Here is a 57671-nt window from a genome sequence, read left to right as displayed (position 1 = left end):
GTCGTCTTCGCAAAAGAAGATTTTTAGTTTTTCTTCCATAACTAACTTTTTATAAGAGGTAAAGTAATAATAAATTTTGTTCCTACATTTCCGGAACCACTTTCGGCACGGATCGTACCTTTATGGTCCTCTACTATTTTACGGACGTAAGCAAGTCCGAGCCCGAACCCTTTCACGTCGTGTACGTTTCCTGTCGGTACGCGGAAGAAGCGGTCGAATACTTTCTTGAGGTATTCTTTCTTGATCCCGATACCGTTGTCCTCGATCGATATCAACAACTTGCCGTTCTCGTTCCAGGTGCGGCACATCAGCGTCAGCGGTACTTCGAGGCGGCGATACTTCACGGCGTTGTCCAGCAGGTTGAACAGTACGTTCGTGATGTGCATCTCGTCCACGTATATGTCCGAGTCTTCCGCCTGCAAGTCGATGTCGATCGTGCCGTCATACTTCTCGACCTTCAGGGCGAATGTATTGGCAACGCTTGCCAGCAAATCGTTCGCATCCACCTCCTTCAGCTTGAGGGCTGCTTTCTGACGTTCAAACAGCGACATTTGCAGAACCTTTTCCACCAGGAAGCCCAATCGCTTCGTCTCGTCGTTGATCACGCCCGATATATGCTTGAACACGTCGGGGCTCTTCGTGATGTCCGAATCCTTCAACATCTGCGCGGCAAGCGAGATGGTCGAAACCGGTGTCTTCAGTTCGTGCGTCATATTGTTGATAAAATCATTCTTCATTTCCGAAAGTCTCTTCTGACGGAATACGATATAAATGGTAAAGATAAACGTTACCAAAAGTATCAGCGAGAAGATGATCGACGGTACGATAAATGTTACAGAACTTGAAATATAATCACCCTTCGTCGGGAAATACACTTTCAGGTAATTCTGTTTCGAAGGAGGATCGTTGGGAAATAACACCTGCTGAATCACGTCCGACACAGGAGGAATCTCTCCGTTCTGATACACTATTTTCCCATCTTTGTTAATAACAGCGAAGATGAACGGCAGGTTCAATCCGTTGTTAATAAATTCTGATTTTAAGTAATTATTCAGCTTTTTAAAATCTATCCTTTCTTCGATCGGCTTCAGGTTTGCCGTATGCAAGATATTCAAGATCACTTCGTTAAACAACCCGCTCTGATACTGGTAGCGGCGTTTCAACGTTTGCTGCAAATCCTTTGATGTACTGACGATGCTGTTAGGCGCTTTATTGCTGCCCAGCGAAGAGAGCGGTTCGAGCTTTCGTGTCCGGATGTCGCTATGGAACTCGATATGTTCTACGGTCCCGTCGGCATTGGTGAACTGCATCTTATATTTTTTCTCGGTGATGATTCCAGCGCCGAGGTTGCTCTGTTCGTTCTGGTATAGGTAATTGTTGGCCTCGTCACGGCTGAGATCTTCTTCCAGATACCGGGCCGTTTCGTCAAGCTCCAGGTTTTTCGAGACTTGGTGCATCGATCGTTTGACAGTTTCATTGAACTGCTCGCTACTTTTCTTGAGTATGATGCTTACATATTTTACCTGCAAAAAGAGTAAACCGGCAAAGGCAAAAGCCATCACCACCGCAAGCAACCAAATCGTAGACTTCCTCATATCAATAAATCTCTCGTTTTAATGCCACAAATAACGCGTCTTTTAATTTAATATTTACACAAAAAAGGTAAAAACAGAACGCCTTAAGTGTTAAAAATATATTACTAAGAGGTTGCAAATCTCTTTCTATCTATTTTTAAACTAATGCTTTACACCTCTTCACGAGTGTATCATCAGGCCCTGCACGTACCGTACTAACTAATAAGAACAGAAATGCAACGTGAATTGTTGTAGCCAACACTTAAAAACTTTTCCCGAAAGCATTGACTTTTAATTATTAACCCTATCTTTGCCTCCCGTAAGAGTTACGTGAAATGACACAAGAAGGTATTACACAGATAGACATCAAACAGGTATTACAGCAAAAGGCGCCTTCGGCTGCCCGTAAGATTCCCGGCTTTGTGGTCCGCTATCTGATCCGTACTGTTCATCAGGATGAGCTGAACGACATCCTCCGCCGGTATCACGATAAAGACGGGGTAGCGTTCATGCAGGAGTTGATCGGATATTTTGACTTGAACCTGGAATTGGTAAATGAAGAGAATATTCCTGCCGAAGGGCGGTACATATTCGCCTCCAACCATCCGTTAGGCGGGTTGGACGGTATTTGCCTGTCGGCCGTTATCGGCGGGCGTTTCGACGGGAAGATCCGCTACTTAGTGAATGACCTGCTGCTCTACCTGTCCAACCTGAGGTCGATCTTCGTCCCCATCAACAAACACGGGACACAGGGAAAAAAGAACGCCGAGCTGATCGAAAAGGCTTATGCTTCGGACAACCAGATCATCACTTTCCCCGCCGGCTTATGCTCGCGCAAGCAAAACGGGAAGATACAGGACACCGAATGGAAGAAGTCGTTTATCCAAAAGGCCGTGGAATACCGGCGGGACGTCGTACCGGTGTTTTTCGAAGGGCGCAACTCTAACTTTTTCTACCGTCTCGCCAACCTGCGGAAAGCATTGGGCATAAAGATGAATTACGAAATGATCTACCTGCCCGACGAGATGTTTAAAAGTAAACACAAGACATTCCGTATCCATTTCGGGAAGCCGATTCCCTGGCAAACCTTCACGGACAGCCGTAAACCGGCAGAGTGGGCAGAGTGGATGAAGGAAGTCGTCTATAATCTAAAGAAATAATTGATTTTACTATATGCAAGACATTATCAAACCGATTGACCGTGCTCTCCTGAAAGCTGAACTGACCGGGGACAAGAAGCTGCGGAGAACCAACAAATCCAACAATGAGATATACATTGTCACAGCCCACGACTCTCCCAACGTGATGCAGGAGATCGGGCGACTCAGGGAAACCGCTTTCCGGTACTACGGAGGCGGGACCGGCTTTCCGGTCGATATCGACGAATACGATACGATGGACGATGCTTACCGCCAACTTATCGTGTGGAGCCCTGAAGACGAACAGATTTTAGGCGGTTACCGCTTCCTCTGCGGTTCGGATGTAAAATTCGACGAAGCCGGCAAGCCTGTTTTAGCGACTTCCCACCTGTTTAATTTCTCCGATACGTTCAATAAAGAATATTTGCCGTACACGGTCGAGTTGGGCCGTTCGTTCGTGACGTTGGAATACCAGTCGACCCGCTGCGGCAGCGCAAAGGGGTTGTTCGTGTTGGACAATCTTTGGGACGGCTTGGGGGCTCTTTCAGTGGTGGACCCCAGCTTGCAGTATTATTTCGGGAAGGTGACGATGTACAACACCTACAACTCCGAAGCCCGCAACATGATCCTGTATTTCCTGAACATGCACTTCCCCGACCCGGAGAAACTGATCACTCCTGTCTATCCTTTGGAAACAGGCACGGACCTGGAAAAGATGCAGGAGCTTTTCAAGTATGACAACTTCAAGGACAATTATAAGGTGTTGAACCAGGAGGTCCGCAAGTTCGGCATCAATGTGCCGCCGTTGGTCAATGCTTATATGAGCCTCTCCCCTAAGATGCGCGTATTCGGCACGGCTATCAACCATGAGTTTGGAGAGGTGGAAGAGACCGGCATCCTGATCGCCATCGACGAGATCCTCGAAGACAAAAAGAAGCGTCATATCGAGACCTATCTGAACGAGGAAGGCAAATCGGCCGACTTGATACGCAATAGTTGAAACGGTATATAAAGACATACGAAGAGCCAGGTACGCGGATGGACGGATCCGCGTACCTGGCTCTTTTATATTAGCCTTAGATTACTCTTCGCTCTTCTGTTTCTCCCACTCTCCGGCAATCTCTTCGAGCGCGTCGTACCATTCCTTTCCGAAACGGCGGATCAGCGGTTCTTTCAGAAACTTATAGACCGGGAGTTTTTCTTTCTTACCTAACACCTCTGCGGCTTTGCAGATATTCCAGCGATTGTAGTTAACCGCTTCGAACGTATCGTATTTTTCCACGCGGACCGGATAAAGGTGACAGGAAACAGGCTTATAGAAAGACAGTTTGCCTTCACGATAAGCCTTCTCCACCGCACATTTGCAAGTTCCGTCCGCATCGTAGCAAGTAAAAACGCAGTCCTTGCCGTTTACGATAGAGGTCACCAAGTCTCCCTCTTCATCAACATAGGCAACGCCTTGTTTCTCGATGATCTCCCTGGCTTTCGGCGCCAGGTCGTTCCAGATAACCGGAAGGGCCTTTTCCAGTTCGCCCACCTCTTCCTCCAGCAGGGGTGCACCGGAATCACCTTCCACACAGCAAACACCTTTGCAATGGGACAGATCGCATAAAAACTGTCGTTCGAGAACGTCGAGGCTGACCAGGGTATTGTCTATTTGAATCACTTCTTAAATTGAAAATTAAAAATTGTATCTTTTCTCTCTTTTGCCGGGGGATTAATCCCCCGGCAAGGGATTGATTTCTCAAATTCTTACTTCTTAATTTCTAATCAAGTCATGTCCTGTCATATCAGCCGGCTGCGCCATGCCTAAAATGTGCAGGATAGAGGGAGCGACGTCGGCCAGGACACCGTTTTCTACTTTTGCATTTTTGTTTTCTGTTACATATACAAAAGGGACAGGGTTCAGGGAGTGGGCCGTGTTGGGAGTGCCGTCTTCGTTGAGCGCGTGATCGGCATTGCCGTGGTCGGCGATGATGATTACTTCATAACCGTTGGCCTTGGCTGCTTCAACCGTGTCTTTCACGCAGTTGTCGATAGCCGTTACCGCCTTTTCGATCGCGCCGTAGATACCGGTGTGGCCTACCATGTCGCCGTTGGCATAGTTCACGACGATGAAGTCGAACTTCTGCGTATCGATAGCCTCAACCAATTTATCTTTTACTTCGTAAGCGCTCATTTCCGGCTTCAGGTCGTAAGTGGCGACTTTCGGGCTCGGAACCAGGATGCGTTCTTCAGCTTCGTACGGAGTTTCGCGGCCGCCGTTGAAGAAGAAAGTCACGTGAGCATACTTTTCCGTTTCGGCGATATGAAGCTGAGTCTTCCCGTTTTCAGCCAGGTATTCTCCCAATGTGTTCTGGACGTTTTCCTTGTCGAACAGGATATGAACGCCTTTGAAAGAAGCGTCGTACGGAGTCATGCAATAATACTGCAGGCCGGGGATCGTGTGCATCCCCTGTTCCGGCATATCCTGCTGGGTCAGCACGACGGTCAATTCTTTTGCACGGTCGTTACGGTAGTTGAAGAAGATCACGACATCGCCTTCTTTGATCGTACCGTCTACGGTAGCGTTGTTGATCGGCTTGATAAACTCGTCGGTCACACCTTCGTCATACGATTCCTGCATAGCCTGAACCATGTCGGTAGCCTGTTTTCCCTTGCCTTCAACAAGCAGGTCGTAGGCTTCTTTCACGCGTTCCCAACGTTTGTCGCGGTCCATTGCATAGAAACGACCGACGATGGATGCGATCTTTCCGGCAGACTGTGCACAGTGGGCCGTCAGTTGTTCGATAAACCCTTTACCGCTTTTCGGGTCTGTGTCGCGACCGTCCATGAAGCAGTGGATGAAAGTATTGTCGATTCCGTATTCCTTGGAGATATCGCAAAGTTTGAACAGGTGGTCGAAAGAACTGTGTACGCCACCGTTGGAGGTCAACCCCATGAAATGGATGTTTTTGCCGTGTTCTTTGGCGTAAGAGAAGGCAGAAACGATTTCAGGGTTCTTCATGATGCTGTTGTCGGCACAGGCACGGTTGATCTTCACCAAGTCCTGGTAAACGATACGTCCGGCCCCGATATTGAGGTGTCCGACTTCAGAGTTACCCATTTGTCCGTCAGGCAGCCCTACGTTTTCACCGCTTGCCTGTAACTGTGAATGAGGATAAGTGGCCAGCAGGCTATCCCAATAAGGAGTGGGAGTGTTAAAGATTACATCGTCTTTACCTTGATCGCCGATACCCCAGCCGTCAAGAATCATTAAAAGGGCTTTCTTGCTCATGATTGCTTAATTTATTATATTGTTTATACTCATTTTCGTTATCCGGGCGCAAAGATAATCAATTTCAACCATATATTGTTTGCCCATAAAATATTACTTTTGCAAACGAAATGGAAAAGACGATACAAGACAAAGAGCTGGGAACCATCCTCCTCCGCACCAGTCCCCGCGCTACCCGCTATACGCTGAAAATCTCCAAAGGGACGATTACGGCTACCATGCCTCCGGGGGGCAACGAAGCGCGTATGCTGGCTTTCATCCGCGAAAACAAGGAAAAACTTCTCATAGCCCTTGCCAAACATCCCGCCCGCCCGCTCCTGACGGACAAGACGGAGATGCAGACCGCAACGTTCCGCCTCCATATCTTCCGCACCGACCGGGCTAACTTCTATATGAAATTAGACAACGGCATCCTGCACATCGCCTGCCCCGCACAGACCGGCTTTACCGACGAACGTGTACAAAAACTTCTGAAAGATTTCCTCGAACAGGCTCTCCGGCACGAGGCTCGCCGCCTATTGCCTTCGCGGTTGCTCGACCTCGCCTCCCAGCACGGTTTCACCTGCACAGGTGTAAAGATATTCAACAGCAAAAGCCATTGGGGAAGTTGCACGACACGCCGTAGCATCAACCTTTCCCTCTCCCTGATGCTCCTGCCCTGGCCCCTGATCGACTACGTCCTCCTCCACGAACTTTGCCACACCATAGAGATGAACCACAGCGACCGTTTCTGGGCGTTGATGGACAAGGTCACGGACGGGAGAGCGTTAGAGCTGAGGAAGGAGCTGAAGAAGTATCATATGCTGTAAGCCGGATTGCCTTTAGTTTAAACAACCCGGCCGGTCCAATGATGAGCATTAACAGGTTATAACCCGCTAACTTCTTTTACCGACAAACCGGTACATTGTGCAATCGTTTCGACATTGATCCCCTGCTTTTTTAAATTGGCAGCGATAAGGCGTTGTTCCTCGGCTTTTCCTTTTTCTTTTCCTTTTTCCATCCCTTTTTCCATTCCGTCTTCGAAGCTGGTGTCGAGGGCGGCGGATAGGTCACGTTCGACGGAAAGGCTAAGTTCGTATTCCAGGCGTTGGTCGGGCGTCATGCGCTCTACCTCCACGATGCTTTTCAGCTTGCGGAATATCTGATTGTTCAGTTCTTTCGGTAATCGTTCCATGATCTCGATGTTGTTTAAGACATATAACCACTTCTTATAAAGCGTGTCGCACTCCGACAAAGGTAATACAAATTTCGGCATTTCGATATAGATTTCGTTGAGTGTTTCGCTGAAGGGGAGCTTTAACTCACGGTCCATGCGCACGACATCCCAGCGGTATTTATCCGGACGGGACGGGTCCATCACGTAGTTAAGGATGCACACGACATATACCTTGCTGATCTGGTAGTTCCAGCGTTTGCGGACTACTTCGTCCGGCTCCTTTTCGAGCCTTTCCTTTACGATCATGGATTGTTGCTGGATTGCAAACGAGGCGTAGTACAACACCCTGTCGGAGAAATACTTCTGCCGGCTTTTCTGCATCTCGACAATAAAGACTTCCCCCTTTTCATTCTCGCAGAAGATGTCGAAAACAGCCCGGCGCTGGTCTTGTTTCAAACCGAGCATCTCGACATTGCGAAACGTGATGTCGACGATTACTTCCTGTTGGATTACTTCATTGAGGAAACTGATGATAAGATCTTTGCTTACTTCACTGCCGAAAATCTTTTTCCAGCCGTAATCAGAGAAGGGATTGATAAATTTGTCCATAATTAATTGTTTTAGTTGCAACTGTTATTACTACGACGACAAATATAGGTAAATATATCGTAAATAAAAGGCAAAAGGTCAATTATCTTTCCTATTTCTTTTTACAACGAATCCCCTGCAATCAGTGACTACAGGGGATTGTTTTTTGTCTGCTTCGGTCTTCACAGAGGGAGAGCAGATGAACTTTTTTTAATTTCATTACTTTAGTATTAATATTCATCGCTTGTTCGCCCTCGCGGGGTAATTGCCATTGTAGAGAGGCACAGCCGTGCATCTCTACGGGGCGCACGATGAATCTTAGAATTATTTGATTATTATTTCATTCAGTCTCCCCCCCGTGGGAGGGGAAACTGAAATACTTTTATCAATTTATCCGTATCGTCAATTACTTAACGATAGCTTTAACAGCTTCTTCGCCTTCAACAGCTACTACGACTACACCCTGGGGAGCAGCGATTACAGCATTGTCGGAAGTGATCACTGTGTTGGCTACTGTCTGGCCTAAGATGTTGCTTACAACAACTTTCTTGCCGGCAGCACCAGCGATCGTTACCTGGCCTTCGCCTGCGATAACAGTTACTTCAGATACTTCAACGCCTTCGTTTGCAGTAGGAGCTTCAGCAGCGTCCAAAGTAAATATCTGTGGAGCAACATTGTCAGCAAAAATAACCGTACCGTTAACCACAGCCAAGCTCTTGTTTGTATTCAGAGCTACGATTTCGTAACCTTCACCGTCAACAACTTTGAAGCCAACAAGAGAAGTGTTGTTTCCATTTCTTACTGTATATGTCTTCTGCTTGCCATCTTTATCAAGATCACCTGCATAAGCAATAGTATCAGCAACAACCGTTACAGAACGGAAGATTGCACTATCACCTTCAGCTTTATCAGCAACGAAGTCACCCTTAGCAGCCAAAACGTTACCAACGATCGTGTCGTTCTTAACTTCTGCACCTTTGTAGATGTAGTAACCATATTCAGTATTGTCGTCGCCACGATTTACATAAGCAGAGTCAACAAACAGAGAGAAGTCAGAATCAGCAGCAGCAGCTTTCAGTTCGTCACCTACGCGCAACAGCTTAGCGATACCTGCAGAAGCAGTCAGCATTTCATTACCATTGATTACATTATAATGACCTGATCCAATCTTAGCATAAACAGGAGCTTCAGCACCTTCGATATTGAAGTAAGTTTCAACACTTGCAGTCGGAGCAGCATAAGTTACAGTAAGATTAGAGATGTTCATTGTAACCATGTTTGCATTAACAAGATTTACAGCAGTACCAGTAGAGGTAACAGCAGCTTCATCAGCAGCAATAACCTTATAAGACTCGCCAGCCGGATTTTCAACAAAGAAGAAACGTTTCTTAGCAGCAGCAAGACCACCGTTAGACGGATCAGACAATTTCACTACAGTATTTTCATATGCAAACTGTCCTTCAGCATTGTAAGCCTTTTCCATTGCATAAGCAACACGAACCAAAGTATCACCTAAAGCACGAGCACCATAATAAACAGTGTCACCAGTAGTGCCTAAATCAGCACCTTCCATCAAACGCAGTTCAATAGCATTGTCAATACCTTTAGCACCAGCGATTACAGAATCCTGAACCAAAGTCAAGTAGATATCATCAGCAGCTTTAGAAGCCAGGTTGAACTTAACAGCTCCGTAACCCATTTCTTCTTTAGTATAATATTTGTAACCGATGTACTTGTTAGCCATGTCTACATCCAACTTTGTGAATACCAAAGTATCACCACCTACAGTAGTATAAATGCTCTTGGCTGCATCTACTGCATACAAAGGCTTGTCTGTAAACGGTTTCTCCGGATCAACAATAGCCAAACTTTCACCTCCAACGGCAGCAACACCAGAAGGAACAGTTGCGGAAGCAATATCACGAGCCTGAGCCGAATAAGTTCCATCTTCGTTTTCTACAACATAGAACTGAGTAGAAGGTACATATGCAGAAGCAGCTTCGGCATAAACACCAGCTGTTCCTGTTAAATACTTATCATTATAATCAGCTTTGGTATTGCCGCCTTTAGCTTTCAACTGTAATGAGTAAACACCTGTTCCACCAGCCAGTTTAACCGGAGTACCTTTAGAGATTGTGATAAGCGGAGCATTGATCTGGATAGAGTCAACAACCAACTTAGCACCACCATCGAAGCTCTTGTAACCTACCAGATAGGTAAAACCTGTACCAGCACCATGATCTGCCACTTCAAATTCACCAGCAGTATTGAAGCGAACAATAGAATCAGTTGTCATAACGATTGAATCGTTACCCAAGTCCATTTTCAAAGTAAATGTCTGCAAACCTTCGTTCAAAGCGCCCTTGTAAGCAGAAGATGCAGCAGTGATAGTTGTATCCAACTGGAAAGAAGCAGCTTTTACAGAAGCAGCAGTACCAACCATTACAGTATCAATAGTGATATACTGCGGAGCCTTAGTTCCTTTTGTACTGTTTTCCTGACCAACTACCTGGAAGCGGAATTTGTTACCAACAGGAACCGGAATCAATTCATTAGCAGTGAAAAGACCACCGTCACGACCGGCAAAGTCAAATTTGAATGAAGGGAGAACCGGAGCAAGATCTGCTTTAGTCACATCATAATCAGCTTTAGCAGCTTCAACTGTGAAAACTGCTGCTGTACCAGCTGTACCACTTTTGTCTGTCTTACCATCAACCATCAATAAGCCAGACGTTGTAGTCATCTCTACCAACTTACCATCAGTAGTTGTACCGATAATGCTATAACCACCCGTACCATGTTTAATTTTGAATTCGCTAATACCAGCAGCAATAGCCGTACCAAATTTATCTGCGCCATTCAATTTAGCAGAGAAAGAAAGCTGTTTCTGAGTAGCTTTGTTCGTCAATGTGTAAATAGAGTCATTACCCGGCATATTGACACGAATCAAATTGGCTTTCCACAAAGCAGAATCCATATCCGCCTTAGTAGAACCTTGACTACCAAGTGCCACAGAGTCTGCCAAAGAAGCCTTATCCCAAGTCAGGTAACTTGAACTGTTCTTCAAATGCACATACTTGTCACCAATCTGTGCATAAGAGACAGTAGCAAATGCTGCGAACGCAGCAACGAGAGTAGAAAATCTCTTGTTCATAATCTAAATTTTAATATTAATAATACAGTTAATTGAAATATCAGTTCTTAGTTCCTTCCTACTATCATATGTACACGTATATATAATGTACACGTGTTAACATTTGTACTTTGATAGCAAAAACGATCCTTTTTTTTAGTCATTTTTTTTGCCTATCTTCGGAGTTCGTATCGGAAAGGTGGTTTTTCGTACTCAAATTGCTATCTGATTGATAAGAAAGGATATAGAGGTACGAAATTTTTTACAGAAAAGAGTTGTGGTTTAAAAAGGAATGCGTATTTTTGTCTCGTAAAAATGACTAAAAAAAAGGATCGTTTTTTTTAGTCATTTTCCATTCCCCCAAGCATCTGATTCCCAACTATTTATTCTCAAAACCCCAAGTCTTAAAATTTATCAAGCCCGTTTTGGTTCAAAAATAGGTGATTTTCAAGGAAAACCTTGATGCCTACTGCTTTTCAAAGGGGTGCTTATTCGTTTTTCATCCGATGCTTATTCGTTCATTTTTTTAGTTTTGCCGGATTTTGCCTGAAAAAGCTGCAAAAACTACCAAAATTGCCCCCGCTCCACTACACGGCTTCCACTTGCTTGCCGGTCTTCGTTTTTCGGTAGTAACCTCTTCCTAATGAATCGATTAAGCCATTTTTCTCTGCTTTACGAAGAAATTTATCGACATTCGACGTGGTGATTCCACGGACAGAAGCCTCGGCGAGGATTTCGGCACGCTTGAAAGTTTCCGGCTGTGAAGCGAACAAGTTACGCTGATAGTGCGGGAACTTGAAATGCACTTCGTCGGAGGAACGTTTGAGCGAAGTAGCGACCACGTAAGCATGTTGCAGGCAGGTAGTCCCGACATGGAAAGCGACGTTGAAGTCATCATCCCGGACTGTCCACGTACGTTCGGTATTGCCGCTCTCGCCCTTACGCAGGCCGGTCAGGACCATCGCAATGCGGAAGATAGCCAGGCGGTAACGCAGGACGGTCGATTCGAGGTCCTCGTTGCCGAAAGAACGGACATTGTAGTATTCGCGTTCGAGAAAGCGATCCAGCCGTTTGCGCTGTGCCTCGCTGAACTTCACCCAGGTCGGCGAGCCGTCCAGGAAGACGCCGGCGTCCAGCACACGCTGGCCGATAGCATCCATATATCCGGCGGCGACAGGCGTATCGTCGGACGAGGTCAGCCGGCGGTATTTGCCGCTTCCGGCAATCTTATACATCAACATACGGCTGAAAAGGCCGTTCTCGGTCGAGGGGATCAGGCGGGGCAATATGGCGGGAGTGCCGCTCCACAGCATCGCAAGGTCGGGATGCTTGGACAGAAACGAACCGTTCATCTTGGACGAACTGCCGATCGGCTCGTGGTGCGCCGCCTTATTGAGGACATTCCCGTAATTGCCGAAATCCTGCGATATCATGTAGGCGATCGCTTCCATCTCCGTCTCGAACATACAGGAGGTGTAGGGAGCGTTGTCCTGAAGCAGTTCGACGAGACGGGCCTGGGTGACACAGCCCGGCACGCGCAGGTTCTTTTGCTTCACGACAGCCGGTTTTTCGGGAGGCGGTCCGGAAGGGCGGGCGGAACGGTTGTTTCGCTTGGACAAGCGGTAGTTTTCGTATTCTTCCTTTTGCGTTTCATATTCCTCGACATAACGGCGCGAGTTGTCAAACACATATTCCTGCCAGGGATCGACCAGCTTTTGCAGGGGCGTCATGATGCCTTTGCCGCTTCCCGAACTGCCCGATACGATGGTATAGAAAGCCGGACTGTAGGTGTGTTCTTTGAGGGAACCTTTGACTCCCGGCATCACGCTGCTCAAAAGTGTCAGTGCGGAGACAAGGAGGACGTCCTTCTCGGTACGGTCTTCGGCACGCTTCAAAACGTCCGCGAGCAGGGGTGGAAGCTGTTCGTAAACAGACTCGTCAAAGTAGGGCAAAAGGGTATTATCAATCTCAATATCAACCGATTCGACATCCTTCCCGGTAGCAGGTGCACTTTCAGGACAAGCGGGGGCAAATCCGACAGTTTTTACAGCATTCCCATTCCCCGGCGTCTCTTTCGGGCGATAAGGGTTGCTCCCGTGCGAGGAGCCGTAACGGCGATAAATGTCTGCCACGGTCTTCTCTATTTCGGCGGTTGCAAAGTCGGGACAGGAGTAGCGTCGGACACATTCGGACGCCACCTCGCCCTGCGGGAAGCCGGCGTTGTTCAAGACGGAGGACAACTTCACCACATAGGAATGGCGCGAGCCGGGAACGAAAGGATTGTCTTGTTCGAACTTGTCGATGTAGTTCGACAGCGAATGCCGGTCCGGAACAGCCTGTACCGGCCAGGCGGCATGGGCCTGGAGGGAAGGATCGCAAACGGGAACGCGCAACACTTCCGCATCTTTCTTGTAGAACGCGCCGAGGTCGTTGCTGAAGAAGCAGGCGCGGTTGGGGTCTTTTCCGGTGACATCAACCGTTACACCCGGAATATCCGCTTCCACGCGGCGACGGACGATCTCAAAGGCAGGTTTATGGTATTCCAATTCGCAGTCGACCAGTATGAAGAGCTTGCCCCCTGTGCCGGAGGGGCTGCAGTGCCCGGCTTTCACATACGGGAGTTCATAAGCTCTTCGGAGCAATTCTTCGGGCGGGATGGGCGAGTCGTCTATATCGATGACGATGCAGCCGCTGTAGCGCACCAGATGTTCGAGTTTGCGGCCTCCTTCCATCACGCCGCCTGCCACATAGAGGGGCAACTTCTTCTTGCAGGCCTCGGCCTCTTCCGTTTTGCCGGCTTTGAGAAGGCCGCGAAGGCGGGCGATGCGGTTTGCATGTTTATCACTCTTCACCTCGTCGATGTACTGGTTCAAGGTCATTAAACGCGCGCTTTCCGTCTGGAAAACAGAGTCGAAGTAGGTTCCTTCGACATTTTCAATGTTTATCATATCGTTGTTATTAGGTAAAGGTATCAAAAGGGCCTTCCTGCGTTCGTGCTTGCTACGCGGAGAATATGGCTTTTTCAATATCTTCGGTTTGTATTGTTTTAAGGTTCTCCCAAATGGTCGACCAGGCAGGCGACCTGTTTCGGCGTATAGAGCTTCTGGAATTTGACCCATCCGGCAGCCGCCAGTTTTTCCTTTAAACCGCGTGACGTATGAATCCATACCCACATTCTTTTGTAAGCGACTTCGGGTGCACAATCCGGGAAATAAAGGAGAGCGAACTCGGTAACTCCCATTGCGCCTTTCACCTGCATAAGCTCTATTTTTTTGTCATTCATAACTTTTTAGTCTTCTTTGTTTCTATCACTTCACAAATATAATCATTTATTTAATACATTAGTCTGTTTTATCCGATTATTTTCGAAAATAATTCAATGAATTACAAGCTGTTTATATATACATATAAACAGAAAAAAAGCCGGCGAATAAAATCATTCGCCGGCTTGCATAAAAAAGGGTAATAAAGGGATTGTCACTGAATCGGGACGAAGCCTTCGTAGCGGACTGTCCAGCTCCCGTCTTTCGGAAAACCGGGGGCCTCTCCCTCCGAGCCGTCCCAACCGCCGCACATCATGGCGACTGCCGTCAGCAAGGCCCCGTTGGAGGGGAAATAGGGGAAGGGTCCGCCTGTCGCCAGGCCGTGTTCGTCGAACTGGAATCCGGCGGAGGGGTGCATCAGCATGTCGACAGCCAGCGCAGGCTGCCCCGTCCGGGCGGCGGCCATTGCCAACATCGGGAAGTCCCAGCCCCAGATGCGGTCGAACTGCCATTCCTTGCTGACTTTCTCCAACGTGCGCTTGAAGGTCGCGAGGTCTACCCCGTCACCGGGCAGCATGCCGTAGACGCCGGTCAGGGCCGGATGCTCGTAGGTATATTTCGTCCACATGTCGGGGATGCCTTCGTAGGTGGTGTAGACGCCGCCGGCAACGGGAAGGGGCGCCATCTTCGAGAGCACTTCCTTCCATTTCTTCGTCCGTTTTTCGGGCAGGCCCAGGCGTTCCGCCCACTCCAACGCCGTACGCAGGCCGTAGCGGAAATAGCCTAACTCGAAAATCGGGTTGATGGTCTGCAACGGGTCTGTATTCTCGGAAACGACGACGACAGGGGGGCCCAGGACATATTGTTTCGCCTTTTTGTCGTAGAAAAGGTAATCCGCCATATAATCAGCCGTGTTCAGCACGATGTCTTTCCATTTCTCCAATGTTTCGGGAGCGGGTTTCCGGCGGTATTGCATCTCGGCGAAGTAGACCGGGTGGGGTTCGTGCCAGATCAGGTAGGCATGGGCGCTGCCGGGCCATTCGCGGTTGAAGTTCCCGGTGCACTTCGGCCAGCGCGCACCGATGCGGCCTTCGCTCTTGGCGCGTTCGAGGGCTTGCGGCATAAAGTCCTTATAGACGTTCAGGTAGTTGTCGAAACATTCCATCCGGTTCCACAGCCCGTAGTGCACGCCGTGCCACCAGATCATCTCGAAGTGGAAACGTCCGTACCAGCCGTTGTTCACCAGGCCGGATTCCTGGGGCGGGAACAGGCCGCTTTCGTTCGCACGCATCAGGTATTGCGAGAGGACGATGCGGCGTTCCAGTTCCAGCCAGCGGGGGTCTTTGCTGCCGGAGAGGTCGATGGCGGCTCCCGAACGCCAGTATTTCTCCCAAGCGGCGGCGCTCTTCCGTTCGATAGAGGCGACCGGCTCGGTGACATCGGCGACCGGTTCAGGAGAGAAGCAGCAGGTAAAGGAGAAGGTGGAGGTATGCCGGGGCTGGAGGAGGAAGGTATGCGCCTTTTCAGATTCGCGGCTGAAAGTGGCGGGGCCGGTCCAGTCGAGGGTGGCGCAGTAGTGCGTGTCGTCCATCGTGCGGGCGATACGGACCGAGTTCGGGGCTAACTTCTCGAAGGTGGAGGTATGGCCGGAGATCGTGTCGTAGCGTCCTATATAGTGCTTGAAATAGCGTCCGTCGGGATAGGGGAAGTCGAGGCAGATGCTCATATTGCCGTCGTTCAGCAGTTCGGATTCGATGCTGACTCCGATCATATCTTTATCGGGATGGCAGACGGTGCGGACTTTCACCACCTTGCGGTTCAGTTCGAAACGGCTGTAGACGACGCCTGTCCACAGGTCGATCTCCTGGCGGGCGTTGCCCAGGTCGATTTCCTTCGCTTCCGTACCGTCTTCGCGCAGCAGGCGGAAACCGATACGGCCCAGGTTATAGCGGTGGGGGTTCTTGGTCAGCCATTCGGACAGTTCGGGCTGGTCGGGGTTGCGGAGTTCGTAGGCGATCTTTTTGCCGTGTGTCTCGACGACGACCGGACGGTAATCTTCGGCTTTCATCCCTTCGGGGAGGGGGAAACTGTGCCAACTCCAGTCGGACAGGGTGTTGAAGGGGACGAAGGTCTGCAATCCGGTTATATCCATCCCGAAGGCGAATTTCCCGTTCCCTACTTGTGCCGGGCTTTTCAGGAGTGTCCCGGTCGTACACACGCGATGCCGCTTGACAACAGCCTCCCGGTCGATGGGTTCACCCATAACAGACGGAGGCAAAAGTACCGACAGGCAAAAGAGGCTTACTAAACTGATCAGTTTTTTCATGGTGGTTATCCTTTTATATGTTTTCTGTGGATAAAGATAAGGGATTACCCCCAAGCCTCAGTTTACAGTTCTGATATTTTTCTTTCGATTTCTGGTAAATAATGGTTTACCGGAGCGTTCCGTATTTGTGATTATATCGACGGAATCTTAGGGCTGTAAGCTCTAAAACAAGCCTTGCCTCATGCCGCAGACTCTCTTTTGCCGTCTGCTTCAGCAGACGGTTTAAAGGGTTTGGAGGCAAAGCCTCTTCTTCTGTGGGCTTTAGCCGGAACAATCATCCATCCGTCTGCTGAAGCAGACGGCAAAAGAGAGCCTGTTGCAAGCGCGGGCATCAGCCATCCCTGGGGACCGGAGAAGATCGGTACTGCTGTATTATATCTTGCTGGTCTTCTTTTTCCAAATCAGGAAGAATGCAAAAACGACGATCGTTATGGCAATGCCGATAATCTGTGAAATGCCGGTTTCCATGCCTAAGCCTTCGGGAGCGACAAAGATGTATGTCGAGCAGACGGCTGTCATGAACAGGGCCGGGATCAGCGTAACGACATAGGGCTTCTTCGAGATCACCAGGTAGACGGTCAACGCCCATAAGGTAAACACGGCGAGCGTCTGGTTGCTCCAGGCGAAATAGCGCCAGATCATATCGAAGCCGTCCTTGTCTTTCTGGCTGTAGAGCAAAAGGGCGATAGCCACCAAGAACAAGGGGATGCAGATCATGAGCCGCTTGGAGATGCTGCGCTGTTCGAGATGCAGGAAGTCCGCCACGATCAGGCGGGCCGAACGGAAGGCCGTATCGCCGGAGGTGATCGGGGCGGCGATCACACCTAAGATGGCCAATATACCGCCTACCGTACCGAGCCATTCTTTCGTAATGCTGTCGACGACAACGGCGGCATTGTTTTCGCCCATACCGTTGTTATGATAGAAATAGGTAGCGGCAGCCGCCCAGATCAGCGCAACGATGCCTTCCGTAATCATGGAGCCGAAGAAGATGGGGCGTCCGTACTTCTCATTCTTGATGCAACGGGCCATCAACGGGCTTTGCGTCGCGTGGAAACCGGAAATAGCACCGCAGGCAATACTGACGAACATGATCGGGAAGATAGGCAGATGACCGGGATAGGTGTTCGGCATCCCGTCCGTGATCTCAGGCAACGGCGGATGATTGACGAACAACATGATCAGAATACCGATCGCCATAAACAGCAAAGCGGCTGCAAACAAAGGATAGATCTTCCCGATAATCTTATCGACCGGCAACAAGGTCGCTAAGATATAATAGAGGAACACGACGATGATCCAGAAAGTGGCATCGAGATGCTCCGGTGTCAGCTTTGCCAACAACCCGGCAGGCCCGGCCACGAACACGGAGCCGACCAGCACCATCAGGATCACCGTAAAACCGCGCATAAACTGCTTGAAGTTCACGCCTAAGTAACGGCCGATAATCTCAGGCAGGCTTTCGCCGTTATGACGCAGGGACAACATACCGGACAGGTAATCGTGTACCGAGCCGGCAAAGATACTTCCCAGCACGATCCACAGGAAAGAGGCGGTTCCGAACTTCGCCCCCATAATGGCGCCGAAGATCGGGCCCAGTCCGGCGATGTTCAGGAACTGGATCATAAAGACTTTCCAGGTAGGCATCGGGATATAGTCCACGCCGTCCTGGTGTGTGTAGGCAGGAGTCTGCCGCTTGGCATCTATGCCGAAAATACGTTCGATGAATTTACCGTAGACGAAATAGCCTACGATGAGTGCAATAAGGCAACAAACAAAAGTAATCATAATGGGCAATTAAAAATCGAGAATTGAAAATTAGATTGATAAGGAGACAAGAGGGAGAAAACGGAAAATTGAAAAGCAAAGCGTCTCTTCTTTATTTTTCAACTTTCCATTTTCAGTTTTCAATTCAGAAGTCTTTTAACGACTTCTGAAATCATGCGGCCTTCGGCTTTTCCGGCTAATGCTTTGGAGGCAACGCCCATCACCTTACCCATGTCTTTCGGACCGGCGGCCCCGACCTGTGCGATGATTGCTTTCAGCTCGACTTCCAGTTCTTCGGCAGACATCTGTTTCGGCAGGTACTTTTCGATAACGGCTACCTGCGCCAGTTCAGCATCGGCCAAGTCCTGACGTCCCTGCTGCACGTAGATAGTGGCGGAATCCTTGCCCTGTTTAACGAGCTTCTGCATGATCTTCAATGCATCGGCATCAGTCAATGTATCGTTGGCTCCCGGAGCGGTCTTCGCTTCAAGGAAGAACTTCTTCACGTTTCTCAGTGTTTCAAGGGCTACTTTATCTTTCGCCTTCATTGCGTTTTTAATGTCTTCGCTGACTCTTTCGAACAAATCCATAGTTTTGTAAATTAAAGAATTAAGAATGAATAATTAAACCTTCAGGTCTCCAACTATCCATCATTAATTTTTCATTATTAATTATTAATCATTAATTAGTCATTAGTCATTAGTCATTACCTAAAACTAATAACCGTGCCGCCTGATTTAGGCTTCTTGCCCTGGTTAGCGGCTGGCGAGCTGAACGACATGCTTTGAGGACGGACAGGTTCTTCCCCTTTCCGGCGCATCTGTTGCACTTCCTTTGCCGTCCGCTTGTATGCCGGTTTATCTTCCATGAAAGCGATCAAGGTATCATCGTCCAGTTCGTCAAGAGTGAGAAGGACGATTTCCGCATTCGGACGCGAATCGATATATTCGCCGTAATACTGCTTCACCCATTTGTCTTCTTCTTCTCTCGCCTTTCTTGCGGCTTCTTCCCGTTCTGCGGCCAGGCGTATTTCCTCTTCGGTGGCAAGCTCTTGCTGCTCGCTTTGAGTCAGGATATCTTCCAAGCCGAAACCGGTCACGAGGATTGTGATCTTGATCTTGTGCCCCAGGCTGTCGTCATAGCCATGCCCCCACTTCACCTCGTATTCGGTCTTGAACTGGGACATGAAGTTGTGTATATCCGTCATCTCGCTGATGCGGAGTTCGTCTTCGTGGCTATAGTAGATGACAAACGCCACACGCTTGGCATTGAAAATATTGTTGACATCGTTCACTAACGTGTTTTCCAACGCCTCGTTGATGGCCTGGTGCAAACGTCCTTCGCCCTCCCCGAAACCGATACTGATCAGGGCGACACCGCTGTTGCGCATCGTCGTGTCGACATCGGCGAAATCGACGTTCTGTTCGAGGTTGGTCGTGACAATCTCGGCAATACTCTTGGCGGCAATCGTCAATGTCTCGTCAGCTTTGCGATTGGCCTGCGGAACCGGCATATCGGCAAAATTCCTCAACCGTTCGTTGTTGATGACAAGCAGGGAGTCTACGTTCTGCGCCATCTTCCTAACGCCTTTCAACGCTTTCACGATCTTCGGGCGTCCTTCAAAGACGAAGGGGATTGTGACGATACCGACGGTAAGGATTCCCATATCTTTGGAAATCTTGGCAACGATCGGGCCTGCCCCCGTACCGGTTCCTCCTCCCATACCCGCCGTGACAAAGGCCATGCGGGTTCCGTCGTCGAGCATATCGTGGATTTCCTTTTCGCTCTCAATCGCCGCGGCTTCTCCCCTTTCAGGAACGTTTCCGGAGCCAAGCCCGTTCGTCGTGTTCCGTCCGATCAGGAGCTTATCGGGCACTTCCGACTTCTGCAACGCCTGATTATCGGTATTGCATAATACGAAAGACACATCCTGGATACCTTCGCGGTACATGTTGCTGACCGCATTACCACCACCGCCACCGACACCGATCACTTTGATGATTGTCTGAGGCGCTCTTGCCATATCGAAATCGTATGTATTATCGTCCATTGTCGTCTGTCTTTTTATTGTTACCGATTATTCCTCATTCAACATATCGTCCACCTTGCCGGCCGCTCTATCCACAGCCTTATCGAAGAGGTCGAAGATCCCCCAGCTCTTGCCTTTCTTCTTCTCTTCCTCTTTCTTGGCCCCGGAATTGCGGTTCTTGGCCGTCGTAGCCGAAGCCGCTACCTGCTTTTCGACACGCGGTTCTTCCTGCTTTTCTTCTATTTCAACGATTACGGGTTCTACCTTCGGCTCGATCTTCGGTTCTGCCACTTTCGGTCTCTCCGGTTCGGGAGCGATATAAAGGGCGCAGTTCTCCGTGCCTTTCAGCAACAGGGCGGCAGCGGTCGTATATTCGGGATTGTTGGCAATCATCTCGCCGTCGGCAATCAGGTCTTTCCGGACGGATGCATAACGGACATCCATATTGAAGCGTTCGCTGAGGGCTTCACGCATATTCTTCAGCGCGGCCCCGTTGCCGGCTATCACGATACTGTAACCGGGTTCTTTCGCCACTCCCGTATCTTGCAGGCGGGCATATATGTTTTCGATGATCTCACGGCTGCGGGCTTCCACCACCATATTGATATCCGAGAGCTTGATCTCGCTCGAATGCTGTCCGTCGGCCAGGTCTACCGTGACCATCTGTTGTTCGTTGTCTTTTTCCCAGATAGCGTTGCCGTACGTGCGTTTGACACGTTCCGCCTCCTTCTCCGGCATGCCTAAGGACATCAGGTCACGGGTGATCAGATGGCTACCCAACGGGATAACATACAGCCCGGCCAGGCTGCCGTCCTTGTACATCGTGACAGAGGTGACGCCTGCGCCGAAATCGATCAGCGCGCAACCTTTCTGTTTCTCCTGTTCCGTCAGGATCAGGTCGGCCAACGCCAGCGGCGCGACAATGGCGCCTGCCACATCGAGTTTGATCTGCTCCGACATATTCGTGGTTACGGCATGGCGGAGAGACGGACGGCCGACGAGCAACTTATAGCGGGCTTCTATACGCGAACAACCCAAACCTACCGGATGGGCTTCCGGCTGGTTGTCGAGATAATAAGCGGGGGCGGCTATGTCCAGCACGTCCAGCATATCGGGACGATACTGCCGGCATTCCTGGTCCAGCTCCTTCAACACCTCTTCGGTCACCGTGCCGCTACCGAGCACTCTCGACACAGCGTGGTTGATCGAACGAAGCGACTGGCCTCCCACCCCGATATATACCTTACCGATGCGGGAACCGCCCAACTTGTTTTCCAGTTTGCGGATCAACCGTACGATCTTGCCGGCTGCATCTTTTATATTATATACACATCCTCTTCGTATACAGGTATCGGAGTTTTCCACTTCGTAGGCAATAATGGAAAGGGTCCCCGCAGGGCCTTTCGTGCCTACCATACCGACCATGTGGGAAGAGCCAAGGTCGATGGCCGCTATAAAGTCTGTGTATGCCATATTCTCTATCTTTTAGTACAAACAATCTGATCCTTATATTTTAAACTGATAATGCTGTATTTCTCCCATCCCACCTTCGGGATCGCTTTCTCGTAGAAGAGCCGGAGATTGTCCAGCTTCTCCTTGAAATCGGCAAAGGAACCCAGCACGATACGGTGGTTACCGACCCGCGGGATCAGCTCCACCTCGTTATCAGGATGAACGTAAATCTGTTCTATCTGATTATTCCAGAAATCATTCTCCTGCAAAAATAATGCAAATTTGTATAAGTCGGTTACCGCCAGCTCTTTTTCCACATATCCGCTCACAACCGGAACGTGTGCCACATAACGGCGGCTGACAGGCATCGTGCTTCCCAAATTATCCACATAATAGTTGCCTCGCGGACTTATCACACGCAAGATAGGGATTTTTTGCTCTACTTCCAATTTAACCATGCCGGAAGGAGTCTTGTAGGCTTCCACACGGGCAATCATTTCGTTTTTCAGCAGTTCGTTTTCAATCCGGTCGGTGTTGACCTCGTCCATCGGCTTCTTGATCGGGTTCAAGTCTGCCTTCTTGAGGATATACACCAGGTCGTTCTCGCTCACAAAATGTTTGTCGAGGCTGTCCACGACCACTACCTGCAGGTCACGGCACAACTCCTTCTGCCTGCTTTCCCGAAAGAAGAAGGAGACAAACACGATGTAACAGAACAACAGTGTTGCAACGATTATGGAGACGATACGGATCACGATTTATTCTTTTTTATCCAATATTTGTTTTACAGGTTCTACCAGCAGTTCAATATTGCCGGCTCCGACCATCAGGACGACTTCGAGCTTGCCGGCTTCGGCTGCCACCACGTCCAACAGTTCTTCCTTGCGGACCAACCGTTTGTCGGCGATGGTCACGGCATCGAAGATGATCTGTGAGGTGACGCCCGGTATCGGTTCCTCGCGTGCCGGGTAGATGTCCAACAGTATCAGTTCATCCAGGAGCGAGAGGCTGGCGGCAAAGTCGGCGGCAAAGTCACGCGTACGGGTGTAGAGATGCGGCTGGAAGATACCGGTCACCTTGCGTCCGGCATAAAGCTCCTTCACGGAAAGGATGCTTGCCTTCAGTTCGGCAGGATGGTGGGCGTAGTCGTCGATCAGGACGATATTTTCTTTCTTGAGATGGAAGTCGAAGCGGCGGCGCGGACCGGCAAAGGTCGCCATACCGTGCTTGATCTCCTCCGGTGTCACACCGTTCAGCCAGGCGAGGGCGATAGCGGCGACTCCGTTCTCGACATTTACTTTCACGGGCACGCCCAACTGTATATCGGGGATGCGGATATCGGGACCGACGAAGTCGAAGAAGATCTCGCCACCTCCGATGCGGACATTCTCGGCATAGAAAGTGGAGAGTTGAGAGTTGAGAGTTGAAAGTTCTTTTGCGTCGAGGGCGCCGGTATAAGTATAAAACTTCACGCCTTCTTGCAGGCGGGGCGTGACGTTGATGCCTTGTTTCATGATCAGGCAACCGTCCGGGCGGATCAGCGAGGTGAAATGTTCGAAACTTTCACGGTAGGCTTCCGGGGTTCCGTAGATATCCAGGTGATCGGGATCGGCTGCCGTAATAACGGCCATATAGGGCTTCAACCAATGGAAGGAACGGTCGAACTCGTCCGCTTCTATCACGGTCAGATCACTCTTATCGGAAAGCATCAGGTTGCTGTCGTAGTTCTTCAGGATACCGCCTAAGAAAGCATTGCAATCCACATGAGACTGTTTCAGCAGGTGGGCGACCATCGAGGAGGTCGTTGTCTTGCCATGCGTACCGGCCACACACAGTCCCCGGTTGCAGCCGGTGATCTCTCCTAATACACGGGCACGCTTCATCACTTCGAAACCATTCCCCCTGAAATAACAAAGTTCCGAATGGTCTTCGGAAACGGCAGGGGTATAGACGACCAGCGTCTTTGCCGGATCGGTAAAGTCGTCGGGGATCAGGTCTACATTGTCTTCATAGTGAATGACGGCTCCTTCATAGTTCAACTGCTCCGTCAGACCGGAAGGGGTCTTGTCGTAACCGGCCACCTGCTTTCCCTTCGAAAGGAAATAGCGGATCAGGGCACTCATCCCGATCCCGCCGGCTCCGACAAAATAGACAGCCGTTATGTTGTTTATATCCATATCTTCTTATTCGTTACTATTCTTTGTTACAAAGATACGATCTTCCCGCCGCATTTGCCATAAAAGAACGGCATCTTCTTCAGAAAAGGCTATAGCTTTTCTTGCAAAAGACTATAACTTTTTTATCAAAAGGCTATAGCTTTTCCGGCAAAAAGTCATAGGTTTTTCTTTTCGATAATCCTGACGATCTCGTCCACGATGCGTTCGGCGCTCTGGTGATGGGCCAGTGTCGCGATGTTACGACTCAAGGTACGGAGGCGTTCGTCGTCGTGGATGATTTCGAGGGCCTTCGGAACCAATTGCTGTTCGGCATCTTTGTCGGCCACCATGATAGCGGCATCTTTACCCGCTAATGCCAGGGCATTCTTCGTCTGATGGTCTTCCGCCACATTGGGGGAAGGGACTAAGATCACCGGTTTCTTCAGCAGGCAGAGTTCGGATATGGAACTGGCGCCTGCACGGGAGATAATCAGATCAGCCGCCGCATAGGCATAGTCCATGCGGGTGATGAAGTCCGAGCACCAGACCGGCATCCCCCTGTAAGCCTTCAGATGTTTCAAGGCTTCTTCATGGTAATAGCGTCCGGTTTGCCAGATCACCTGTACGTCGACATCCGAAGCGAAGAGTTTATCCAGATCGCCCTGTATGCTGCGGTTGATCGTCCGGGCTCCCAAGCTACCGCCGACCACCAGGATCGTCTTCTTATCCGGGGAGAGGCCGAAGAACTTCAAGGCTTCCGCACGCTTATCCAACGCCTCTTCCAGATCTTGGCGAACCGGATTGCCGGTCACGACGATCCGGTCGGAGGGGAAGAACTTCTCCATGCCTTCGTAGGCAACGCATATTTTGCCGGCTTTCTTTGCCAAGAGCTTATTCGTGACACCTGCATAGGAATTCTGCTCCTGTATCAGGGTAGGAATACCTAAGGAGGCAGCCATCCAAAGCGTCGGACCGCTGGCATAACCGCCTACGCCTACGGCAATATCAGGTTTGAACTCGCGTATCGTCTTTTTGGCAAGCCGGAGGCTTTTGAGCAGGCGGCCTGCGACACGGATGTTATTAGCCAGGTGGGCACGGTCGAAACCGCTTACCGGCAACCCCACGATGCGGTAACCGGCAGCGGGCACTTTCTCCATCTCCATCCGGTCATCAGCTCCCACAAACAGTATTTCCGCCTCCGGAAAACGTTTCCTGAAGGTATTGGCAATGGAGATAGCCGGGAAGATATGCCCTCCGGTCCCACCGCCGCTTACGATGATTCGGTACTGTTTCATATTTTAGTTTCTGTTGTTGTTTCTTCTACTGTCCGCACGGCCTCCAACGGGTTCTCTTCACTCACGGGGGCTTCTGCGGTCGCTTCGAGCGGTTTGCCCGAAGTGGTATCGAGGGTTGCATCCGCGATCAGCCCGCCTTCCGGCGGCGTACCGCCCTCGGCAACGGCAACGGCTTCTCCTTCTTCCGGTGTTTCTTCCTCATTTCCCATATTGGCTCCGAAACGGCTTATGCTAAGGATGATGCCGATATAAGCGCACGAGATGACGGTCGACGTGCCACCCCGGCTGACCAACGGCAAAGGTTGTCCGGTCACCGGTATCAGGTCTACCGCCACCGCCATGTTCGTCAAAGCCTGGACGACAAGCAGCAGCCCGCATCCCAAGACCAGGAACTTCGGAAAGAGCTTGTCACATTTACGGGCGATCATCCCCACCCTGACAAGCAGGGCTATATAGAGGAAGAGGACAAAGATCCCGCCTGCAATCCCCATTTCTTCAATGATAATGGCATAGATAAAATCAGAATAGGCCTGCGGCAAGAAGTCGCGTTGCTGGCCGTGACCGGGAAACTTCCCCCAGACGCCGCCACTGGCAAGAGCTATCTTGGCATGGACTACCTGGTAGTCGTCGCCATCGATATGGATCGTCTTTCCCGGTTCTATCTTCACCGGAGGAGCCGGATCAAAGAAACGTTCGATACGGGCTTTCCATGTATGCACACGCTCCGGCATATATTCCATCACGCTATCAGGCATCTTCCACAGCAATAGCAACATCAAGACGACGGCAGCAATCAATATCCCCCAACATTTCGCCAGGCGGACAATCGAAATCTGACCGAAGAACATCATCATCTGCACGATGGAGAAGAGAAGGATAGCCGTCGATCCGTTCGTGAAAAAGATCAGGCCGCAAACAACAGCCGCACCGCCTTGAATCCACCAAAACATCTGCTTGTCCGTAAACCAGTTCCTTTTGCTCATGATGAAAGCGGTATAGCCGACCAGGGCTATCTTGGCTATCTCGGACGGCTGGAAGGTGAACCCCAATATATTCAGCCAACGTTTCTCCCCGTTTATTTCAACCCCGATAAAAAACGTGAGGATCAACAAGAACACCGAGACAGGAAGCGCGACGCTCAGCAACGTGTAAAACCTGCACGGCAGATTGTGCATCAACAATACGAGCACAAAACCGCCCAGCATGAATGTTGCATGCCGCGCAATCGGTTCCCAATGCGTCACGCTCTTATAAGCGATCGTACTGGTCGCACTGAAAACCTCGACCGCCGAAATCAGGCACAGGAACATGAATATAATCCATATCACCCGGTCGCCTTTGAACAGTTTGCTTGCTAAATCCATCTACTTATTCTTTTTCCAATTTATCGTATTTATATGAGGGTAGCCCGCCTTACCGCGTGCACCCCTCGCACCTTACCGCGTGCATGCCTCGCACGGGAACAGGTTCAGAGATTCCGCACACAAGCTTTGAACTGGTCGCCGCGATCCTCATAGCTCTTGAAGAGGTCGAAGCTGGCGCAGCAGGGTGACAACAAGACGGTATCTCCCTTTTCGGCCAGTTTATACGCTTTCGATACGGCTTCTTCCATCGAACGGGCATCTTCGATCGCGGGAACTTTCCCGTCGAAGAAACCGTGCAGCTTGGCATTGTCCACACCGAGGAATACGAGGGCGTGCACCTTTTTCTTCACCAGCTCTTCGATTTCGGAATAATCATTTCCCTTATCCGTTCCGCCGAGTATCAGGACCAGCGGAGTGGTCATGCTCTGCAAGGCGTACCAGCAGGAGTTTACATTCGTTGCTTTCGAGTCGTTGATGTAATCGACTCCGCGCACACGTGCCACTTTCTCAAGGCGGTGTTCCACCCCGGTAAAGTCGCTCAGCGAAGCTCGTAAATTCTCGTCGTGGATATCCACCAGTTTGGATGCGATACCAGAAGCCAGCGAATTATACAGATTATGCGTTCCCGATAATGCCAATAAATCTTGTTCCATTGTAAACGTTCCGTTTGAGGTTTCAATTATTATCTTTTTGTCTTCCGTATAGCCCTTTACGCCGGCTTCGTGAGTTTCGGCGAACGGGTAGAGAGTTGCCTGCGGATGGCGTTTGGCGATTTCGCGGGCAATGATGGGATCGTCGTTCCAGAATATGAAAGCATCTTCGGCCGTCTGGTTCCGGATAATGCGGAATTTGGCATCCACATAGTTCTGCATCTCGTAGTTATAACGATCCAGATGGTCGGGCGTTATATTCAACAAGATAGCGATGTCCGCCTTAAAGTCGTACATGTTGTCGAGCTGGAAACTACTCAGTTCGATCACGTAGACGGCGTGAGGATCTTCAGCCACCTGAAGGGCGAGGCTGTTCCCGACGTTCCCGGCAAGCCCTGCGTCCACTCCCGCCTGCCGGAGGATGTGGTAGGTGAGCATGGTCGTCGTCGTCTTGCCGTTGCTTCCGGTGATACAGATCATCTTGGCGTCCGTATACCGTCCGGCAAATTCGATTTCGGAGATGATAGGCGTACCTTTCTCCTTCAGTTTCTTTATGATGGGAGCCTTGTCGGGAATCCCCGGACTCTTGATAATCTCGTCGGCATTCAGGATGTCGGCTTCGGTATGCCGGCCCTCTTCCCAACGGATTCCACGGGCATCCAGCATATCCTTATACTTGGGTTTGACAGACGAGAAATCGGAAACGAATACATCGAATCCTTTCGCCTTCGCCAGCACGGCAGCACCTGCGCCGCTTTCACCGGCCCCTAAGATAACAATCCTCTTCATAAAAACTTTGTTTTATTTATCTCATCTTCAGTGTTACAATCGTAATAACCGCCAGGATGATACCGATCAACCAGAACCGGACCACGATCTTCGATTCGGGGACCACGTTAAAAGGTTTCTGTATCAAAGCCTGTATTCCCGCATTTCCGGCTTTCTGGAAATGATGATGAAGGGGAGCCATCTTGAAGATACGCCGTCCCTCACCGTATTTCTTCTTCGTATATTTGAAATAGAACGTCTGCATAAGGACAGAGAGATTCTCTACTAAGAAGATGCCGCACAGGATCGGGATCAGTAATTCCTTCCGGATAATGATCGCGAACACGGCGATGATGCCGCCCAGCGTCAAGCTCCCCGTATCTCCCATAAACACCTGTGCCGGATAAGCGTTGTACCACAGGAATCCGACCGTCGCCCCGATAAAGGCAGCCGCAAACACCACCAGTTCTTCCGCTCCCGGAATGAACATGATGTTCAGGAAGGAAGCAAACTCGAAGTGCGACGACATATACGCAAGTATTCCGAGCGCCACCCCGATAATCGCCGAGCTTCCCGCCGCCAGACCGTCCAGGCCGTCCGTCAGGTTCGCCCCGTTCGACACCGCCGTTACCACGAAGATCACCATCAGGACGAAGACCAGCCAGGCTGCCTCTTCCTTATATTCGCCTGCCCAGTCGACCAACTGCGCATAATCGAAATTGTTGTTCTTCACAAACGGGATCGTTGTCTTGGTCGACTTCTTTTCGACCGTATGAAAGCGCACTTCCTCGATCACATCGCCATGCCGTACTTCCATGTTCTCCTTGATCACCACATCCGGACTCATAAAAAGCACCAGGCCGACGATCAGCCCCAGACCGATCTGTCCGATAATCTTGAACTTGCCGTGCATGCCTTCCTTGTTCTTCCGGAACACTTTGATATAGTCGTCGGCAAATCCCAACGCCCCTAACCAGATGGTCGTCACCAGCATCAGGATCACATAGATATTGGTCAGCTTCGCGCAGAGCAAGGTCGGCACCACAATCGCAATGATAATGATGATACCTCCCATCGTCGGCGTCCCTTTCTTACTCATCTGCCCTTCCAGGCCGAGGTTACGCACCGTCTCGCCGATCTGCAACATTTGCAGCTTGTCGATGATACGGCGTCCGATAGCCGTCGAGATGAACAAGGACAGGATCAATGCCAGGGCGGAACGGAATGATACATACTTGAACATACCGGCCCCAGGAAAATCGAGCTGATCCAAATAATTAAACAAATAATACAACATAAAAACTTCGTTTTTCAGTTGAAAGTTGAGAGTTGAAAGTTGAAAGTTAAATACTGCTGAATATAACTTTCAACTTTCACCTTTCACCTTTCAACTCTTAAATATTTCTTTTAACTGTTCCCGATCGTCAAAATGGTGCTTCACGCCTTTTACTTCCTGGTAATCTTCATGGCCTTTGCCGGCTACCAGGATCACGTCGCCTTTCTTTGCCAGCATGGTAGCTGTTTTGATCGCCTGCGTACGGTCCGTGATGCAGAGCGTACGTTCCATATCGGCTGCATTCAGGCCGGCAACCATATCTTTAATGATCTCATCCGGTTCCTCGAAACGGGGATTGTCGGAGGTGAGGATCAACTGATCACTCAACTTGGCTGCTTCCTTCGCCATGATCGGACGCTTTCCCTTGTCGCGGTTGCCGCCACAGCCTACGACTGTAATCACACGGCCATTGCCGTCCAGCACCTCATGGATGCTGTTGAGCACGTTCGTCAATGCGTCAGGCGTATGGGCATAGTCCACGATTGCCGTATATCCCGACGGAGACTGGATCGTCTGGAAGCGGCCGGAAACCGAATGCAGATCGCTCAATACGACCAACACTTCTTCCGGATCTTTGCCCAAAGAGACAGCTGCTCCATACACCGCCAACAGGTTATAGGCATTGAAACGACCGACAAAGCGCGTCATCACCTCACGCCCGTTAACCAGCATTTCAGTTCCTTCGAAATGGGATTCCAATATCTTTCCTTTGAAATCAGCCAGCGTACGAAGCGAATAAGTCAGCTTCTTAGCAGCCGTGTTCTGCAACATGACGAGTCCGGCTTTATCGTCTGCATTCGTAAGTGCAAAAGCCGAAGCGGGCAAGTCATCGAAGAATTTCTTCTTGGCTTTCAGGTAATTCTCGACTGTTTTATGATAATCCAGATGGTCGCGCGTCAGGTTGGTAAAGATACCTCCGTTGAACGACAGGCCACTGATACGCTTCTGGTCGATCGAATGCGAACTGACCTCCATAAAGGCATACTCGCAACCGGCCTCCACCATCCGGGCCATCAGGCTATGGAGGGTGACAGGGTCAGGCGTCGTATGGTCGGTCGGGATCGCTTCGCCATCGATATAGTTGCAGACGGTAGAGAGCAGCCCCACTTTATGTCCCATCTTCCGGAACATTTCGTACAGGAGCGTCGCAATCGTTGTCTTTCCGTTTGTTCCGGTCACTCCCACCAGTATCAGGTTATCCGAAGGATTCTCATACCAGGCGGAGAGCAATTTACCTAAAGCATCCGCCGAATCTTTCACCCGGATAAGCACCGGTTTGCCTTCCGATGCCTGTATGTTTTCATCCGAATAGGCAGGGATTTCCTCGCAGACGATAGCGGCAGCACCTTTGTCGATCGCGCTTTGGATATAAGCATGACCGTCTACGGTCGTTCCCCGAACCGCCACAAACAAAAAGCCTTCTTCCACTTTACGGGAATCAGACTGAATGCCTGAGATCTCCACATCTGTGTTCCCGATGACCTCAAGCATTTCCAACGGATGAATAAGTTCTTTTAGTTCCATAGCCTATTTTAATGTTAATGAAACGGTTTGTCCTTTCGAAACCCGTGAACCGGGAGATATGGATTGAGAAGATACACGCCCCATACCATTCAACGAAGCCTGTAATCCGGCGCTTTCCAACAGGAAAACGGCGTCTTTCGCTCCCATGCCGACTACATTCGGCACCAATCCTTCCCGGATAGGGATATCTTTCAGTTTCACATCTTCCCTGCCGTCTTCACGCTTAGCCGTCACCCATTTGGTTTCGATACTGTCGTTATCGGCCTCTATATCGAGTTTGTTCAAAACATATTCAAGTGCATCCCGTTCACCGGCTTTCGGTTGCGGCAACGCTACGGCCAATGAATCTTTCTCCATATCGCGGATATCGAAAGACATGTGGCTGGCATATACCTTCTCGGCTATCGCCTTCACTACGCCGCCGGACATCGTACCACCCGAAGGATAGCCGTTGCGCGGCTGGCGGATCACAACGATACAGGAATATTTCGGTTCGTCGGCAGGGAAATAGCCGCAGAAGGCAACCTGGTGTCCTGCCTGGCGGTAAACGCCTCCCGAAGCGATCTGAGCCGTACCGGTCTTACCGGCAATACGGACAAAGTCGGAATGGACGGCTTTACCGGTTCCTTTCTCCACTACGCCTAACAACATATCCTTAATGATATTCAGCGTGCGTTCCGAACAGATGGATTCCCGGATCACTTCGGTAGAGAAACTCTGCACGGTCTTGCCGTTGTGCATGATTTCTTTTGTAAAGATCGGACGCACCATCTTGCCGTTATTGGCAATCGCATTATAGAAAGCAAGCGTATAGATCGGCGGGATCTGGGTCTCATATCCGAAAGACATCCACGGCAGAGCAGTCTTCGACCAGTAGCGTACCGTATCATCCGGCCGGCGGATTTTAGCACGACCGGCGCCGGGGATCTCCAGATGCAGGTCTTCGTTCAGACCAAGACGGTAAAGCCCTTCCACATATTTAGTCGGATTCTTTTCATATCCTTTCAGGATCGTCTTGGCAACCCCGATATTGGAAGAATACCAAATAGCCTGTTCCACCGAGATGCGACCGTAACCGCCTCTATTATTATTATGGTCCGTCATGCGGGCTCCTTTATACATATAAATACCGTTGCCGACATCGACCGTATCACCGGGTTGGCAGACACCGTCTTCAAGTGCCACCATAATGGATGCGACTTTAAAGGTCGAGCCGGGTTCCGTTTCGTCCGCTACGGCATGGTTGGTGTCCTCGCCGTAAACGCCTTCACGAATACGCCCCATATTGGTAATGGCTTTCACCTCGCCTGTCGCTACTTCCATAACGACAGCCGTACCCGATGCGGCATCGATCTTTTTCAGCATGTCGAGCAACGACTTCTCGGCAATATCCTGGATATTGATATCGATCGTCGTGCGGATATCCATTCCTTCCACCGGATCGATCTCTACGACATTCGTCCATCCCCCACCGAGACGGCGCACGGAATTGAGGCCGGCTACACCGTGAAGCAAAGTGTCGTATTGTAATTCCAGACCGTTCTTTCCTTTGGTCAATCCGGTCTTCGGGTCGATATCGCGGAACGTGTCGCCGATCGTACGGGATGCCAAGGTTCCGAACGGCTTCTGCCGTTCCACCATTTCGCGCGTATAGAAACCGCTCTTGAACCGTCCCAAGCGGAAGAACGGGAATTTCTTTATTTCCTTCAAATCGGAATAGGAAACTTTACCGCTGCAAACAGGGAACTGGCGGCTTTTCTTCTTCAATCCATTCAGCAGGTAATTCTTATATCCGGCAGGTGTCCTGTCTTTCAATTTGCGGGAAAGGTAAAAAGAAAGGGAATCGATCCCGTTATGTTTACTTTTCAGAAGCGTATCCAGGCTGTTCCACTTCTTGGTCGGATGGGTATAACAGTCTGCGTTGAAATCGATATACAGATAAAAACAAGGCACACTGGTCGCCATCAGCTTGCCGTCGGAAGAATAGATATTTCCACGGCTGGGATAGATCAGGCGATTCGGACGCTTCTGGCTTTCGGCCACCTTCATCCAGGTCTCCCTTTCCACAAAAGCCGTATCACAAGCTCGCACCAAGATGCCTATTGCTACCAATCCGAGCAACAACACGATAAAGAAGTAACAGAATAAAATCCGGTTACTCTTAGGAGCTTGTTCTTTTGATTCGATCTCTTCAGCCATCTTTACTTATACAATTCATAAGGCGGGTTCTTTGCCGCTTCCAATTCTATACCCTGTTCTTCTATCAATAGCTCGATCTGCGACTGGCGGCTGTTGCCTGTCAGTTCCGAAGAAATAGACAGTGCCTCGAAACGCACGTCGCGCAGTTGTTGTTGCAAACGGTCGATCTCCCGAAGCCGTTGCATGCAGACGTACCGGTTACCGATAAATATGAATATCAGCATGACAACGAGCACGATCATTTTCGTATGCTTGACAATGAAATCTTCCTTCAGGATTCCACCCCCCAATATGTACAAAAAAGAAAAACGATTCTCCTTCTTCCTTTTCTTTTGTTGTTTTCCTGCATCCATATTTATAGCAACTCCGCAATTCTTAATTTTGCACTCCGGGAACGGGGGTTGCGTTCGATCTCCTCGTCCGACGGGACAATCACCTTATTGTTAACCAAACGGAACGGGGATTTGATGTTTCCAAAGAAATCCTGCTCCGTCTTCCCTTCAAAGTTACCCGTCTTCAGGAAGTTCTTCACCAACCGGTCTTCCAAAGAATGATAGGTGATAACCACCAGGCGACCACCGGGTTTCAGCACTTGCAGCGTCTGCTGCAACATTTCGCGCAAGGCACGCATCTCATCGTTCACCTCGATACGGAGTGCCTGAAATACCTGAGCCAGGAATTTCTTCTCTTTGTCTTTTCCCGTAAAGGGCTTTATCACCTCCAAAAAGTCTCCGATCGTTTCTACCTTTTTTGTCTCCCGGCTACGAACCAGCACGGATGCCAGCTTGCGCGCCACTCTGAGTTCTCCGTAAAGATAGAACAGGTCGGCCAATTGTTCTTCGGTATATGTGTTGACAATATCCGCAGCCGTTTGTCCAGCCCGGGTATTCATTCTCATATCCAACGCTCCGTCGAAACGGAAAGAAAACCCGCGGTCCTTATCATCAAAATGATGGGAAGAAACGCCTAAGTCTGCCAACAAACCATCGACCTCACCCGCTACACCATGATAGCGCATGAAGTTATATAAGTAACGAAAATTACTGCGGACAAATACAAAGCGTGAATCTGCCGGAATGTTTTTCTCTGCATCGGCATCCTGATCAAATCCATAAAGTTTCCCTTCGCTTCCCAAACGATTCAATATCTCCTTCGAATGTCCCCCTCCACCGAAGGTTACATCGACATATACCCCGGAGGATTGAATGTCCAGTCCTTCCAAACTTTCATGAAGCATTACCGGCACATGATAACAGACTTCTTTTTCTTCCATTTCTTCGCTACTTCATGTTAAACTTTTCCTTAAAATAAGGGCCTGTAGTTGGTTGATTAGCACATACATCACCCTATTGGAGGGTAAAAGTACACATTTCCTAATTTAACCGCCAAGAAATATAAGAGAAAAGTAACAAAAAGTTTTCAACAGGTCAGAAAAATACTTATATTATGGCGACCTCAAACCCTGTCAGAATCGTGTATTTGGACAATTATACAGGATCGTTTTCAAATATCGCATTCTCCGGAAGATAAGCCTCCCCGATATCTTTAAATATCCCCAACCATAACACTCATATATATGCACAAAAAGCCTCTCCGATATTTCTACCGGAAAGGCTTGTTTGTTTTCTGCCCTCTTTTCTCACGAGAAGAGGAGCAGTTGAATTATTTAATTATAAATGCATCGAATTATTTAACGATAGCTTTAACAGCTTCTTCGCCTTCAACAGCTACTACAACTACACCCTGAGGAGCAGCGATTACAGCGTCGCTTGAAGTGATAACTGTGTTAGCAACTGTCTGGCCTAAGATGTTAGTGATAACAACTTTCTTGCCTTCAGCGTTAGCGATTCTTACCTGACCTTCACCAGCGATAACAGCAACTTCAGATGTTGCGATTTCTTCGTTGTCTGTAGCATAGTTATCATCAGCACCCTTACGGTCGATATTGAATCTCAATGCAGGGTCACCACCTGTGATAGCATTTGCAAATGTTGATTTTTCATTTGTCAATACCAAGCAACCGTTCTGGTTCTTCAACCAAGCAGCTGTATCAGGAGCGATTTCCTTACCATCGTAATTCATAGATTCGATCAAGAATGAGTTATCAGCACCTTCTTCAGTTGCTTCTGCAGCCTTATCAGGATATACATAACGGAATGACCAAGTTACATTCTTATGGTTATCGTTATCCAATGCGATAATGAACGGCAACTTACCAGCATTAACCAATGCTTCATTTTCTTTTTCCAGAACTGCGAAATCAATTGCGTCGTTAGCAAGAGCTTTGTATTCAGCAGGTAATACATACAAGCTGTCACCCTTCTTAATTGCTTCAACGAAACCTACACGTGTGTAAGCCTTGTCAGCATCCAGATACGGAAGAGCTTTTTCTGCACCCTTACCATATTTTGCAACAGAGTCTGCGAAGCTTACCAGATATTTACCTCTATCGAATGCAGGAATTGCAGCATGAGCATGTTTACAAGCATACGGATCGTTTGTCGGTTTACCATCAGCAGTAATATGGCCAGTTGTTTCATGACAAGGTTCAGCAACTTTACCACCGAAATCACCACGATTTACAGAGATCAAATACTGCGGTTTGATACCATTACCAATACCACGAACAACCCAAGCTGTATCAACTACAAATGCAAGTTTACCATCAGCTTTATCCTTGCTCCAGATACCCAGATAATCAACAGTTTCATTCAAGAAGTTATCGTTTGTTTCATCCATCAGATATTCTTTACGATATCTTTCGAAGAAAATCAAGCTATCAACACCTGTTTCAACTTCGTCGATATTAGCATTGTTGAAACGACGGTAAAGAGGAGTATCATCCAGACTGATTGCAAATGCAGAAGTTCTTTCTGTTGTCAATTCCTGTACACCTACCGGTGAATTTGTGTTGTCATCAGAAACACCTGCTTTAGAATACTTCGGAAGAACCTGACCTGAAGTTTCTTCTACGGCTTTCAATATTGCATAATAATCAGCACCATCATAATGGTTGTTTTCTTTGAAATAGAAGCTATCAGCTACAGCAACACCATTAGCCATTGCATATTTTTTGTTAGTGATAGAATCCATTACAGCAGTACCCTGTGCAATAGTGTAAACAGCTCTCTTCAACTGAACAATACCAATTTTCTTATAAGGATCTGTATTTGCAGTTCCAACAGTAACACCATAGTTACGTGCTACACCAGAAGATTTCAATTCAAATGCACTTGCACCAGCTTTATAGCTCTTAGCATATAACAAAGAGTCTGTTTTTTCACCTACAGACAGGTAACGAGCATTATCATCCAAAGCATACGGATGGAAATATTTAAATTTATATTTATTCACATTATACTGAATAACTGCCTGATCTAAATATTTGTATCCCAAATAAGGATTATTGTATGCTTCTGGATATGTTTCCTTATCAATTTCTACAATTTCCAAGTCTGTACCTTCAAAGCCTGTGCTATTAGCATAAATCTTACCATCTGCATCCTTATACAACTGAACAGAAATTGTATTTCCATCATATTCACGGTTTTCAATAGTGAAACGTGAAGTCTTAGCTAAATCACCAGTAGCATATGACTTCTGAATAATCCATTGATAAGCAGGCATATGTTCTGCAAGTTGAGATTCTTCATCGAATTCAACCCATAAAGGCTGCGCACCGTTTCCATACAAAGGATAAGCGAAGTATTTACCTGTTGCTTTATCTTTAATTGTATACAAACCATTGTTTTCAACAGATACACGGTTTGAAACTACAGCTTCACCACAAGTACCAAAACCTAAACCAATGCGTGTACGGATAGTATCCCAACCTGCTGTTAAAGCCCAAGTTTTATCTGCTTCCAAATCCTGCAGAATAATGTAAGTTGAATCTGCATTAGCTGTTATATGATCAAATGCAGTTTCTCCTACCAACTTATATGTTGCAGAATCAGCTTTGATAAACAAGCTATCACCTTCCGGTGCATAAGTAAAGTGGAACAAATAATTACCGACCTTACCTGCAGCCTGAGAAGCTTCGAAAGAAGCTACGCTTGTTGTATCCGTAAGTGTCAGGAAGCCAGTACCACTTGCATTCTGATAAGCTGTATCTACGCGAATATAAGCACTTTTATCAGCCGTCATCAAGAATACACCTCTAAGTGCTCCAGCACTGAGACTATCTCTTGCAACCAAATCCTGAGCAAAAATATTATTCAGAATTTTTGTCGGGTCTACCTTAGTTTCTTTAGTAGCACCGGTAAGTTTCTTATAAAAATCTAAGTTAATAGCAGCAGAGTCACGAGAACCTAACAGTGTATGCAATGCTTTTGCATCCAGAGAAAGGCGCTTCGGAGCCTGAATTGTAAAAATATAGCCATCAGTAATCATTTTTGGTTTTGCTGCATTATTTGCTGCAAAAGTAAGAGCTGTCATATGACCATCAGTCAAACTGCCCACTCTTGCATCAGGACTTGTTGTAGGTTTATATGCCAAAACTGCCAAAGAATCAGCAGCTCCCGGAATATAAGAATACAATGGCATACCTTCTTCAATTTCCTGATCACCAGCTGTCATAGAGAAAGCCCAACCATCAACTTCTGTTCCAACAGGAAGACCAGTTGTAGAGGAAGCATTTGCAGTCAATTGAAGCACAGATTCAACATCCACTGCTAATTTCTTGCCTGTTGACTTATTCAAAAAGTCGAAAGTGTAAGATTGACCTTGAGCAGCCGGCTTTGTTACAGCTACACACCACAATGTGTTTGACAATTCATTTGCAGGAAGGTCTGTTAAACTCTTTATATACAAAGAGTCGTTGCCATCAGTACGATTAGTCATATAAACAACAGAGTCACCTGTCGTCCCAACCGCAATTTGATACAACTTTTCGTTGTAAGCACCATCTGCCTTCAACTTAACAGCAGAAGCAGAAGTAGTCCCTACAGTTGCCAGCACAAGACCGGCACAAAGTGTAGAAAACAATTTGTTCATAATCCAATAATTTAATATTAATACTAAAGTGTAATAAGTTCAATCAAATAACATGTACGCTTCCAATACTTTATAATCAATCTATATTGCGTACGAATTTCTTTTGGCAAAAATACGCATAACTTTTAAACCGACAATCCTTTTCCTTAATATTTTTTCCTTTTCTATATTCTTTCTTATCAACAACATAAGCTATCTCGTACGAAAACGCATATTTACAAGACGAACTCTGATATTTATAGACGAACGACTCCTAAGCCCTACATATCTAAAACCTAATGTACGTGCGTACATTATATATAAACCAAATCGATCCCTACACGATATAGATGGAAGTATCGCTTTGCACTTCTTATTTTGCCAGCCGACAAAACAAGGAATGATAGATGACGATTCTTGAAACATCGTCCAATGAATTACTGATACACCTAAAAGAGAGGATATAAAAGCTTCCGGAGAGGATAAGAAAAGAGAGAATCTCTTTCATTCCAGTTTTGATCAAAGTCTTGATTTATGGGTGAGCAAACAGACAAGGCAGCGTCTTGTGCCGCCGGTTCTCTTTTGCCGTCTGCTTCAGCAGACGGATAGATGATTGTTCAATAGATGAAAGGGACTGAAGTCCACAGAGGAAGAGGCTTTGCCTCTAAATCTTTTTAATCCGTCTGCTGAAGCAGACGGCAAAAGAGAGCCTACAGTCACGAGACAACCCTCGTTTGTTAGCTCGCTGATAAATCATCATTTACAGGTTCAAATATTCTTTCTAATGAGATAATTTATTTAGCTCAACAGTGATTGGGTGATGCAGTCACTTACTCAACGGAGGTTAGGTTTGAACCAATTTTAGGCACGGATTTCACGGATTACACGGCAAGAAGTTTTTTTCAAAACATATTTAAACCGTGTAATCCGTGAAATCCGTGCCTAAAATATAGGTTCGGTTTTTCTTAGATTATCCTCTAAATACCCCCTGGTTGTTTTATTTAATTAGGGTTCACACTGTTCGGAGGACTCTATAGATCAGCATGTTGCTGTGAACCCTGTGAATGCAAGATAAAAAAAGGCGGGATCGATCGATAGGATTGGATGATCGTAAACAGGTTTCACAGCCTTCACAACAAATTACTGTCCATTAGCCTTTTACCGCCGTGAACCCTGTTTTCTGTTTTTGTCATATAAGGGCTTGGCTTGGCTTGGCTCTTGTCCCATAAAATATAGGTTATAGGCTAAAAAATACAGCCTTTAGCCTATCCGGGAAAAGCCTATAGGGTAGCAGCAAAAAGGTAGGCATCTATCCGGCAACCGATGCCGACCTTTTCGGGAAGCGACAGGCATCTATAGGGACAACTTCACACACGAGGTTTGAGTCTGATAGACGCAGATTAAAATAAATAAACAGGATTTTTCGACGCGGATTTAGCGGATAAGGCAAATTAAACACCTGATACATATTTCTTATCCGTGTTATTCGCGAAATCCGCGTCAAAATTATATTTGCGTCTATCAGACTCATCTTTTAGCAGACTTGAATCATAAATGATGATTTATCTGTTCTAATCTTTTTGTAATATCTTATCTTCCAATAATTATCGGGTGAGCCATTTCTTTCCCAGATAGTGGACAGGATACCAGGCGGCAAGGAAGCCGATGGAGAGAACAGTTATAAAGACAATGAGGATATCGCCGGCTTCGACACGGACCGGATAAGCATCTATAATAAAGGAGCCGGCTGCCTGGCCTAATTTGATTATACCTAATTCCTGTTGCAACAAACAAAGAGCCAAGCCGATAACGATACCGATCAAAGCGCCGAGTCCCGAAATCATCCAACCTTCGAAAAGGAAGATACGACGAATCAGGCGGTCGTCCGCACCCATATTCCGTAAAGTACGGACATCCTCTTTCTTTTCTATCATCAGCATGGAGAGCGAACCGATCACATTAAACAGAGCCAGGATCAGGATAAAACACAGAATCAGAAAGATCATCCATTTCTCTCCCTGCATCATCCGGAAAGAGGCTTCCTGCTGTTCATAGCGGTCCTTGACCGAAAAGTTATCGCCTAAAAGCGATTTTATGCGGTTCTTGACCGAATTGATATCCGCACCGGGGACTAATGACAACTCTATCGCCGAGACTTCCTTCTCATAACTGAACAGGGAGCGGACCATCGGCAAAGGCAGCAGGATGAAATTTTCGTCATACATCTGCTGGTTAGTGGCATATACGCCACCAACAAAGGCATATTCCAAATTCAAAGAGGCAACAGGATTGGCAAGATTGACTTTCTCATTCCTCTTGGGAGCATAAATTTCCAGGGGATCAGCATAATTAGGACGCACCCCCAAAGAGAAAGCCGTTCCGACACCCAGATTGGCATAATTGGCCACTTCATCGGACAAGACAAAGGTATCCTCCCGGCTATCGACTAAAATGCTGTCTATTCGCGTCAGGCTACCGAAAGTATCGTCTACACCTTTAATAGTAGCGGTAATCTGACGATCCCGGTAGCGAACCTGCGCATTATCCTGGAGCACTTCACAAAACAACGCAACCTCAGGCAGCTCCTTCACTTCCCGGACAGCCGGAAGAGTCGGATCAAAAACCTTTCCATGTACAGGCTGAATCTTCAACTCCGGATCGAAGTTGCTGAGCATGGAAGAAACCAGCCCGACAAACCCGTTCAAGACAGACAGCGCACATACCAGGGCCATTGTAGCGACAACCACTCCACAAACAGACACCATCGAAATTATATTGATGGCATTGTGGGATTTCTTCGAAAAAAGGTAACGCCGGGCTATATAAAACGGGAAGTTCAACGCGGTAATCTTTTACTTTTTCAACAGATTATCAATGTTCTCGATATAATCCAGAGAGTCGTCGATAAAGAAAGTCAGTTCGGGAATCTTGCGAACCTGTTTCCGGATGCGCTGTCCGAGGTCAAAGCGGATGGCTTTCGTATTCGCCCGGATATTCTCAAGCATCTCCTTCGACTTTTCAGACGGGAAGATACTCAGGTAAGCACGCGCCACACTCAAGTCCGGGCTTACGCGTACCACACTGACAGAGATCAGGATGCCATGCATAGCCTGTGTCTGTTTCTGAAAGATATCACTCAACTCCTTTTGCAGGAGACGCTCTATTTTACTTAGTCTTGTACTTTCCATAAATTCTTACTTTTTTTATTTTTTCCAGATCATTGTGAGGCCGTCACGCAAAGGTAAGATAACTTTTTCAATACGCGGGTCTTCTTTGATTTTATCATTAAAACTAAGAATACCGAGTGTTTGTTTATCCGTAGGATGCTCTTCTACCACATGACCGTCCCATAAGGTGTTGTCGGCAAGGATCAAGCCACCGGGGCGCACCATCGGGAAAACAAGGTCGAAATATTCCGAATAAAGCCGCTTGTCAGCATCGATAAAGACAAGATCGAAGGTTTCATCCAACGTCGGGATGATTTCGAGGGCATCGCCGAAATGCACCTGTATCTTATCCTGATGGGGCGACTGTTCCAGATATTTCATGATGAAGTCCTCCATCTCGTCGTTGATCTCGATCGTATGGATCAAAGCGCCCTCTTCCAGCCCTTCCGCCATACAAAGAGTCGCATAGCCCGTATACGTCCCGATCTCAAGCACGCGGCGGGGACGAAGCATCCGGCAAAACATCTTCAATATCCGCCCTTGCAGATGCCCCGACAACATACGCGGACGAAGCAGGTTCACATTCGCATCCCGGTTCAGGGCCGAGAGCAGCGTACCTTCTTCGTCACTATGGGAAAGAATATATTCGTCTATCGTCACGTCTTACTCCTTAAACGTCGGTAACTGGTATTTGCTTCCGGCGTCCAGAACCTTCCCTACGTTATTGATTTCAAGGAAGCTCGTACCGCCACCTTCGCCGAAGCTGCCGCTCAGGTAAGCCACCATATCGTTACGGGTGATACGTCCGCTCTTGATCAGCTCGTTCAGCGCATCGTAGAAATAGCCGCGGCGACTGTCGTTATAAGGCTGGTGGACGGCCCAGACACCGTAAGAAAGGGACAGCATACGCATGACACGGGGATTGTAGCAGATGGAAAACACGGTGGAAGTACCGCGGAATGCAGCCAGGTAACGTGCCGTACGTCCGGTATAGCTATCCGTAATAATGGCTTTCACATGCAGCTTGGAAGACGACTTTACAGCCTGTTTTGCCAGGAAAGAGGTCACATCCAGATCATTCCCTTCGATAGGGACGCGGATGTCATTGGCAGAGAGCTTTGTCTTTTCCGCTTCGCGGGCTACCTTCGTCATCGTCTGGACAGCTTCGAGCGGATATTTCCCGTAGGCTGTTTCACCGCTTAACATCAAGGCATCCGTGCGATAATAGATTGCATTGGCGATATCCGTTACTTCGGCACGGGTAGGACGCGGGTTGTTGATCATGGAGTGAAGCATCTGGGTAGCCACGATAACCGGCTTCTTCACTTCGACACACCTGCGGATCAATGTACGCTGGATACCCGGAATCTTTTCCGCCGGCACTTCGATACCTAAGTCGCCGCGGGCAATCATGATACCGTAAGCGACTTCGAGGATATCATCTATATTGTCGACGCCCTCCTGGTTTTCGATCTTGGCGATAATCTTGATCGGGCTGTTATGTTCGTCCAGGATACGCTGGATATCCATTACGTCCTGCTTATTACGAACAAAAGAGTGAGCGATGAAATCCAAATCGTGCTCGATCGCCCACATGATATTTTTACGGTCTTTCTCTGTCAGTGAAGGCAGGTTGATACGCACCCCCGGCACGTTCACGCTCTTGCGGCTTCCCAGAGTTGCGTCGTTCTCCACTTCGCAAACCAGAAAATCGTCTTTCTTATCGATTACTTTCAATTCCAGGTCTCCGTCATCGATCAGGATATCGCTGCCAATACCCAGGTCATTGACAAAATTCCGGTAAGAGACACAAATGCAATCATGCGAAGTCTCCCCTTCCGGGTTTCCCATGATCTTAACAATTTCCCCGGTCTTAAACGGGATAGGAGCCTGTGCAGTAGTTGTACGCACTTCCGGCCCTTTGGTATCCATCAGAATTCCGATGCGATCAGACACTGCACGGACATTATTAACGACTCTGGTCAAACCCTCTTCCGCCATGTGAGCCGTATTGAGGCGCACGACATTCATTCCTGCCTTGTACAACGCGTCGACAAACTCGACCTCGCAACGCTGGTCAGAAACAGTAGCAACAATCTTCGTATGCTTTAACATATAACCCTTTTTTAATTGAGAATCGAAAATTGAGAATTAAAAATTCCCGATAGACAAACTCCCAAACTATAATTAAACATCTTTTTACCTTAACAAATCTTCTTTTCCAAATAACGACAGCTTTATCTCTCCTTTAATTGTCAATTAAATAAGCGCTTCCATCGCCAACCGGTACGAATCCAGTCCGAATCCCAGGATCACCCCTTTGCAAGCGGCGGAAATCATGGAGACATGGCGGAAAGATTCACGGGCATGTACGTTTGAAATATGCACCTCCACTACCGGAGTCGTTACAGCTTTTATTGCATCGTGGAGGGCAATGGATGTATGCGTATAAGCGCCTGCATTCATAATAATCCCGTCGTAATCGAAGCCGACCTCATGGATCTTATTTATCATCTCGCCTTCCACGTTACTCTGAAAATAAGCAATTTCACATTGCGGATACTTCGCGCGCAATTCACTCAGATAGCCTTCAAACGAAGCATTTCCGTAGACTGTCGGTTCGCGCTTGCCTAACAGATTAAGATTGGGGCCGTTAATAATCTGAATCTTCTTCATTTTGCCGTAATTTATTACCTTTGCACTACCCTTGAACGGGCAGAAAATATCCGGCAAAGGTAATGATTTAATTTGACACATACATAATGTATAGACTCCGATGCACCAAGAGAATGACAAAATAGAACGATATAAAATTTATCTCCGTTTAGAGAAAGCGCTCTCTGCCAACTCTATCGACGCTTACCTGACAGATCTCGACAAACTGACAAACTTTGTCGAAAGCGAAGGTAAGAAGTACGCAGATGTCACGTATGACGACCTGCAACAGTTTGTTGCCCGTTTGCGTGATATCGGTATCCATCCACGTTCGCAGGCAAGGATCATTTCAGGGATCAAATCTTTCTATCGATTCCTGTTCTTAGACGATTATATAACAATTGATCCGACCGAATTGTTAGAATCGCCCAAGATCGGATTGAAACTCCCTGAAGTTCTAACTGTCAACGAGATAAACAGCATCTTAGACACGATCGACCTGACGTTGCCGGAGGGACAGCGGAACCGGGCGATGCTCGAAGTCTTGTATAGCTGCGGGCTGCGCGTGTCGGAACTGGTCTCGCTGCGCTTCACGGATGTTTATTTCGACGAAGGTTTTATCAAGGTGGAAGGAAAAGGGAGCAAGCAACGCCTGGTCCCCATCTCGGGGACGGCCATCAAAGAGATCAAAAATTATCTGTATGACCGCAATCATGTTCCGGTAAAAAAGGGATTTGAAGATATCCTGTTCCTGAGCCGGAGGGGAACAGCCCTGTCACGGATCATGGTTTTCCATATCATCAAGCAGCAAACGGAAATGGCAGGTATCAAAAAGAACGTAAGCCCGCACACGTTCCGCCATTCCTTCGCCACCCATCTGCTGGAAGGTGGCGCCAACCTGCTCGCTATCCAGGAGATGTTAGGGCATGAGAAGATCACCACCACCGAAATCTATACACATATCGACCGCCAGTTCCTGCGGAAGGAGATACTGGAACATCATCCACGAAGCAAGCCGCGGGATTAGAGCAGCCGTTCCATGCGTTCGATCAACTCGTCTCCCAAAGCCCTTTTGACAACAATATGTTCTTTGACTGCCGTGACAAAGGGGTTGCTCTCGAATGCTCCGCGCACGCCTTCGAAATCTTCCTGTTTCTCCTTATCCGAGCCGTCCACGCCGAAACCGGTCATGAAGGTAAGGGAGAATTCTTTCTTTGCATCTTTATAAAGCAGGTTATCCAATCCGATCACCGAGTCTTGCCAACGGCGGACAAGGTCGACGATCTGCGCTGCCGATATGGACGACAGGTTCACGCCATAATATTCTTCCAGCATATCGTAGGCCCATGTCCATTCCATATCATAGTAATTGGAGTGCATGGCAGCAAAGAACTCTTCTATCGCGTCAAGCGAAGCGATCTCACCTTCCTCCACTTTCTCAATCAATCCATCCAATTCCTCACGAGGAAGAATCAGTCCGGAAAGATCCAGCCATTCCCCGCGACCAGCCGAAGAGGTCGGCTTCAACTGCGCCCAGACCTCATCCATAGAGCGGAAGTCAGTTCCCTCCAGGCGTTTGATCAGGGAGTTCCCCAGGAATTTATTGATAGCCATGCCATAGAGGTCGAGGGCCGTACGCAAAGAAGAACCTTTGATACGGGTATTCTGGTAATAATAGACTTCAGATGTCTCGCCCACCAACTCCTGCAGGTTCTTCAGGATTCCGACAGCCTTCATCATCTTGTAGATGGTATACGGGCTCAGCAGGTTATAGTTGATCATATCCAGGCGCTCCGGATCAGTACGCTTATCACGCTTCGGCCATTTCTGCGCGTCACGGATCGTGCCGACGCTACGCAGGTTCACGCCGGGGACAAGATACGTCTCATCGTCTTTCTCTATCAGATAAGAAAAAGGCATATCCGATGTATCGCTATGGTGGTGATGGCGTCCCATTACCAGAGAGAAAGCCCCGACACGTGCAGGCCACAGGATATAGGAATCGCTGGTCGTCTTGGAACCTCTCTCCACAATCCCTTGATGGATGGGGCCTAACTTATACATATGGTTGCTCTGGTTCGAACCGCTTCCGGCATTCAGGAACGAATACATACCGGCTATCAGCAGGCTGCTCTTATGCATCGACACCGTAAAAGGCCCTGCAAAGATGGCGCAAGCCTCTCCGTTCTCAAAAGCGCAGTTGCTGAACAAAAGTGAATCATGCGCAGAGAAGTTATGCGTCACATGGCAAGCCTGCCCGATAAAGCAACGGATAATCTTGGCGGCATCGGCAACCACAGCCCCCGAAGAGATGATAAAGTCTTCTGCAATCACACTGTCGCCGATGTACACCGGAGCAGTCTCATTACTGTTAATCGAACCGTTATCGAGACGGGTACAGTTTTCGACCGTCGCATAATCGGCAATCACGGTATTGCGCACAGTTCCGGTATTGATTATTTTCACATGGTTACCGACAAAGCCATAGCTGCCAGTCTGCAGATCGGCAAAATCGGCAATCATAGCCTGCAAACGCAGTATTAAGGCCGGCCGATGACGGTACAAAGCGATGAGATAGGCCAATGATGCGGACAAGTCGTTATAAATAGGCACTTCACGACCTCCCGTCTCATTCAGGACGGACACTTCGACATTGTTTCCGAAAGAGGATCTTCCTTCCACATACATTACATTCACGTTCTGTATGAAGCAATCATCGCCTATGAAATAATTAGAGATATAGTTGTGCACATTTTCAATCAGCGTATTATCGCCGATCTCGCAATTATGCAAAGTCGCATTCCTGATGCCGCTATGTTTCTTCACTCCTCCCGGAAGAGTAAACTCCTTTTCAAAAAGGCCCAATGCCACACTCCCCGAAAAATGGACGTTGCAAACGTGCTCGGCATAAAAAGGAGTGGCGACCTTTACATTATCCCAATTATCGGCAGTACAACCGTTTATCTCCAAATCTACAATTTCTTCCGATTGCAGATTCCTTAAATATCCTTCACTCATTCTTCATCATATTGTTGGAAAAGGAAATCATTATAAGGGAAACGTGTAATATGAATCTGTTTCACCCGCTCGTACAGCAAGGCTTTGAGCGCATCGATATTCGTCCGTTCCTTAGCCGAGATAAAGATGCAATTATCCTGCATCTTGTTCATCCAGGTACGTTTCAGTTCGTCGAGGTCGATATTCTCACGCGTACGCGGAGTCAGATCATCTTCATCTTTCGGCACGAAAGTGAAAGCGTCGATCTTATTGAACACCATGATCATCGGTTTCTCCGTCTTGTCGATTTCGGACAAGGTGCGGTTCACCACCTCGATCTGTTCCTCGAACGTCGGATGAGAGATATCGACGACATGCACCAACAAGTCCGCCTCACGCACCTCATCCAAAGTCGATTTAAAAGATTCGACCAGCTCGGTCGGCAACTTGCGGATAAAGCCGACCGTGTCGGACAGCAGGAAAGGCAGGTTGTCGACAATCACCTTGCGGACGGTCGTGTCGAGCGTCGCAAACAGTTTGTTTTCGGCAAACACTTCGCTTTTACTAAGCTGGTTCATCAACGTGGACTTTCCGACATTGGTATAACCGACCAGGGCCACGCGAACCATCTTTCCGCGGTTCTTCCGTTGCACGCTTTTCTGCTTATCGATCTCGACCAGATCCCGTTTCAGTTTGGATATCTTATCCAGGATAATACGCTTATCCGTTTCCAACTGCGTCTCACCCGGACCGCGCATACCGACACCGCCACGCTGACGCTCCAAGTGTGTCCACAAACGGGTCAGGCGGGGCAACATATATTTATATTGCGCCAGTTCCACCTGCGTCTTTGCATGTGCTGTCTGCGCACGCCGGGCGAAGATATCCAGAATCAGATTCGTACGGTCCAGAATCTTCACCTGCAACTCTTTCTCGATGTTACGCAATTGCTTGGCGGAAAGTTCGTCGTCGAATATCACCAGCCCGATCTCATTTTCCACCACATATTCCTTTATTTCCTGCAACTTGCCGGAACCGACAAAGGTCACAGAATTCGGATAATCCAGTTTCTGATAAAAACGCTTCACAGCCTCGACACCTGCCGTATCGGCCAGGAAAGCCAATTCATCCAGGTATTCCTTCACTTTCTGTTCATTCTGTTCAGGAGTAATCAGCCCTACGAGAACAGCCTTTTCTGTCTGTGCTTCAGATATAATAAATTCTTTCATACGGCAAAGATAGTAAATTCAATTATTTATGTATATTTGTACCCATAATATCAATCCAAAATAGTATTAACTATGAAAAAGAAAGTCATACACTTTGTTCAGTCTGCACTTGTAAAGATTTTATTCTTCGGTGCAAGTTATCAACTCCACGCACAGGTTTCCAATCCATCTTCATGGGAAAGTTTTGTAAACAGCAGTAACAATACGCTTGTTTCTGATACGTTCAGGTTGCAGACGTTCGGGGATTCGGAATGGGATAATTGGGAATATGATATATCAGGCGAAGCTACAGTAGTTGATAAAAATCATACACTCGAATTACCCGTAGGAAGTAGTGCGGCGTTCAGTCCTTATTCCCTTTCCTTATACAACAATGTGGAAATACATACCCACATCAATGCGAACAACCTTACCTCCAAGAAAAAACTTATCTTCCAGACATTCCGATCTGGTAAAATGGAGTCAATCACCGTCCCATTAGATGGTATGCTTCGAGATGGATACCAAGTCAACCACATTACTAAAAACCCATCTCTCTTGACAATTCAGACGGGAGTGCCGGACAATCCGGAAACTTGTTCTTTTATGCTTGATTCTATCTATGCCACCGGGAAAATACCGATCTATTCCCTGTTCACCGGAACCGGTGATTGGAACGACACCATCCGCTGGTCGCATCTTCCTCCACTCCGTCACAGGAATGCGCTTATAAATGGCAATGCAACCATAACGACAAATACTTATTGCAATAATGCCGCGGTCAGTTCTGGCAATCTACAAATAGCTCAGAACATCCGGTTATCACTGAATAACTTAGATTTGTTCGAAACCGATGCTTCCATCCGTTCGGAAGGAGAAATAATCATTTCCGATCATGTCACCTTCCACAAGACGTTTGAGAAAGCCGGTAAATGGTATTTTATATCTTTCCCTTTCGACGTTTACCCATCCGGTATCGATCCCCGTTTTGAGCAAAAGGATGATACGCCTAATGACGGAGGCAACTATTTCTATGTCCAATCCTACAATGGAGATAAGCGGGCATCGACTAACCAATCTACCGGTAACTGGGAAGTTGCAGCTATCAACTCCAACAACACGCCATTATTTGAAAAGAACAAAGGCTACCTGATCGCATTAGATGAGAAAGCAACAGAGCAAACTATAACTTTTTCATCCCGCCCCGATGATATTCTCGTAGACTTCGGCAATACAGGAGCCATAACGATCCCTTTAGACAGCGACATAACGTCCGGTAACGAAGAAAACTACGGCTGGTATTTATGTGGTAATCCGTTACCCGCACCACTCCTATTGTCCGGGATAGAAAAGAACATGGCGCTGGACGGAAATATCTATGTATATGACGGGAGCGGTTATAAAACCTATTCCCTCAACAGCAACTATGCCCTCCCACCTTTTGCCGCGTTCTTCATAAAAGCCTCTTCACCGACTGAATTGAAAGTATCATCCAACAGCACATCCACAAAAGCAATGGAGATAATCCAAACAAACTTACCCTTAAACAAAAGCATTGCCGAACCTCATCCCGCCAAGCAAAACACAGCTATCGGGAATCCGCATACAAAGGATTTTCATTTCTTCATAAAAGACAAACAGCTATATCTGAGAAATATTCCGGAAACAGGATATATCAGGCTATTGAATATGATGGGACAATGTTTGCTTCAAAAGGAAATACGGCAAGGTTCGCAGGTGATTCGGATTACCGACAGACCCGGAATGTATATTCTACAAATACACTCCGCAAAATACCAAAAACACCAGAAAGTAATCCTTCTATAAACGATAGAATGAGAAGGTGCGTCAAAATCCCTTTCTCCCTGCGTCAAGCACGGGAAGAGAACGGTTTGGCACACCTTCTCAAAAATTACTAACAGACAGAATCAGATCAGTTGTCCCACTTCCTTCAACCGTTTCCGCAACTGCTGAATATCGACATTGTGGACATCGGGAGACTTCGACTTACAAATCTGGCCGGCAGCGACACCCACCGCTTCGCCGGTAACCAAAGAAGGCGGCATTACACGCAGGCTGCCATGAGCATAGGAATCCGTCGAGATACAACGACCGGCCACCATTACATTCTTCAAATCCACAGGTGTCAGGCAACTGAAAGGAATCCCATGAGATTCACCTTTTTTATAACGGGGATACTTTGTGGCATCCTGCTTATGGACATCTATATAGTAGCTATTACGGCCGATACCATCCTCGAACTCCCGGCGAGCCAGCCAGTCCTCCAACGTAAAGGTATAATCACACTTTATCCGGCGGCTTTCGCGGATTCCCATCAAATTAGCCGTACTTGCCAGAAAAGAAGCTCCAAACGACTTAGGTTCAAACTCGACCAACCCGTCATGCAACTGCCGTACCAGTTTACGTCCCTTCATCATCGCTTCGGTCAAAGAGGCAGGATCCGTACTGTCGACAGTCACATGCCCGGCATTAAAGCCAACAAATCCCGGCCCGATCAACTTATCATTCATGTGCTTGTCCTTTACCAAAGGATATTTAGGATTGCCATAAATAGAATGAACAGGGCCATTCTTCCGGTTGGTATGGACACTTCCTATTAAAGAAAACTCATAAGGATCGACATTGGACAAGGTAAAGCAAAGAGTCCCTTCCTGTACGGAACCATTTTCATCTCCCATCACGAAATCGGCTCCGGCCCAGGCCGCCAGATCTCCGTCACCCGTGCAATCGATAAAGACCTTCGCTTTGTATGTCGATAATCCCGCCTTATTGGCAACAACGATTGCATCCACAACCCCTTTCTTTTTCATCTCCACAGCGGCCATAGTCGAGAAAAAGAGAACGGAAACTCCGGCAGACATGACCAAATCGTCATACACGACCTTCAGATACTCTCCGTTGATAGGGACCCAGTCATTATAACGGACATGAGGGACGCCCTTTTTCGATTCCAGAAAAACCTGTTCCGCAATCCCTTTATAAATGATCTTTTCGCCATCCGTAAAGGGACACCAGGCATTCAACAGACCGGAAGTACCCATTCCGCCTAAAGCGCCGGTTCCTTCTATCAACAAGGTTTTGGCACCTTCGCGTGCCGCAGCCGTAGCCGCAGCACATCCCGAAGGTCCTCCTCCCACAACTATTACATCCCAATCATCATATACCGGTATTTTCGATTTTCCCGGCAAACTACCGATTTCGGGACTTTCTGCAGCGAAAGGTGTCCCCGCCGCCACAGATGCCAAGCCTAAAGAACTTATGTTTCTTATAAAATTTCTTCTTTTCATATTACCATCCCGGATTTTGTTCCAGTAACTTATTCGCATCTAACTCAGTCACAGGTATAGGAAGCAAGTAATGTTTCTCCTCTACCATTGCTCCAATAGTCGGATTCTGCGCCATCATAGCCTCCTTCAACTTATGCGTACGCAACAAGTCAAAACGGCGTTGTCCTTCAAAGGCAAATTCTTTACGACGTTCCAAAAGGATTACATCCAAGAAATCTTCCTTGCTCAAACCTGCCTTAATATCAATGTCCGAAGCCTCGTTCATATTAAGCCCGAAAGCACGGCGGCGTACCGTATTCAAACAATTATATGCCTCCGCATCAGAAGGATTAAGAGCATTCAACGCTTCCGCACGCATCAGATAGACGTCCGAATAACGCAGTATCGGATAGTTATTTTCTCCGCCCTGGGATCTGATTGCCAATGGCGACGGATCCAAAAACTTATTGACATAGCAAGGGAATTCATAATTAGAAGACATATTCGGATATTCTTCTTTTGTATATAAACGTACGTTTACATCCCGGCGCAGGTCGCCTGCCTCATAACATTCATAATGATTACGGGTAACCGGGTCATCTCCGTAACCGACCCAACCGTTTATATTCACAAAAGGAGGACGGTAAAACCCATTAAAGTTACTGCCCATTACTCCCGGCGTATTCCGCTTATATTGGATTTCATAAATAGATTCTTGTCCATTTTCCTTTTCAACATCAAAGTTATCGGCATAGTTATCATAAAGTTTATATCCCATCTGCATCACTTCGGCCGTTTCTTTTACAACGTTCTGATAATCGCCACGGGTTAAATAGACCTTTGCCAGCAAAGCCGTAGCCGCACCTTTCGTCGCACGTCCCAAGTAGCCCTTCGGAAGTTGTCCCACAGACGGAAGGACGGATTTAGCCTCCTGCAGATCCGAGATGATTTGTTCATAACATTCATCCACCGTATTGCGGGAAACTTCCAGCCCTTCGAGCTTCGTAGTCTGTTTCAACACCAAAGGCACGCCTCCATACACGCGGACCAAATTGAAATAGGCAAATGCACGTAAGTATTTAGCTTCTCCGATCAGTCTTTTCTTCACATCATCTTTAATCTGGTCGCTACTCATATTCGCTATATTCTCAATCGAGAAATTGGAACGGTTCACACCTACATAATGCTTGGTCCAAACAGAATAAACCAAATTCGTGTTTCCATCAAACTCAAATTTATCCAAGGCATTTTTATCGAGGTTATTCGTCGTGCGGCCTCCGCCCCATTCGCTGTCATCCGTCCCCTGGCTCTGCAATACTTCCCAGAACTGATTATAAATATCATTATCCATAAAAGCTGCATAAGTGCCATATAAGGCAGCATTCGCATCTTCTTCAGACTTAAAAAAGTTTTCCGGACTCAGGTTGGATTCCGGAACCAGATCCATATCCGTACATGCGCTCAACATAACTGAGCTTAATATCATTAATGCTATTTTTTTCATAACTACTTAGATTGCATTAGAATTTAACATTCAAACCAAACAACACCGATTTTGCAAACGGATAAGAGAAAGCATCATATCCGGCTCCTAAATTATCCTGTCCGTATTTACTTACTTCCGGATTATCACCCGAATAGCTCGTAATCGTGAAGAAGTTCTGCAAAGAAGCATACACGCGCAATCCCGATACATACTTCGTAAAGCCGAGGAATCCGGAAGGGACATTATACCCTAACGTAATATTCTGGAAACGCAGGTAAGAACCGTTTTCCACATACTGGTCGGAAACGCGCATCACGGCTTTCGAACGAAGCGCACGCGGCAGTGGGGCGTTCTGATTCTCCGGAGTCCAGCGGTTCATCGTAGAGGCGAACATATTGGTAGCTCCTTGCATGTCCTCCATCGTCACTCTCGTACCATTATAAATATCATTGCCTAATGTAAAAATCATATTCACATTCAGGTCAAAGTTCTTATACGCGAACGTATTGTTAAAGCCTCCGAAAATTTTAGGCTGTGCGCAACCGATTATGACACGGTCGAGGTCATTGATCATTCCGTCGGGAACTCCATTCGGCCCGCTTATATCCTTAAAACGGACATCTCCCGGTTTAGCTGTCGGCTGGGCAGAAGAAGCGATGTCGTCCGATGTACTGAAAATTCCATCATACGCATATCCGTAAAATGTTCCCAAAGGCTGTCCGACCTGCACGATACGCCCTAAGTGTATTCCTGTTCCATCCTGCCCCGGCTGATCCGGATAAATGAAAGAGACCTCTCCCAAACTCAATACTTTATTTTTATTATAAGTAAGGTTCAAGCTCGTGTTCCAGGTAAAAGAGCCTTCTACCGGAGTCGCATTAATAGCCAATTCAAACCCTTTGTTCTCCACTTCGCCGATATTCTTCAAACCGGAAGAGAAGCCGGAAGATCCCGGAATCTTGACCTTCAACAGCAAATCGCTGGTCTTTTTATAATATCCGTCGATAACCACTGTCAAACGATTATTGAAAAAGCCGAAATCGATACCGGCATCAAACTGGGCAGTCGTTTCCCATTTCAGGTTCGTATTGGCAACCTGGGAAGGATAATAGCCGGTCACCTTTTCGCCGTCAGCCACATATCCGGCAGATTTTAATAGTGCATAGGAAGGATAAGTCCCGATTCCATCCTGGTTGCCTGTAATACCAAAGCTAATACGGGGTTTCAGGTTGCTGAAGATATTCAGGTCTTTGATGAACGGTTCTTCCGAAGCTCTCCAGGCCAGTGCGGCAGAAGGGAAATATCCCCAGCGGTTATCCCTGCCAAAGCGGGAAGAACCGTCGGCACGGATAGAGGCTGTCAATAAATATTTATTATTGACGGTATAGTTGACACGCGCCAGGTAAGAATTAAGCGCCCACTTTGCGACACTTGAACCCGGAGCCGTATAAGTCGTACCCGAACCCAGATTATTCATTTGCAGGTTGTCATTCAAGAAACCGTACGAACCGGCATTGAAGTTGTCGGAAGTAGATGATTGTTGAGTATATCCTACTAATCCGGTAAATGAGTGTACGCCCCATGTATTCGTATAGGTCAGGATATTTTCATTAATCCACGTATAGCTATTATTCGCGATCTTCTTGGCTTCTCCTCCTTTTTGACTACCGGAATAGACCGAACGGGGATTATAGCTCTTGTTTGTCGAATAACCGATATCGATGCCGATTGAAGATTTGAAACTCAGCCCTTTAATAATGTTCCATTCCACAAACGCATTATTCAACGTACGGAAACTTGTATGCCAGTCCACCTTTTCATTGATAACAGCAACCGGGTTATCAAACGTGGTCACGCCATTCTCGTCACTAAACTTATAGTTGCCATTTTCATCCTTAACGGCAATATTCGGCGGCGTAGTCAGACGGGACATAAGGATGGAATTTCCCACCCGGTTATTATCGACCTTCGTCATTGTCAGGGCTATGCCCATATTAATCGTTGAAGATATCTTATGGTCGATATTGGCACGAAAAGCATACTTCTTCATTTCTGTCGCTTTGACAACCCCCTCCTGGTCGAAATAATTGAAAGAAGTCAGGAAAGTCGTCTTGTCGTTGCCACCCGAAACCGTCAACTGATAATTCTGGGTCAACGCATTGTCGTTGGAAGTCAGTCCCTGCCAATCCGTCGTTGCCGGAGTCAGGCTTTCGTCATATATCGCTGCACCTCCTGAATTTACCAATGCCTCATTTGCCAGCTTCTCGAATGAACGGGCATCCAACAGGTCATATTTCTTGTAGATATTCTGGATGCCCCAATAAGCATCGAACGCTACGGATGTTTTTCCGCTTTTCCCCTTCTTGGTCGTGACGATGATAACACCGTTCGCACCACGGGAACCGTAGATGGCTGTCGAGGAAGCATCTTTCAGAACTTCTATCGATTCGATATCCGATGTCGGGATCGAGTTCAGCGGGCTTAATGCCGTCTGGCTTGCATCCGCACTCGGATAAACCGGCATGCCGTCGATGATATACAACGGTTCGTTACCGCCGGAAATAGAGTTGCCGCCACGGATACGGACGGTGGAACTTGCACCCGGCATACCTGAATTCTGCACCATATACAAACCGGAAGTACGTCCCTGCAACATCTGGTCTACAGATTTCACGCTGATACCCTGCACCTTGTCTACCTGGATAGAACCGACAGCACCGGTCAAGTCGCTTTTCTTTACCGAACCGTAACCGATCACGACGACTTCATCCAGATTCTGGGTATCTTCGGATAAGACGATCCTCAGGACGGACTGGTTGCCGACAGGCACTTCCTTCGTCAGGTAGCCGATGTAAGACACGACCAGCGTGGCGGAAGGTTTGTCCAACGCCAGCGTAAATTTACCGTCGACATCCGTTACCGTTCCGACTGATCTCGAACCTTTTTCGATCACATTGGCGCCGATGACCGGTTCGCCGTTGTTGTCCGTAATCACGCCGCTGATTGTTTTACCCTGCTGTGCAGACAAAGGGATAGTAGTGGTCGTTCCACCTGCGGACAGTAGTATATACGAACCATCGACAGAGTATTTCACATCCGTTCCGGCGAACAGATTTGCCAATACTTCCTCCAGAGAGGCTTTTTTCAGGTTAACAGACACTTTTCTGTCTACATTCACAAACTTGTTGTAAATAAACAGATAATCAGTTTGTTTCTCAATATCGTTCAACACATTCTCAAGTTCGGTGTTACTTCTTTTGATCGTAACGTTTACATTCTGAGAATTGGAGTTTTCTGCGTGCATGCAGAAAATGAACACGAATAATAACAAGGTGGTTATTCTCATGATTCTAAAAAATTGTTTACATCGAGGTCTTTTTACAGAATAAGACGCCGACAAAGATTTTTTATTCATATCTTTGGAAATCAAGTTTATTAATACAGTTAAATAATTGTGTTAAGTCTATGCCGGTAAGTGTGGGGACATTTATCGGCATTTTTCATTGAAGGTTAACCTTTCTCGTGTATCATAGGCATTCTGTTTTAAGATTAAACATTACTTTATGTAAACCACCGATTCATCCTTATTCCGCTCGAACGTATATTTGGCATCTTTCTGCAAAATGCTCAACGCCTTGTCTATGCCATCCGATATGCGGAACTTGCCACTACAGACATAATCGGTTAATTTGGGGTTCTCTATAATAATATGTATACCGTAGCATTTTTCAAAACGGGACATCAACTCCTCAAAGTTCATATTCTTAAAACAGATCAATCCTTCTTTCCAGCGGAAAAGGTCGAAGTCTGCAATCGGTTTCGACTGCAAATGCCCGTTGATCAAAGATACCTGTTGATTAGGCGCCAAGACGAGACTCTCCGACGGGTTCTTCCTGTCGGAAACCCGTACCGAGCCTTCCATCAGCGACGTGCAGAAATCTTCCGAGTCGCCATAAGCCTCCACATTGAACTTCGTTCCCAGCACCTCCACATTACATTTTGCGGTCTGGACAACAAAAGGTTTGTCCGCATTGCGAGTCACCTCGAAATAAGCCTCTCCATCCAGGGTTATCTCCCGCTTATCACCTGTAAAAGCTGCGGGATAGCGCATTTCCGAGCGGGCGTTCAGCCAGACGTTCGTGCCGTCCGGCAAAGTCAGGTTTGCACGCTGGCCGGCGGGGACGGTGATCGTATTCATGGCCTCGCCTATCTTCCGGATTTCCGACTTATAGAGATACGTTCCGCAGGCGACGGTAATGGCAAATACGGCGGCGATCTTTATGGCTTCGAACAAGACGGTCCGGTAGAAAGGACGGGATTTCTTTTCCGTCCCGGCTGCCTTCGTGCTGCCCGACAGGATCATCGCATCGAAAAACTCGCGTTCCCTGAAAAGCTCTTGCTCGTTTTCGGGAGAGGATTCCAGCCAGGTACGGACAACTTCTTTTTCCTCGCGGGAAGCTTTTCCGTCAAAGAATTTATAGAGTGTTTCTTTTTCCATTTTTTCCGTTTCTATTAATAAAGCAAATAAGCGGGAAACATCCCTAACGAAAAAGGAAACTTTTTTCGAAGTATCGGGATTTTGCCCAACGGAAACTACCTGTCGACAACCGTCAGCAGGCCTGTCGACAATTGTGAGCAGACTTGTCGACAACTGTGAGCAGGAGGGTGTGTCAAAACCGACACATCCTCTTTTTATATCGTTTCCTCCTTTTCCCGATATAGTATTTTTCTATGCCGCAATTTTCCGAGTTGTATAAGTAATAATTGCCATTTTCGTTCTGTAATGGGTTCTCCGTCGGCTGTATAGGGTATAAATCAGCTTATAAAGGGTTGTATAACCTTCTTTAGCGAGTTTTGCACACATTTTCTTGATGTTAAAGGCTATAGCGAAGAAGGCAAAG

General features: G+C 47.8%; 40 protein-coding genes and 1 pseudogene (1 of these 41 running past the window's edge). 5 read left to right on the top strand and 36 right to left on the bottom strand.

The features are described 5' to 3' along the window. Together rprY and H8S65_RS08875 are read right to left on the bottom strand one after the other, a co-directional pair. Positions 1–39 carry the 5' portion of a response regulator transcription factor RprY gene (gene rprY / locus H8S65_RS08880; RefSeq protein ID WP_005634267.1) on the bottom strand. 693 nt of this gene lie to the left of the window's left edge, so only the first 39 of its 732 coding nucleotides appear in the window; its start codon is at positions 37–39; its stop codon lies beyond the left edge, outside the window. Positions 40–41: 2 nt separating this feature from the next. Further along, positions 42–1595: a sensor histidine kinase gene (locus tag H8S65_RS08875; RefSeq protein ID WP_186929636.1), complete on the bottom strand. Its 1554-nt coding sequence runs from the start codon at positions 1593–1595 to the stop codon at positions 42–44. Between the two features lie 314 nt (positions 1596–1909). Between H8S65_RS08875 and glsA the strand changes: the two genes are divergently transcribed. Next, complete coding sequence (gene glsA / locus H8S65_RS08870) at positions 1910–2734, top strand: lyso-glycine lipid O-acyltransferase GlsA (RefSeq protein WP_186929635.1); 825 nt, start codon at positions 1910–1912, stop codon at positions 2732–2734. A 13-nt stretch (positions 2735–2747) separates the two neighbouring features. After that, the gene (glsB, locus tag H8S65_RS08865) at positions 2748–3713 is read left to right on the top strand and encodes a glycine N(alpha)-acyltransferase GlsB (protein WP_186929634.1); all 966 of its coding nucleotides are present in this window, start codon (positions 2748–2750) and stop codon (positions 3711–3713) included. Positions 3714–3794: 81 nt separating this feature from the next. Here the strand turns inward: glsB and H8S65_RS08860 are convergent, their stop codons facing one another. Together H8S65_RS08860 and gpmI are read right to left on the bottom strand one after the other, a co-directional pair. Beyond that, positions 3795–4379 (bottom strand): DUF3109 family protein, encoded by a 585-nt coding sequence (locus tag H8S65_RS08860; RefSeq protein ID WP_186929633.1) that lies wholly within the window; start codon positions 4377–4379, stop codon positions 3795–3797. 93 nt (positions 4380–4472) lie between these two features. Further along, positions 4473–5990 carry a 2,3-bisphosphoglycerate-independent phosphoglycerate mutase gene (gpmI, locus tag H8S65_RS08855; protein ID WP_186929632.1) on the bottom strand — a complete coding sequence of 506 codons (1518 nt, stop codon included), beginning with the start codon at positions 5988–5990 and terminating at the stop codon, positions 4473–4475. A 110-nt stretch (positions 5991–6100) separates the two neighbouring features. Here gpmI and H8S65_RS08850 point away from each other — a divergent pair, with 110 nt between their 5' ends. Then, positions 6101–6799, top strand: a complete 699-nt coding sequence (locus tag H8S65_RS08850) for a M48 family metallopeptidase (protein ID WP_186929631.1) — start codon at positions 6101–6103, stop codon at positions 6797–6799. A gap of 56 nt (positions 6800–6855) precedes the next feature. Here the strand turns inward: H8S65_RS08850 and H8S65_RS08845 are convergent, their stop codons facing one another. The 25 genes from H8S65_RS08845 to aroQ all read right to left on the bottom strand — a co-directional run bounded on the left by H8S65_RS08845 (position 6856) and on the right by aroQ (position 43813). Further along, positions 6856–7755 carry an Rpn family recombination-promoting nuclease/putative transposase gene (locus H8S65_RS08845; RefSeq protein WP_186929630.1) on the bottom strand — a complete coding sequence of 300 codons (900 nt, stop codon included), beginning with the start codon at positions 7753–7755 and terminating at the stop codon, positions 6856–6858. 385 nt (positions 7756–8140) lie between these two features. Then, on the bottom strand, positions 8141–10888 hold the full coding sequence (locus H8S65_RS08840; protein ID WP_186929629.1) for a DUF6383 domain-containing protein: 2748 nt from the start codon (positions 10886–10888) through the stop codon (positions 8141–8143). A gap of 566 nt (positions 10889–11454) precedes the next feature. Next, positions 11455–13815, bottom strand: a complete 2361-nt coding sequence (locus tag H8S65_RS08835; RefSeq protein ID WP_186929628.1) for a DUF3987 domain-containing protein — start codon at positions 13813–13815, stop codon at positions 11455–11457. A 98-nt stretch (positions 13816–13913) separates the two neighbouring features. Further along, positions 13914–14150, bottom strand: a complete 237-nt coding sequence (locus H8S65_RS08830; RefSeq protein ID WP_186929627.1) for a DUF4248 domain-containing protein — start codon at positions 14148–14150, stop codon at positions 13914–13916. Between the two features lie 194 nt (positions 14151–14344). Beyond that, complete coding sequence (locus tag H8S65_RS08825) at positions 14345–16456, bottom strand: hypothetical protein (protein ID WP_186929626.1); 2112 nt, start codon at positions 16454–16456, stop codon at positions 14345–14347. Positions 16457–16828: 372 nt separating this feature from the next. Further along, positions 16829–18244, bottom strand: coding sequence for a carbon starvation CstA family protein (locus tag H8S65_RS08820; protein ID WP_186929625.1), 1416 nt, complete (start codon positions 18242–18244; stop codon positions 16829–16831). A gap of 119 nt (positions 18245–18363) precedes the next feature. After that, entirely contained in the window at positions 18364–18813 is a 450-nt protein-coding gene (locus tag H8S65_RS08815) for a GatB/YqeY domain-containing protein (RefSeq protein ID WP_186929624.1), read from the bottom strand. 116 nt (positions 18814–18929) lie between these two features. Further along, positions 18930–20273, bottom strand: a complete 1344-nt coding sequence (gene ftsZ, locus H8S65_RS08810; RefSeq protein ID WP_186929623.1) for a cell division protein FtsZ — start codon at positions 20271–20273, stop codon at positions 18930–18932. 27 nt (positions 20274–20300) lie between these two features. After that, a complete protein-coding gene (gene ftsA, locus H8S65_RS08805) occupies positions 20301–21725 on the bottom strand; it encodes a cell division protein FtsA (RefSeq protein WP_186929622.1) in 1425 nt (474 codons plus the stop codon). A gap of 5 nt (positions 21726–21730) precedes the next feature. Next, positions 21731–22459, bottom strand: a complete 729-nt coding sequence (locus H8S65_RS08800; protein ID WP_186929621.1) for a cell division protein FtsQ/DivIB — start codon at positions 22457–22459, stop codon at positions 21731–21733. Positions 22460–22462: 3 nt separating this feature from the next. Beyond that, positions 22463–23881: a UDP-N-acetylmuramate--L-alanine ligase gene (murC, locus tag H8S65_RS08795; protein WP_186929620.1), complete on the bottom strand. Its 1419-nt coding sequence runs from the start codon at positions 23879–23881 to the stop codon at positions 22463–22465. 155 nt (positions 23882–24036) lie between these two features. Then, positions 24037–25155 (bottom strand): undecaprenyldiphospho-muramoylpentapeptide beta-N-acetylglucosaminyltransferase, encoded by a 1119-nt coding sequence (murG, locus tag H8S65_RS08790; protein ID WP_186929619.1) that lies wholly within the window; start codon positions 25153–25155, stop codon positions 24037–24039. Then, positions 25152–26519: an FtsW/RodA/SpoVE family cell cycle protein gene (locus H8S65_RS08785; RefSeq protein ID WP_186929618.1), complete on the bottom strand. Its 1368-nt coding sequence runs from the start codon at positions 26517–26519 to the stop codon at positions 25152–25154. The genes murG and H8S65_RS08785 overlap by 4 nt, the downstream gene beginning before the upstream one ends. Positions 26520–26623: 104 nt before the next feature. Continuing rightward, complete coding sequence (gene murD / locus H8S65_RS08780; protein WP_186929617.1) at positions 26624–27958, bottom strand: UDP-N-acetylmuramoyl-L-alanine--D-glutamate ligase; 1335 nt, start codon at positions 27956–27958, stop codon at positions 26624–26626. A 16-nt stretch (positions 27959–27974) separates the two neighbouring features. After that, positions 27975–29234, bottom strand: coding sequence for a phospho-N-acetylmuramoyl-pentapeptide-transferase (gene mraY, locus H8S65_RS08775; RefSeq protein WP_186929616.1), 1260 nt, complete (start codon positions 29232–29234; stop codon positions 27975–27977). A gap of 90 nt (positions 29235–29324) precedes the next feature. Beyond that, positions 29325–30797, bottom strand: coding sequence for a UDP-N-acetylmuramoyl-L-alanyl-D-glutamate--2,6-diaminopimelate ligase (locus H8S65_RS08770; RefSeq protein ID WP_186929615.1), 1473 nt, complete (start codon positions 30795–30797; stop codon positions 29325–29327). A gap of 3 nt (positions 30798–30800) precedes the next feature. Then, a complete protein-coding gene (locus tag H8S65_RS08765) occupies positions 30801–32996 on the bottom strand; it encodes a penicillin-binding protein (RefSeq protein ID WP_186929614.1) in 2196 nt (731 codons plus the stop codon). Positions 32997–32998: 2 nt separating this feature from the next. Then, a complete protein-coding gene (locus tag H8S65_RS08760; RefSeq protein WP_186929613.1) occupies positions 32999–33349 on the bottom strand; it encodes an FtsL-like putative cell division protein in 351 nt (116 codons plus the stop codon). 2 nt (positions 33350–33351) lie between these two features. Next, on the bottom strand, positions 33352–34269 hold the full coding sequence (gene rsmH / locus H8S65_RS08755; protein ID WP_186929612.1) for a 16S rRNA (cytosine(1402)-N(4))-methyltransferase RsmH: 918 nt from the start codon (positions 34267–34269) through the stop codon (positions 33352–33354). 413 nt (positions 34270–34682) lie between these two features. Further along, on the bottom strand, positions 34683–37991 hold the full coding sequence (locus tag H8S65_RS08750; RefSeq protein ID WP_186929611.1) for a DUF6383 domain-containing protein: 3309 nt from the start codon (positions 37989–37991) through the stop codon (positions 34683–34685). Between the two features lie 1583 nt (positions 37992–39574). After that, a complete protein-coding gene (locus tag H8S65_RS08745; RefSeq protein ID WP_186929610.1) occupies positions 39575–40810 on the bottom strand; it encodes an FtsX-like permease family protein in 1236 nt (411 codons plus the stop codon). 12 nt (positions 40811–40822) lie between these two features. Next, positions 40823–41158 carry a 30S ribosome-binding factor RbfA gene (rbfA, locus tag H8S65_RS08740; RefSeq protein WP_186929609.1) on the bottom strand — a complete coding sequence of 112 codons (336 nt, stop codon included), beginning with the start codon at positions 41156–41158 and terminating at the stop codon, positions 40823–40825. Between the two features lie 15 nt (positions 41159–41173). Further along, positions 41174–41797 (bottom strand): O-methyltransferase, encoded by a 624-nt coding sequence (locus tag H8S65_RS08735; protein WP_186929608.1) that lies wholly within the window; start codon positions 41795–41797, stop codon positions 41174–41176. A gap of 3 nt (positions 41798–41800) precedes the next feature. Then, positions 41801–43252 carry a pyruvate kinase gene (gene pyk, locus H8S65_RS08730; protein ID WP_186929607.1) on the bottom strand — a complete coding sequence of 484 codons (1452 nt, stop codon included), beginning with the start codon at positions 43250–43252 and terminating at the stop codon, positions 41801–41803. A 144-nt stretch (positions 43253–43396) separates the two neighbouring features. After that, positions 43397–43813, bottom strand: coding sequence for a type II 3-dehydroquinate dehydratase (gene aroQ, locus H8S65_RS08725; RefSeq protein ID WP_186929606.1), 417 nt, complete (start codon positions 43811–43813; stop codon positions 43397–43399). Between the two features lie 100 nt (positions 43814–43913). Here aroQ and xerD point away from each other — a divergent pair, with 100 nt between their 5' ends. Beyond that, a complete protein-coding gene (gene xerD / locus H8S65_RS08720; protein WP_186929605.1) occupies positions 43914–44819 on the top strand; it encodes a site-specific tyrosine recombinase XerD in 906 nt (301 codons plus the stop codon). On the opposite strand, the gene H8S65_RS08715 is transcribed toward xerD, so the two are convergent. Together H8S65_RS08715 and hflX are read right to left on the bottom strand one after the other, a co-directional pair. Next, complete coding sequence (locus H8S65_RS08715; protein ID WP_186929604.1) at positions 44816–46810, bottom strand: DUF4954 family protein; 1995 nt, start codon at positions 46808–46810, stop codon at positions 44816–44818. The genes xerD and H8S65_RS08715 overlap by 4 nt on opposite strands. Then, complete coding sequence (gene hflX, locus H8S65_RS08710; RefSeq protein ID WP_186929603.1) at positions 46807–48018, bottom strand: GTPase HflX; 1212 nt, start codon at positions 48016–48018, stop codon at positions 46807–46809. Before hflX ends, H8S65_RS08715 begins: the two co-directional genes overlap by 4 nt. A 72-nt stretch (positions 48019–48090) precedes the next feature. On the opposite strand from hflX, the gene H8S65_RS08705 reads away from it, so the two are divergent. Continuing rightward, complete coding sequence (locus H8S65_RS08705; protein WP_186929602.1) at positions 48091–49824, top strand: T9SS type A sorting domain-containing protein; 1734 nt, start codon at positions 48091–48093, stop codon at positions 49822–49824. Positions 49825–49925: 101 nt separating this feature from the next. On the opposite strand, the gene H8S65_RS08700 is transcribed toward H8S65_RS08705, so the two are convergent. The 5 genes and pseudogenes from H8S65_RS08700 to H8S65_RS21390 all read right to left on the bottom strand — a co-directional run. After that, entirely contained in the window at positions 49926–51305 is a 1380-nt protein-coding gene (locus H8S65_RS08700) for an FAD-dependent oxidoreductase (RefSeq protein ID WP_186929601.1), read from the bottom strand. 1 nt (position 51306) lies between these two features. Beyond that, positions 51307–52770 (bottom strand): RagB/SusD family nutrient uptake outer membrane protein, encoded by a 1464-nt coding sequence (locus tag H8S65_RS08695; RefSeq protein WP_255489100.1) that lies wholly within the window; start codon positions 52768–52770, stop codon positions 51307–51309. Positions 52771–52804: 34 nt separating this feature from the next. Further along, positions 52805–56116 (bottom strand): TonB-dependent receptor, encoded by a 3312-nt coding sequence (locus tag H8S65_RS08690; protein WP_186929599.1) that lies wholly within the window; start codon positions 56114–56116, stop codon positions 52805–52807. 210 nt (positions 56117–56326) lie between these two features. Beyond that, positions 56327–57268 (bottom strand): FecR family protein, encoded by a 942-nt coding sequence (locus tag H8S65_RS08685; protein WP_186929598.1) that lies wholly within the window; start codon positions 57266–57268, stop codon positions 56327–56329. Between the two features lie 231 nt (positions 57269–57499). Further along, a pseudogene (locus tag H8S65_RS21390) lies at positions 57500–57671 on the bottom strand (IS5/IS1182 family transposase); the annotation flags it as partial.

The organism is Parabacteroides hominis (genome assembly GCF_014287585.1).
GTDB lineage: Bacteria > Bacteroidota > Bacteroidia > Bacteroidales > Tannerellaceae > Parabacteroides > Parabacteroides hominis.
Note: the sequence above shows the minus strand (reverse complement) of the source record. Positions and strands in the feature narration are given on the sequence as shown.

Excerpts from the sequence above, each read along its gene's own strand:
- H8S65_RS08875 (WP_186929636.1), bottom strand. The coding sequence starts at position 1,595 with ATGAGGAAGTCTACGATTTGGTTGCTTGCGGTGGTGATGGCTTTTGCC.
- glsA (WP_186929635.1), top strand. The coding sequence starts at position 1,910 with ATGACACAAGAAGGTATTACACAGATAGACATCAAACAGGTATTACAG.
- glsB (WP_186929634.1), top strand. The coding sequence starts at position 2,748 with ATGCAAGACATTATCAAACCGATTGACCGTGCTCTCCTGAAAGCTGAA.
- gpmI (WP_186929632.1), bottom strand. The coding sequence starts at position 5,990 with ATGAGCAAGAAAGCCCTTTTAATGATTCTTGACGGCTGGGGTATCGGC.
- H8S65_RS08850 (WP_186929631.1), top strand. The coding sequence starts at position 6,101 with ATGGAAAAGACGATACAAGACAAAGAGCTGGGAACCATCCTCCTCCGC.
- H8S65_RS08845 (WP_186929630.1), bottom strand. The coding sequence starts at position 7,755 with ATGGACAAATTTATCAATCCCTTCTCTGATTACGGCTGGAAAAAGATT.
- H8S65_RS08840 (WP_186929629.1), bottom strand. The coding sequence starts at position 10,888 with ATGAACAAGAGATTTTCTACTCTCGTTGCTGCGTTCGCAGCATTTGCT.
- H8S65_RS08835 (WP_186929628.1), bottom strand. The coding sequence starts at position 13,815 with ATGATAAACATTGAAAATGTCGAAGGAACCTACTTCGACTCTGTTTTC.
- H8S65_RS08830 (WP_186929627.1), bottom strand. The coding sequence starts at position 14,150 with ATGAATGACAAAAAAATAGAGCTTATGCAGGTGAAAGGCGCAATGGGA.
- H8S65_RS08825 (WP_186929626.1), bottom strand. The coding sequence starts at position 16,456 with ATGAAAAAACTGATCAGTTTAGTAAGCCTCTTTTGCCTGTCGGTACTT.
- H8S65_RS08820 (WP_186929625.1), bottom strand. The coding sequence starts at position 18,244 with ATGATTACTTTTGTTTGTTGCCTTATTGCACTCATCGTAGGCTATTTC.
- H8S65_RS08815 (WP_186929624.1), bottom strand. The coding sequence starts at position 18,813 with ATGGATTTGTTCGAAAGAGTCAGCGAAGACATTAAAAACGCAATGAAG.
- ftsZ (WP_186929623.1), bottom strand. The coding sequence starts at position 20,273 with ATGGACGATAATACATACGATTTCGATATGGCAAGAGCGCCTCAGACA.
- ftsA (WP_186929622.1), bottom strand. The coding sequence starts at position 21,725 with ATGGCATACACAGACTTTATAGCGGCCATCGACCTTGGCTCTTCCCAC.
- murC (WP_186929620.1), bottom strand. The coding sequence starts at position 23,881 with ATGGATATAAACAACATAACGGCTGTCTATTTTGTCGGAGCCGGCGGG.
- murG (WP_186929619.1), bottom strand. The coding sequence starts at position 25,155 with ATGAAACAGTACCGAATCATCGTAAGCGGCGGTGGGACCGGAGGGCAT.
- H8S65_RS08785 (WP_186929618.1), bottom strand. The coding sequence starts at position 26,519 with ATGGATTTAGCAAGCAAACTGTTCAAAGGCGACCGGGTGATATGGATT.
- murD (WP_186929617.1), bottom strand. The coding sequence starts at position 27,958 with ATGAAGAGGATTGTTATCTTAGGGGCCGGTGAAAGCGGCGCAGGTGCT.
- mraY (WP_186929616.1), bottom strand. The coding sequence starts at position 29,234 with ATGTTGTATTATTTGTTTAATTATTTGGATCAGCTCGATTTTCCTGGG.
- H8S65_RS08770 (WP_186929615.1), bottom strand. The coding sequence starts at position 30,797 with ATGGAACTAAAAGAACTTATTCATCCGTTGGAAATGCTTGAGGTCATC.
- H8S65_RS08765 (WP_186929614.1), bottom strand. The coding sequence starts at position 32,996 with ATGGCTGAAGAGATCGAATCAAAAGAACAAGCTCCTAAGAGTAACCGG.
- H8S65_RS08760 (WP_186929613.1), bottom strand. The coding sequence starts at position 33,349 with ATGGATGCAGGAAAACAACAAAAGAAAAGGAAGAAGGAGAATCGTTTT.
- rsmH (WP_186929612.1), bottom strand. The coding sequence starts at position 34,269 with ATGGAAGAAAAAGAAGTCTGTTATCATGTGCCGGTAATGCTTCATGAA.
- H8S65_RS08750 (WP_186929611.1), bottom strand. The coding sequence starts at position 37,991 with ATGAACAAATTGTTTTCTACACTTTGTGCCGGTCTTGTGCTGGCAACT.
- rbfA (WP_186929609.1), bottom strand. The coding sequence starts at position 41,158 with ATGGAAAGTACAAGACTAAGTAAAATAGAGCGTCTCCTGCAAAAGGAG.
- pyk (WP_186929607.1), bottom strand. The coding sequence starts at position 43,252 with ATGTTAAAGCATACGAAGATTGTTGCTACTGTTTCTGACCAGCGTTGC.
- aroQ (WP_186929606.1), bottom strand. The coding sequence starts at position 43,813 with ATGAAGAAGATTCAGATTATTAACGGCCCCAATCTTAATCTGTTAGGC.
- xerD (WP_186929605.1), top strand. The coding sequence starts at position 43,914 with ATGCACCAAGAGAATGACAAAATAGAACGATATAAAATTTATCTCCGT.
- H8S65_RS08715 (WP_186929604.1), bottom strand. The coding sequence starts at position 46,810 with ATGAGTGAAGGATATTTAAGGAATCTGCAATCGGAAGAAATTGTAGAT.
- hflX (WP_186929603.1), bottom strand. The coding sequence starts at position 48,018 with ATGAAAGAATTTATTATATCTGAAGCACAGACAGAAAAGGCTGTTCTC.
- H8S65_RS08705 (WP_186929602.1), top strand. The coding sequence starts at position 48,091 with ATGAAAAAGAAAGTCATACACTTTGTTCAGTCTGCACTTGTAAAGATT.
- H8S65_RS08700 (WP_186929601.1), bottom strand. The coding sequence starts at position 51,305 with ATGAAAAGAAGAAATTTTATAAGAAACATAAGTTCTTTAGGCTTGGCA.
- H8S65_RS08695 (WP_255489100.1), bottom strand. The coding sequence starts at position 52,770 with ATGATATTAAGCTCAGTTATGTTGAGCGCATGTACGGATATGGATCTG.
- H8S65_RS08690 (WP_186929599.1), bottom strand. The coding sequence starts at position 56,116 with ATGAGAATAACCACCTTGTTATTATTCGTGTTCATTTTCTGCATGCAC.
- H8S65_RS08685 (WP_186929598.1), bottom strand. The coding sequence starts at position 57,268 with ATGGAAAAAGAAACACTCTATAAATTCTTTGACGGAAAAGCTTCCCGC.